The organism is Thalassovita sp. ABM4_323 (genome assembly GCF_056158665.1).
This window is the reverse complement of the sequence record NZ_JBSWTS010000007.1, coordinates 7501-63987: the sequence shown is the minus strand read 5'-3', so window position 1 is coordinate 63987 and position 56487 is coordinate 7501. Positions and strand designations below refer to the sequence as shown.

At 61.8% G+C, this 56487-nt stretch carries 53 protein-coding genes and 1 pseudogene (2 of these 54 cut by a window edge); 30 read left to right on the top strand and 24 right to left on the bottom strand.

The window, feature by feature from the left end:
* A protein-coding gene (locus ACXADQ_RS02535) for an NADP-dependent malic enzyme (RefSeq protein WP_475314929.1) crosses the window boundary here: on the bottom strand, window positions 1-2173 show its 5' portion. It extends 107 nt beyond the left edge of the window; the window shows 2173 of its 2280 coding nt (coding positions 1-2173); its start codon is at window positions 2171-2173; the stop codon falls past the left edge of the window.
* 151 nt (window positions 2174-2324) lie between these two features.
* Between ACXADQ_RS02535 and ACXADQ_RS02530 the strand changes: the two genes are divergently transcribed.
* The 6 genes and pseudogenes from ACXADQ_RS02530 (at window position 2325) to ACXADQ_RS02505 (ending at window position 8206) form a co-directional block, all read left to right on the top strand.
* On the top strand, window positions 2325-2717 hold the full coding sequence (locus ACXADQ_RS02530) for a cytidine deaminase (protein ID WP_475314925.1): 393 nt from the start codon (window positions 2325-2327) through the stop codon (window positions 2715-2717).
* Between the two features lie 6 nt (window positions 2718-2723).
* Window positions 2724-4028, top strand: coding sequence for a thymidine phosphorylase (locus ACXADQ_RS02525; RefSeq protein ID WP_475314921.1), 1305 nt, complete (start codon window positions 2724-2726; stop codon window positions 4026-4028).
* Window positions 4028-5239, top strand: a complete 1212-nt coding sequence (locus ACXADQ_RS02520) for a phosphopentomutase (protein WP_475314917.1) — start codon at window positions 4028-4030, stop codon at window positions 5237-5239. The genes ACXADQ_RS02525 and ACXADQ_RS02520 overlap by 1 nt, the downstream gene beginning before the upstream one ends.
* Window positions 5236-6217, top strand: a pseudogene (locus ACXADQ_RS02515) (adenosine deaminase). The gene ACXADQ_RS02520 and the pseudogene ACXADQ_RS02515 overlap by 4 nt, the downstream one beginning before the upstream one ends.
* Window positions 6214-6846 (top strand): uracil phosphoribosyltransferase, encoded by a 633-nt coding sequence (gene upp / locus ACXADQ_RS02510; protein WP_475314912.1) that lies wholly within the window; start codon window positions 6214-6216, stop codon window positions 6844-6846. The pseudogene ACXADQ_RS02515 and the gene upp overlap by 4 nt, the downstream one beginning before the upstream one ends.
* Before the next feature lie 67 nt (window positions 6847-6913).
* Window positions 6914-8206 (top strand): SPOR domain-containing protein, encoded by a 1293-nt coding sequence (locus ACXADQ_RS02505; protein WP_475314908.1) that lies wholly within the window; start codon window positions 6914-6916, stop codon window positions 8204-8206.
* 1 nt (window position 8207) lies between these two features.
* Here the strand turns inward: ACXADQ_RS02505 and ACXADQ_RS02500 are convergent, their stop codons facing one another.
* Both ACXADQ_RS02500 and ACXADQ_RS02495 read right to left on the bottom strand, forming a co-directional pair.
* A complete protein-coding gene (locus tag ACXADQ_RS02500) occupies window positions 8208-9239 on the bottom strand; it encodes a hypothetical protein (RefSeq protein ID WP_475314904.1) in 1032 nt (343 codons plus the stop codon).
* An 81-nt stretch (window positions 9240-9320) separates the two neighbouring features.
* Window positions 9321-10946, bottom strand: a complete 1626-nt coding sequence (locus ACXADQ_RS02495) for an AMP-binding protein (RefSeq protein WP_475314900.1) — start codon at window positions 10944-10946, stop codon at window positions 9321-9323.
* Window positions 10947-11080: 134 nt separating this feature from the next.
* On the opposite strand from ACXADQ_RS02495, the gene ACXADQ_RS02490 reads away from it, so the two are divergent.
* Entirely contained in the window at window positions 11081-11725 is a 645-nt protein-coding gene (locus ACXADQ_RS02490) for a sulfotransferase family 2 domain-containing protein (RefSeq protein WP_475314896.1), read from the top strand.
* A gap of 126 nt (window positions 11726-11851) precedes the next feature.
* Here the strand turns inward: ACXADQ_RS02490 and ACXADQ_RS02485 are convergent, their stop codons facing one another.
* From ACXADQ_RS02485 to ACXADQ_RS02455, 7 genes are all read right to left on the bottom strand, one after another.
* Complete coding sequence (locus tag ACXADQ_RS02485; protein WP_475314892.1) at window positions 11852-14053, bottom strand: 3-hydroxyacyl-CoA dehydrogenase NAD-binding domain-containing protein; 2202 nt, start codon at window positions 14051-14053, stop codon at window positions 11852-11854.
* 21 nt (window positions 14054-14074) lie between these two features.
* A complete protein-coding gene (locus tag ACXADQ_RS02480; RefSeq protein ID WP_475314890.1) occupies window positions 14075-15286 on the bottom strand; it encodes an acetyl-CoA C-acetyltransferase in 1212 nt (403 codons plus the stop codon).
* 74 nt (window positions 15287-15360) lie between these two features.
* Complete coding sequence (locus ACXADQ_RS02475; protein ID WP_475314887.1) at window positions 15361-15987, bottom strand: glutathione S-transferase family protein; 627 nt, start codon at window positions 15985-15987, stop codon at window positions 15361-15363.
* A gap of 247 nt (window positions 15988-16234) precedes the next feature.
* Window positions 16235-18013, bottom strand: coding sequence for an acyl-CoA dehydrogenase C-terminal domain-containing protein (locus ACXADQ_RS02470; RefSeq protein ID WP_475314884.1), 1779 nt, complete (start codon window positions 18011-18013; stop codon window positions 16235-16237).
* Between the two features lie 40 nt (window positions 18014-18053).
* Window positions 18054-18461, bottom strand: coding sequence for a MerR family transcriptional regulator (locus tag ACXADQ_RS02465; protein ID WP_475314882.1), 408 nt, complete (start codon window positions 18459-18461; stop codon window positions 18054-18056).
* Between the two features lie 240 nt (window positions 18462-18701).
* Complete coding sequence (locus tag ACXADQ_RS02460) at window positions 18702-19073, bottom strand: MerR family transcriptional regulator (protein WP_475314880.1); 372 nt, start codon at window positions 19071-19073, stop codon at window positions 18702-18704.
* 89 nt (window positions 19074-19162) lie between these two features.
* Window positions 19163-20317 (bottom strand): putative manganese transporter, encoded by a 1155-nt coding sequence (locus tag ACXADQ_RS02455; RefSeq protein ID WP_475314878.1) that lies wholly within the window; start codon window positions 20315-20317, stop codon window positions 19163-19165.
* A 112-nt stretch (window positions 20318-20429) separates the two neighbouring features.
* On the opposite strand from ACXADQ_RS02455, the gene ACXADQ_RS02450 reads away from it, so the two are divergent.
* The 3 genes from ACXADQ_RS02450 to ACXADQ_RS02440 are packed head-to-tail and all read left to right on the top strand — an operon-like array spanning window position 20430 to window position 22676.
* Complete coding sequence (locus ACXADQ_RS02450; protein WP_475314874.1) at window positions 20430-20858, top strand: PaaI family thioesterase; 429 nt, start codon at window positions 20430-20432, stop codon at window positions 20856-20858.
* The gene (locus ACXADQ_RS02445) at window positions 20855-21367 is read left to right on the top strand and encodes a PaaI family thioesterase (protein WP_475314871.1); all 513 of its coding nucleotides are present in this window, start codon (window positions 20855-20857) and stop codon (window positions 21365-21367) included. The genes ACXADQ_RS02450 and ACXADQ_RS02445 overlap by 4 nt, the downstream gene beginning before the upstream one ends.
* Window positions 21360-22676, top strand: coding sequence for an MATE family efflux transporter (locus tag ACXADQ_RS02440; RefSeq protein ID WP_475314867.1), 1317 nt, complete (start codon window positions 21360-21362; stop codon window positions 22674-22676). The genes ACXADQ_RS02445 and ACXADQ_RS02440 overlap by 8 nt, the downstream gene beginning before the upstream one ends.
* Here the strand turns inward: ACXADQ_RS02440 and arsC are convergent.
* The 3 genes from arsC to ACXADQ_RS02425 are packed head-to-tail and all read right to left on the bottom strand — an operon-like array spanning window position 22673 to window position 24398.
* The gene (arsC, locus tag ACXADQ_RS02435; protein ID WP_475314862.1) at window positions 22673-23008 is read right to left on the bottom strand and encodes an arsenate reductase (glutaredoxin); all 336 of its coding nucleotides are present in this window, start codon (window positions 23006-23008) and stop codon (window positions 22673-22675) included. The genes ACXADQ_RS02440 and arsC overlap by 4 nt on opposite strands.
* Window positions 23005-24063 carry a quinone-dependent dihydroorotate dehydrogenase gene (locus ACXADQ_RS02430; protein ID WP_475314858.1) on the bottom strand — a complete coding sequence of 353 codons (1059 nt, stop codon included), beginning with the start codon at window positions 24061-24063 and terminating at the stop codon, window positions 23005-23007. The genes arsC and ACXADQ_RS02430 overlap by 4 nt, the downstream gene beginning before the upstream one ends.
* Window positions 24060-24398 (bottom strand): DUF952 domain-containing protein, encoded by a 339-nt coding sequence (locus tag ACXADQ_RS02425; protein ID WP_475314853.1) that lies wholly within the window; start codon window positions 24396-24398, stop codon window positions 24060-24062. The genes ACXADQ_RS02430 and ACXADQ_RS02425 overlap by 4 nt, the downstream gene beginning before the upstream one ends.
* Window positions 24399-24496: 98 nt before the next feature.
* Between ACXADQ_RS02425 and ACXADQ_RS02420 the strand changes: the two genes are divergently transcribed.
* Window positions 24497-24802 carry a DnaJ family domain-containing protein gene (locus ACXADQ_RS02420; RefSeq protein ID WP_475314848.1) on the top strand — a complete coding sequence of 102 codons (306 nt, stop codon included), beginning with the start codon at window positions 24497-24499 and terminating at the stop codon, window positions 24800-24802.
* Here ACXADQ_RS02420 and ACXADQ_RS02415 read toward each other — a convergent pair.
* A complete protein-coding gene (locus ACXADQ_RS02415) occupies window positions 24799-25704 on the bottom strand; it encodes a LysR family transcriptional regulator (RefSeq protein WP_475314844.1) in 906 nt (301 codons plus the stop codon). The genes ACXADQ_RS02420 and ACXADQ_RS02415 overlap by 4 nt on opposite strands.
* 65 nt (window positions 25705-25769) lie before the next feature.
* Here ACXADQ_RS02415 and ACXADQ_RS02410 point away from each other — a divergent pair, with 65 nt between their 5' ends.
* The 4 genes from ACXADQ_RS02410 (at window position 25770) to ACXADQ_RS02395 (ending at window position 28813) form a co-directional block, all read left to right on the top strand.
* Complete coding sequence (locus ACXADQ_RS02410; protein WP_475314840.1) at window positions 25770-26732, top strand: NAD(P)-dependent alcohol dehydrogenase; 963 nt, start codon at window positions 25770-25772, stop codon at window positions 26730-26732.
* Window positions 26733-26884: 152 nt separating this feature from the next.
* Window positions 26885-27637, top strand: coding sequence for an energy-coupling factor ABC transporter ATP-binding protein (locus tag ACXADQ_RS02405; RefSeq protein ID WP_475314838.1), 753 nt, complete (start codon window positions 26885-26887; stop codon window positions 27635-27637).
* Window positions 27618-28217: an energy-coupling factor transporter transmembrane component T family protein gene (locus ACXADQ_RS02400; protein WP_475314836.1), complete on the top strand. Its 600-nt coding sequence runs from the start codon at window positions 27618-27620 to the stop codon at window positions 28215-28217. Before ACXADQ_RS02405 ends, ACXADQ_RS02400 begins: the two co-directional genes overlap by 20 nt.
* A 53-nt stretch (window positions 28218-28270) precedes the next feature.
* Window positions 28271-28813, top strand: coding sequence for a biotin transporter BioY (locus tag ACXADQ_RS02395; protein WP_475314834.1), 543 nt, complete (start codon window positions 28271-28273; stop codon window positions 28811-28813).
* 90 nt (window positions 28814-28903) lie between these two features.
* Here the strand turns inward: ACXADQ_RS02395 and ACXADQ_RS02390 are convergent, their stop codons facing one another.
* Together ACXADQ_RS02390 and ACXADQ_RS02385 are read right to left on the bottom strand one after the other, a co-directional pair.
* Window positions 28904-31207 (bottom strand): Tex family protein, encoded by a 2304-nt coding sequence (locus ACXADQ_RS02390; RefSeq protein WP_475314832.1) that lies wholly within the window; start codon window positions 31205-31207, stop codon window positions 28904-28906.
* A 72-nt stretch (window positions 31208-31279) separates the two neighbouring features.
* Complete coding sequence (locus ACXADQ_RS02385) at window positions 31280-31540, bottom strand: hypothetical protein (protein WP_475314830.1); 261 nt, start codon at window positions 31538-31540, stop codon at window positions 31280-31282.
* Between the two features lie 154 nt (window positions 31541-31694).
* On the opposite strand from ACXADQ_RS02385, the gene fabI reads away from it, so the two are divergent.
* Window positions 31695-32459: an enoyl-ACP reductase FabI gene (fabI, locus tag ACXADQ_RS02380; protein ID WP_475314826.1), complete on the top strand. Its 765-nt coding sequence runs from the start codon at window positions 31695-31697 to the stop codon at window positions 32457-32459.
* Window positions 32460-32474: 15 nt separating this feature from the next.
* Here fabI and ACXADQ_RS02375 read toward each other — a convergent pair whose 3' ends face one another.
* Both ACXADQ_RS02375 and ligA read right to left on the bottom strand, forming a co-directional pair.
* Window positions 32475-33326 carry a class III extradiol dioxygenase subunit beta gene (locus tag ACXADQ_RS02375; protein WP_475314821.1) on the bottom strand — a complete coding sequence of 284 codons (852 nt, stop codon included), beginning with the start codon at window positions 33324-33326 and terminating at the stop codon, window positions 32475-32477.
* The gene (ligA, locus tag ACXADQ_RS02370) at window positions 33326-33721 is read right to left on the bottom strand and encodes a protocatechuate 4,5-dioxygenase subunit alpha (RefSeq protein WP_475314816.1); all 396 of its coding nucleotides are present in this window, start codon (window positions 33719-33721) and stop codon (window positions 33326-33328) included. The genes ACXADQ_RS02375 and ligA overlap by 1 nt, the downstream gene beginning before the upstream one ends.
* A gap of 346 nt (window positions 33722-34067) precedes the next feature.
* Between ligA and ACXADQ_RS02365 the strand changes: the two genes are divergently transcribed.
* The 7 genes from ACXADQ_RS02365 (at window position 34068) to argE (ending at window position 42846) form a co-directional block, all read left to right on the top strand.
* Window positions 34068-35027, top strand: coding sequence for a helix-turn-helix domain-containing protein (locus ACXADQ_RS02365; protein ID WP_475314811.1), 960 nt, complete (start codon window positions 34068-34070; stop codon window positions 35025-35027).
* A gap of 71 nt (window positions 35028-35098) precedes the next feature.
* Window positions 35099-36592, top strand: a complete 1494-nt coding sequence (locus ACXADQ_RS02360) for an aldehyde dehydrogenase family protein (RefSeq protein ID WP_475314807.1) — start codon at window positions 35099-35101, stop codon at window positions 36590-36592.
* A 133-nt stretch (window positions 36593-36725) separates the two neighbouring features.
* On the top strand, window positions 36726-37322 hold the full coding sequence (locus ACXADQ_RS02355; RefSeq protein ID WP_475314801.1) for a gluconate 2-dehydrogenase subunit 3 family protein: 597 nt from the start codon (window positions 36726-36728) through the stop codon (window positions 37320-37322).
* A gap of 12 nt (window positions 37323-37334) precedes the next feature.
* Window positions 37335-38891 (top strand): FAD-dependent oxidoreductase, encoded by a 1557-nt coding sequence (locus ACXADQ_RS02350; RefSeq protein ID WP_475314797.1) that lies wholly within the window; start codon window positions 37335-37337, stop codon window positions 38889-38891.
* Between the two features lie 234 nt (window positions 38892-39125).
* The gene (locus tag ACXADQ_RS02345; RefSeq protein ID WP_475314794.1) at window positions 39126-40499 is read left to right on the top strand and encodes an aminotransferase; all 1374 of its coding nucleotides are present in this window, start codon (window positions 39126-39128) and stop codon (window positions 40497-40499) included.
* 11 nt (window positions 40500-40510) lie between these two features.
* Window positions 40511-41695 (top strand): M24 family metallopeptidase, encoded by a 1185-nt coding sequence (locus ACXADQ_RS02340; RefSeq protein WP_475314791.1) that lies wholly within the window; start codon window positions 40511-40513, stop codon window positions 41693-41695.
* Window positions 41692-42846 (top strand): acetylornithine deacetylase, encoded by a 1155-nt coding sequence (gene argE / locus ACXADQ_RS02335; RefSeq protein ID WP_475314789.1) that lies wholly within the window; start codon window positions 41692-41694, stop codon window positions 42844-42846. The genes ACXADQ_RS02340 and argE overlap by 4 nt, the downstream gene beginning before the upstream one ends.
* A gap of 4 nt (window positions 42847-42850) precedes the next feature.
* On the opposite strand, the gene ACXADQ_RS02330 is transcribed toward argE, so the two are convergent.
* Window positions 42851-43321: a helix-turn-helix domain-containing protein gene (locus ACXADQ_RS02330; protein ID WP_475314786.1), complete on the bottom strand. Its 471-nt coding sequence runs from the start codon at window positions 43319-43321 to the stop codon at window positions 42851-42853.
* Between the two features lie 559 nt (window positions 43322-43880).
* On the opposite strand from ACXADQ_RS02330, the gene ACXADQ_RS02325 reads away from it, so the two are divergent.
* The 3 genes from ACXADQ_RS02325 to ACXADQ_RS02315 all read left to right on the top strand — a co-directional run bounded on the left by ACXADQ_RS02325 (window position 43881) and on the right by ACXADQ_RS02315 (window position 46656).
* A complete protein-coding gene (locus ACXADQ_RS02325) occupies window positions 43881-45047 on the top strand; it encodes a cytochrome P450 (RefSeq protein WP_475314782.1) in 1167 nt (388 codons plus the stop codon).
* Between the two features lie 74 nt (window positions 45048-45121).
* A complete protein-coding gene (locus ACXADQ_RS02320; protein WP_475314778.1) occupies window positions 45122-45445 on the top strand; it encodes a 2Fe-2S iron-sulfur cluster-binding protein in 324 nt (107 codons plus the stop codon).
* Entirely contained in the window at window positions 45445-46656 is a 1212-nt protein-coding gene (locus tag ACXADQ_RS02315; RefSeq protein WP_475314774.1) for an NAD(P)/FAD-dependent oxidoreductase, read from the top strand. The genes ACXADQ_RS02320 and ACXADQ_RS02315 overlap by 1 nt, the downstream gene beginning before the upstream one ends.
* On the opposite strand, the gene ACXADQ_RS02310 is transcribed toward ACXADQ_RS02315, so the two are convergent.
* From ACXADQ_RS02310 to ACXADQ_RS02295, 4 genes are read right to left on the bottom strand one after another with little or no spacing between them, the layout of a single operon-like run.
* Window positions 46645-47346 carry a CbiX/SirB N-terminal domain-containing protein gene (locus ACXADQ_RS02310; RefSeq protein ID WP_475314772.1) on the bottom strand — a complete coding sequence of 234 codons (702 nt, stop codon included), beginning with the start codon at window positions 47344-47346 and terminating at the stop codon, window positions 46645-46647. The genes ACXADQ_RS02315 and ACXADQ_RS02310 overlap by 12 nt on opposite strands.
* Window positions 47347-47402: 56 nt before the next feature.
* Entirely contained in the window at window positions 47403-48209 is an 807-nt protein-coding gene (locus ACXADQ_RS02305) for an iron chelate uptake ABC transporter family permease subunit (RefSeq protein WP_475314770.1), read from the bottom strand.
* A complete protein-coding gene (locus tag ACXADQ_RS02300; RefSeq protein ID WP_475314767.1) occupies window positions 48206-48961 on the bottom strand; it encodes an ATP-binding cassette domain-containing protein in 756 nt (251 codons plus the stop codon). Before ACXADQ_RS02300 ends, ACXADQ_RS02305 begins: the two co-directional genes overlap by 4 nt.
* Window positions 48962-49456, bottom strand: a complete 495-nt coding sequence (locus ACXADQ_RS02295; protein ID WP_475314763.1) for a Fur family transcriptional regulator — start codon at window positions 49454-49456, stop codon at window positions 48962-48964.
* 96 nt (window positions 49457-49552) lie between these two features.
* Here ACXADQ_RS02295 and ACXADQ_RS02290 point away from each other — a divergent pair, with 96 nt between their 5' ends.
* Window positions 49553-50677, top strand: coding sequence for a zinc ABC transporter substrate-binding protein (locus ACXADQ_RS02290; RefSeq protein ID WP_475314759.1), 1125 nt, complete (start codon window positions 49553-49555; stop codon window positions 50675-50677).
* Here ACXADQ_RS02290 and ACXADQ_RS02285 read toward each other — a convergent pair whose 3' ends face one another.
* Entirely contained in the window at window positions 50678-51241 is a 564-nt protein-coding gene (locus tag ACXADQ_RS02285) for a DUF4202 domain-containing protein (protein ID WP_475314756.1), read from the bottom strand. It abuts the gene before it with no gap.
* A gap of 166 nt (window positions 51242-51407) precedes the next feature.
* Here ACXADQ_RS02285 and ACXADQ_RS02280 point away from each other — a divergent pair, with 166 nt between their 5' ends.
* From ACXADQ_RS02280 to ACXADQ_RS02270, 3 genes are all read left to right on the top strand, one after another.
* Window positions 51408-54374 carry a caspase family protein gene (locus ACXADQ_RS02280; RefSeq protein ID WP_475314752.1) on the top strand — a complete coding sequence of 989 codons (2967 nt, stop codon included), beginning with the start codon at window positions 51408-51410 and terminating at the stop codon, window positions 54372-54374.
* Window positions 54371-56020 carry an AmmeMemoRadiSam system protein B gene (gene amrB, locus ACXADQ_RS02275; protein ID WP_475314748.1) on the top strand — a complete coding sequence of 550 codons (1650 nt, stop codon included), beginning with the start codon at window positions 54371-54373 and terminating at the stop codon, window positions 56018-56020. Before ACXADQ_RS02280 ends, amrB begins: the two co-directional genes overlap by 4 nt.
* A gap of 69 nt (window positions 56021-56089) precedes the next feature.
* A protein-coding gene (locus tag ACXADQ_RS02270) for an MORN repeat-containing protein (protein WP_475314745.1) crosses the window boundary here: on the top strand, window positions 56090-56487 show its 5' portion. The gene runs 1438 nt beyond the window's last position; the window shows 398 of its 1836 coding nt (coding positions 1-398); it begins with the start codon at window positions 56090-56092; the stop codon falls past the right edge of the window.

The window sequence follows — 56487 nt, the reverse complement described above, 5'->3', positions numbered from 1 at the left end:
GAATCGGGCCGACCTCCAGGCCGTTGCCCTGAACCTTCAGCGTGTTGCGCACCGCGCTGGCCGTATCAGCATTGGCAAAGATCAACACGTTCGCAGCCCCCGCGAAGCGGCTGTTGGGCAGCGCGCGTTCACGGATTTCGGGATCCAGCGCCGTGTCGACATTCATCTCGCCTTCATAGCAGAAATCGCGCGGACGGCTGTCCAGGATCTCCAGCGCTGCACGCTGACGCAGCCCGGTGCCGGTGTTCAGATTGCCGAATTGCGATTGCGCGCAGAGCGCGATCTTGGGCTCCAGCCCAAAGCGACGGACGTGACGGGCCGCGCCGATGGTGGTTCTGGCGATCTCTTCGGGGGTGGATTTTTCGTTCACATGGGTGTCGGCGATGAACAGAGGGCGATCCTCCATGATCATCAGCGACAGAGCCCCATGGGGTTGACGCGTCTCATCCGCCAGCAGCTGGGTCACATAGTTCAGGTGCCAGCGATACTGACCGAAGGTGCCGCAGATCAGGCTGTCGGCCTCGCCGCGATGCACCATGATGGCGGCGATGGCGGTGGTGTTGGTGCGCATGATCGCTTTGGCCAGATCCGGGGTAACGCCGCGGCGGGCCATGACCTCGTGATAGGTTGTCCAGTAGTCGCGATAGCGGTTGTCGCTTTCCGGATTCACCACGTGGAAATCGCGATCCGGCCGCACCTTCAGGCCCGCGCGTTCACAGCGGGCCTCGATCACGTCCGGGCGCCCGATCAGAATTGGCTGCTCGGTCGTTTCTTCCAGCATGGCTTGCGCGGTGCGCAGCACCCGTTCGTCCTCGCCTTCGGCAAAGACGATGCGGCGGCTGGCGGTGCGTGCGGCCTCGAAAACGGGGCGCATCAGCAGGGCCGATTTAAACACAGACTGGTTCAGCTTGGCCTTGTAGGCCTCCAGATCGTCCAGCGGGCGTGTGGCCACGCCGGTTTCCATCGCGGCCTTGGCAACCGAGGAAGACACCACGCTGGACAGGCGCGGATCAAACGGTTTGGGGATCAGATAGTCCACACCAAAGGTCAGGCGTTCGCCCTGATAGGCTGCGGCGGCCTCGGCGCTGGTGGTTGCGCGGGCCAGCTCGGCGATACCATCGATACAGGCCAGCTGCATCTGGTCGTTGATCTCGGTCGCGCCCACGTCCAGCGCCCCGCGGAAGATGAACGGAAAGCACAGAACGTTGTTCACCTGGTTGGGATAATCGCTGCGGCCGGTGGCGAGGATGGCGTCGGGGGCCACCTCGCGTGCGAGCTCAGGCAGGATTTCCGGAGTCGGGTTGGCAAGGGCGAAAATCACAGGGCGCTTGGTCATTTTCGCGACCATGTCCTGCGTCAGGACGCCGGGGCCGGACAGGCCCAGGAACATATCCGCGCCGTCGATCACCTCATCCAGGGTGCGTTTGTCCGAGTCCTGCGCATAGGCGGCCTTCTGCTCGGTCATATCCTCGGTCCGGCCCTCATAAACCAGTCCGTGAATGTCGCACAGCCAGACGTTTTCACGTTTCACACCCAGTTTCAGCAGCATGTTCAGGCAGGCGATGCCCGCTGCGCCGCCCCCGGTGCTGACAATCTTGATGTCTTCGAATTTCTTGCCGGCGACATGCAGCGCGTTTTTCGCGGCAGCGCCCACAACAATGGCAGTGCCGTGCTGGTCGTCGTGGAAAACCGGAATGTTCATTCGCTCGCGGCACAGTTTTTCGACAATGAAACAATCCGGAGCTTTGATGTCTTCCAGGTTGATTGCGCCAAACGTGGGCTCGAGCGCGCAGACAAGATCGGCCAGGCGCTCGGGGTCGGTTTCATTTAGTTCAATGTCAAAACAATCGATATCGGCGAACTTTTTGAACAGGACGGCCTTGCCTTCCATCACCGGTTTACTGGCCAAAGCCCCGATGTTGCCCAGCCCCAAAACGGCCGATCCGTTGGAAACAACGGCCACAAGGTTGCCGCGCGCCGTGTATTTGCTGGCGTTTGCGGGGTCTTCCTTGATTTCCAGGCAGGCCTCGGCAACGCCGGGTGAATAGGCGCGGCTTAGGTCGCGTCCGTTGGCCAGCGGCTTGGTCGCGCGAATTTCCAGCTTCCCGGGTTTGGGGTGCTCATGGTAAAACAGCGCCGCATCGCGCAGCGCTTTCTTCGAGTTGTCGGACATCTGTTCCTCCCGAACGAAACTGGTTTAGCTTTAAACTAAATGGTTGGGCTTGAAAAGAGACGCCAGACCAGCCCAGACCCTATGCCGCAGTCAGGGTTGCAAATCATTGACTCCAGTCCCAAAGTTTTTCCGAAGACGAGGGAGAAACACCATGTCATTATTAGATGCGGCGCGGGCCGTGCGCGAAAACGCCTATGCGCCCTATTCGAATTTCAAAGTGGGTGCAGCGGTTCGCGCGGCCAATGGAGCGGTCTTTGTGGGCTGCAACGTCGAAAACGTCGCCTACCCTGAAGGAACATGTGCCGAGGCCGGTGCGATCGCAGCCATGATCGCGGCCGGAGAAACCGAGCTGGTCGAGGTCTGCGTCATCGCTGATAGCCCGCACCCGGTCACCCCGTGTGGTGGATGCCGCCAGAAACTGGCCGAGTTCGGGCGTGCGGATGTCACGGTGCGTCTGGCCACGGTGGATGGGCCCGAAACCACGATGACCATCGCCGAGTTGCTGCCGGGGGCGTTCGACCAGTCACATATGGATCGGACCTGAGCGCCCATGGACGTCCGCGCGATCTTGATGCGGTTGCGGGATGGCGCGTCGCCAGACCCCGAAGCGCTGCGCGCCTTTGCAGCGGGATTGGCGGACGGGACCATCAGTGACGCCCAAGCCGGCGCGTTTGCGATGGCCGTATGCACCCGCGGGCTGGATCGGACCGCCCGCACAGCGTTGACCCAGGCCATGCGTGATTCTGGCGAGGTGTTGAACTGGGGCCTGGATCGCCCCGTATTGGACAAGCATTCGACAGGCGGCGTGGGGGACTGTGTTTCGCTGATCCTGGCGCCGGCATTGGCGGCCTGTGGGGCGGCCGTGCCCATGATCTCGGGGCGCGGGTTGGGACACAGCGGCGGAACGCTGGACAAACTGGAATCCATCCCCGGCCTGAGCACCGAAATGGAAACCGCGCGTCTGCGGGCCGTGGTCGGCGATATCGGATGCGCCATCGTCAGCGCCAGCGCCGAGATTGCTCCGGCAGACCGACGGCTGTATGCGGTGCGTGACGTCACCGGCACCGTCGAAAGTATCGACCTGATCACCGCCTCGATCCTGTCCAAGAAACTGGCGGCGGGACTGGAGGGCTTGGTTCTGGACGTCAAGGTCGGGTCGGGCGCGTTCATGAAAACCAGCGAGGACGCGCGGGAACTGGCGCAGTCGTTGGTCACCACTGCAAATAGCGCGGGATGCAAGACCTCGGCCTTGATTACGGATATGGATCAACCGCTTGCCACGGAATTGGGCAATGCGTTGGAGATCACCAGTGCGATGCAGGTTTTGACCGGGCAAAAACAGGGGCGGCTATATGAGGTGACGGTCGCCTTGGGCGCCGAGCTGTTGGCAAATGCGGGGCTGTATGACACACGCGAGTCAGCGGGCGAAGCTGTGAGGCGATCTATCCATGACGGCCGCGCAGCCGAACGATTTGCGCAGATGATCGCGGCGCAGGGTGGACCGAGCGATTTTCTGGAACGCTGGGACGTGATGCTGCCGATCGCGCCTGTTCAGATTGCGGTTCCTGCTCTGGGCTCGGGATATGTCTGCGCGTGGGATGGAGTTGCGCTGGGAATGGCTGTGGTCAATCTGGGCGGCGGGCGCAAGGTCCAAACTGACAGCGTGGACCCACGGGTTGGTCTGGCGGAGGTTGCACCTTTGGACACGCGGATAGAAAAGGGTGCGCCCGTGGCCGTTGTTCATGCAGCGAGCGAGCCCGCAGCAGAGCGTGCCGTGATCGCGGTGCAGCGCGCTTTGACGATTGCGGACACGCCCCAGATGGACGCCAAGCTTATCCACGAAAGGATCTGTTGATGGCGCGTGCCTTTCTTGTGGTGATGGACAGTGTTGGCATCGGCGGGGCCCCGGATGCCGGGCGGTTCTTTAACGGGGACGTTCCGGATACGGGTGCGAATACGCTGGCGCATATTGCGGCCGACTGTGCGGCTGGGCGTGCCGAAAACGGGCGTAGTGGTGCGCTGACGCTGCCGCATCTGGATGCGCTGGGATTGGGGGCTGCGGTGCGCCTCGCCTCGGGGGCCGAGGCCCCCGGACTGACCGCCACGCCCTGTGGCCTTTGGGGCGCCGCAACCGAGATCAGCCCCGGCAAAGACACGCCTTCGGGGCATTGGGAGCTGGCCGGCGTGCCGGTTCCGTGGGACTGGCACTATTTCCCTGATCAGATCCCGTCAATTCCGGCTCGGGTGACCGATCGAATTCAGGAAATCTGTGGCGCCACTGGGGTGTTGGCGAATTGTCATGCCTCGGGCACGCAGGTCATCGCCGACTTCGGGGACCAGCATATTCGAACCGGTTGGCCGATCATCTATACCTCGGCTGACAGCGTGTTGCAGATCGCCGCGCACGAGCAACATTTCGGCCTGGATCGCCTGCTGGCGCTTTGTGAACAGATTGCCCCCATGGTGCATGCGTTGCGTGTCGGGCGGGTGATAGCGCGCCCCTTTGTCGGCACGTCGCCGCAGGATTTTACGCGCACCAAAAACCGGCGGGACTATGCCATCGCGCCGCCCAGCCCGACCCTGTGCGACTGGGTGCAACAGGCCGGTCGGCGCGTTTATGGGGTCGGAAAAATCGGGGACATCTTCTCGATGCAGGGCATTGATGAGGTGCGCAAAGGTGAGGATGCACAGTTGATGCAGCACCTGACCGATCTGGTGGAAAACGCCGAAGACGGCAGCCTGACCTTCGCCAATTTCGTGGAGTTCGACAGCCTGTATGGCCATCGGCGCGACGTGTCTGGCTATGCGCGCGCGCTGGAGTGGTTTGACGCGCAAATCGGCCGTCTGATATCGCAGTTGCGGACCGGAGATTTGTTGCTGATCACGGCGGATCACGGCAATGACCCGACCTGGTCCGGCACCGATCACACCCGCGAACGGGTCCCGGTCTTGGCCCATGGGCTGGGCGCTCAACCCGTTGGCAATGTGATGTTTTCTGATATAGCTGCCTCGGTAGCCGCGCATTTGGGCGTGGCTGCACAAGGTCCGGGAAAGTCGTTTATATGAGCTGGAAATCCATCCCAAAAATCGAACTGCATCTGCATATCGAAGGGGCCGCCCCCCCTGCGTTTATCCGCGGCCTGGCGCAGGAAAAATCCGTGAATTTGGACGGCGTCTTCGACGAGCGCGGTCATTATGCCTTTGGTGATTTTGAGCGGTTCCTGCAGGTCTATGAGGCCGCGACCGAGGTCCTGAAATCGCCACAGGATTACCAGCGTTTGACCCGCGCGGTCCTGGAGCAATGCGCCGAACATGGCGTGATTTACGCCGAGAGCTTTCTGAGCCCCGATTTCTGTGGGGGCCGCGATTTGGGCGCGTGGCGCGAATACCTGCACGCCATCCAAGAGGCCGCGGACGACGCCGAAAAAGACATGGGGATCACCTTGCGCGGGATCGTCACCTGCGTGCGTCATTTCGGGCCCGACAAGGCCAAGGAAACCGCGATCTGCGCGGCGGAAACCGCGGGCGACTGGATCGTGGGCTTCGGGATGGGGGGCGATGAAACCATGGGCGCGCAGCGCGATTTTGCCTGGGCGTTTGATTGCGCGCGAGGCCGGTTTGCGCCTGACCACCCATGCTGGCGAATGGGGCGGGCCTGACTCGATCCGGCAGGCGTTGAGCCTGGGTGTCGAGCGGATCGGCCATGGCGTTCGCGCGATCGAGGATCCTGCCCTGGTCGATCACCTGGCTGAATCGGGGACGGTGCTCGAGGTGTGCCCGGGCTCGAACGTGGCGCTTGGACTTTATCCCAGTTTCGCGCAACACCCCATTGCGCGGCTGCGCGATGCGGGGGTAAAGGTGACTGTATCCACCGATGACCCGCCGTTTTTCCACACCACGATGACGCGGGAATTCGAAGAGCTGGAGCGCGCCTTCGGCTGGGGCCACGCGGATTTCGCGGCCCTGACACACACAAGCCTGGACGCGGCCTTTTGCGATGATGTCACCCGCGAGGCCCTGAAAAAACGATTGGAAAGCGCATGACTGACCACCTGACTGTCGTTGATCACCCGCTGGTGCAGCACAAGCTGTCGATCATGCGCGACAAGGACACCTCGACCGCCAGTTTCCGCCGGTTGCTGCATGAAATCAGCCAGCTTCTGGCCTATGAAATCACGCGCGGTTTGCCGATGACCACCCGGTCGGTCGAAACCCCCATGGAAACCATGGAGGCCCCTGTTCTTGAGGGGAAAAAGATGGCGCTGGTCTCAATTCTGCGGGCCGGAAATGGGCTGCTGGACGGTGTTCTGGAACTGATCCCGGGTGCGCGTGTAGGCTTTGTCGGGCTCTATCGCGACGAAGAAACACTGGAACCCGTGCAGTATTATTTCAAGGTGCCCGAAGCGCTAGAGGACCGGATGGTCATCGCCGTTGATCCGATGCTGGCGACGGGGAATTCCTCGGCGGCGGCGATTGATTTGCTAAAACAGGCCGGGGCAAAAAACATCCGTTTCTTGTGCCTGTTGGCCGCCCCCGAAGGTGTCGCCCGCATGAAAGAAGCACACCCCGATGTGCCCATCGTGACTGCCGCTTTGGACCGCTGTTTGAACGACAAAGGCTATATCATGCCCGGACTAGGTGATGCGGGTGATCGGATGTTTGGCACAAAATAAGCCGTAGTGCTTTACTCAAACAGCTAAATCGTGCAAGTTTCGGCAAAAGCCTGTTCAAGGGGTTCCCATGCCGTTTTCAAAAGTACTCTCGTCCGCTTTTCTTGCCCTGATCCTTGGTGGGTCTGGCGCGTTTGCCCAAGGGCTTGGGGCCTCGGGGATCCCCGCGGAATTTCCGCCCGCGACATATAAGGCCAAGCAATATGTGGACAGTCGCGGCTGTGTGTATATTCGCGCTGGTGTGGATGGAAACGTGACCTGGGTGCCGCGCGTGACGCGCTCGCGTCAGCCGATTTGCGGCGCGAAACCGACCTTTGCCAAGGCCGCTCCGGCGCCTGCTCCCAAACCAGCGGCCAAGCCTGCGCCCAAAACTCGGGTGGTTCAGGCCACCAAGCCCGCTCCGAAACCCGTTGTGCGGGCCAAACCCGTGCCGCAGCGCGTGGTTCGTGCCACGCAACCCGCGCCTGCTGTGGTCAAACCAACGGTCGTGGCGGCCCCGTCGCCCAAACGCGTCGCCCCCGCACGTATCGAAGCGCCGAAAATGGCCTCGGCCTGTCCGGGTTTTGGGGCCAGCAGTCGATATATGACCGGTTCGGGCCTGCGTTGCGGGCCTCAGGCGGATTTGCCGATCAGCTATAGCGATGGCTCGTCCGGCAAGATCGTGGCAGCGCCCGTGATCCAGGCGGCTCCGGTGCGGACTGCGGCGCCCGTGGTGGTTTCGCCCCGCGCTGTGGCTCCGCAAACGCGGATCGTCCCCAAGCATGTTTACGCCGCCCAGATTGAGGCCAAGCAAGGCGTGCAAGTGCCCGCCGGATACCGCCCTGTTTGGGAAGACGATCGTCTGAACCCGCGCCGTGCCCAGCAAACCGCCGCAGGCGCCGCTCAGATGGGGCTGATCTGGACCAACACCGTACCGCGCAAACTGATCGACCAGCGCACCGGCAAGGACGTGACGCGCTATCACCCGAACGTCGTCTATCCCTATACCAGCCTCGCTCAGCAACAGCGGACCGAAGCGTTTACCTATATCAAGAAGACCCCGGTTGTGGCGACCAAGAGCACAACGCGCAAAGCGGTGAAACCCCGTGCTGTGGTGTCGACCAAGTCTGCTCCGGCCACGCAGCCGGTTCGGGCCACGGGCAAAAAATACGTTCAGGTCGGGACCTTTGGAGTTCCCGCAAATGCGCAGCGCACCGCCGCGCGGCTGCAAAACTCGGGTCTGCCGGTTCGCATCGGACGCTACAGCAAGGGCGGCAAGCAATATCAGATCGTGATGGCAGGTCCGTTCGGATCGGCGCAGCAACTGAACGCTGCCCTGTCCACGGCCCGTCGCGCCGGGTTCAGCGACGCATTCCTGCGCTAAATCACTGCGTGTTGCAGATTTCCTGCAACCGCACCCATTCCGCATCGTCCAGAATGACCGGCACGGTTTGACCGCGCATCGGGTCGGCCTCGATCAGGGGCAGGGTCGCCTCGCCCGACACATCCACGGCATAGGCATAGGGCGCGGCGGGGATTTTGGCCTGCGCAAAAGCGTGTAGCAGCGACGGGTCCGAAACCGGGCTGCGTGGCTGGGACAGAACGGTTTCTGCGTATCCAGCCAGCGATTGATCGGGCAGGGTGCCTGTTGTCAGCAAGCGCAGCGTGTCCGCAAACCCGCTTTGATCTAGAAGTTGCGCCAAGGGATCCGAGTCAGCGCTGCGCGTCAGCTCGGCCAGGATAAAGCCCGCAGCCACGGCGGGATCCTCGTATTCTTCGATCAAGCGACGGCTGATCAACAGGATCTGGCCGGGCAGCATCACGGTCTCTGACAATCCCGCGCGCATCACCACGATTTGCCGTGCGCTTTGCCCGTTCAGTTGGACGCGCGCCGCCAGATGCCCCAGAACCGGAGCCGTGCCAGGCGCCTGGCATTCCTGCCCGGTCAGTCGCTGTGCATGGGCCAACAGACGAGTGCCCAAATCGGTGCGCTTGGCCTCGGGGACGACGCGGACGGTGTGGCGCAGCATGGCACCGGGCAGCCAGGCAACCGACAAAATCAGCACCGACAGGACCACAAAGGACAGGATCAGCAGCCGCAGCCGGCCGGGTTTCGCGCGCCCACGTCCCACCGCCTGACGCAGTTTTTCGATGGCGCCGATCATCTCGGCCTCGTCCTGCGAGAGTTCCAGAACCTCGTCGGGATCGCCGTCGGGGTGATAGATCGCGGGCAGCTCGCCCGGATTGGCGCGCTCGATCGCGGCCAGAGACCAATGGGTCAGCGCCCGTTCCTGCATGTCTGTGATGATCAGGGTCGCGTCCCCGATGGACACGATCACCTCGCGGCGCTGTGTGTCTGCGTCGGGGCGCCAAAGACCAGAGGCTTCGATCCGCTGGTATTTCTCAAGTGCCGTCATTCTGGGCTGCCCTGCCTCTTTCGTTATCTGTTGGATAACACGGGCAGGGCGGGGGCGTCCATCCGCCCCCGTTCACAAGATTTACAGCGACTTCGCGATGGTGCGCAGCTCGAATTTCTGAATTTTCCCGGTCGAGGTTTTGGGCAGTTCCTGGAACACAACCTTTTTCGGGGTTTTGAACCCGGCCAGATGCTCACGTGCATAGGCGATCATCCCAGCCTCGTCTGCGCTGTGGCCGTCCTTGAGTTCAACAAAGGCACAGGGCACCTCGCCCCATTTTTCATCGGGTTTGGCCACCACCGCACATAGCAGCACATCCGGGTGCCCCATCAGCACGCCTTCGACCTCGACCGAGCTGATGTTTTCCCCGCCCGAGATGATGATGTCCTTGGCCCGATCCGCGATCTGCACATAGGTATCGGGGTGCTGAATCGCGATATCGCCCGTGTGGAAATAGCCCCCTTTGAAGGCCTCGGCGGTGGCTTCGGGGTTTTTCAGATACCCTTTCATCACCCCGTTGCCACGCATCACGATCTCGCCTTGGGTGGTGCCATCCATCGGGATTTGCTGCATTTTTTCGTCGACGACGGTGATGTGTTCATAGATCGGCATGGCCACGCCCTGACGCGCCTTGATCGCCGCACGATCCGCGCCCTCCAGCGGTTCCCACATCTCTTTCCAGGTGCATTCGGTGGCGGGGCCATAGACCTCGGTCAGGCCGTAGACCTGCGTGACGTTGAAGCCCATCGGTTCAATCTTGGCCAGGGTCGCGGGGGCGGGCGGGGCGCCGGCGGTAAAGACCTCGACCACATGATCAAAGTCGCGCCGGTCGCTTTCTGGCGCGTTCACCAGCGTGTTCAACACGATCGGAGCCCCCCCGAAATGGGTCGCGCCCTCGTCTGCGATCGCGTCGTAAACGGCCTTGGCGGTGATGTCGCGGCAGCAGATCACGGTGCCACCATAGGCGGGCATTAACCACGTATGGCACCAGCCGTTGCAGTGAAACAGCGGCACGATGGTCAGATACTTCGGATGCAGTTGCAGCCGCCAGCTGATCGCCTGGCCCATCGCGTTCAGATAGGCGCCACGATGGTGGTAAACCACGCCCTTTGGCCGCCCCGTCGTGCCCGAGGTATAGTTCAGCGCGATGCTTTCCCATTCGTCCTGCGGCATGATCCACTGGAAATCGGGATCGCCCGAGGCCAGCAGGTCCTCGTATTCCATATAGTGCCCATGCGCGTGCACCCCGGCCTGATCATCTGCCACCTCGATCACGATGGGGGCAGGGCCTTCCATATCCTCGATGGCCTGAGCGACCACGGGCAGGAATTGGGGATCCACCAGCACCACCTTGGCACCGCCATGATCCAGGATATAGGCGATCGTATCGGTTTCCAGCCGGGTGTTGATCGTGTTCAGAACGGCCCCACAGGCGGGCACGCCAAAATGCGCCTCGGCCTGGGCGGGCAGGTTGGGAATGACCGTGGCCACCACATCACCGGGCTGCACCCCCAGCTTGACCAGCGCCGAGGCCAGTCGCGTCACCCGCTCGTGATACTCCACATAGGTCTTGCGATGGGAGCCATAGGCCACGGCCAACACGTCCGGGAACACCTCGCGGGCCCGGTTCAGCCACGACAGCGGGGTCAATGGCACATAGTTCGCCGCGTTCTTTTCCAGCCCGGTTTCGTCCTGCATCCAGCCCATAGCGTCCTCCTCTGGCGGTCTTCAAGTCGTGCCAGAGTATGCGAGCGATTCCCGCCGCGCACAATTCGTAGGAATGCGTAGAGGCCCGGAATTTCGACTTTTCGCCCCAATCTCAATCCGCTAGCGTCCAGCCCATGATCCTGTCACACGGCCGCCAATACATTTTCATCCATATTCCGAAAACGGGGGGCACCTCGATGGCGCTGGCCTTGGAAAGCCGCGCCCAAAAAGAGGACATCATGCTGGGCGACACCCCCAAAGCCAAGCGCCGCCGCTCGCGCGTTGACCCGGCGCAGGCGGCGGGGCGGCTGTGGAAACACTCGACTCTGGCGGATATCGACGGGCTGGCGACACCTGCGCAGATCGACACCTATTTCACCTTCACGCTGGTCAGAAACCCCTGGGATCGCGTGGTCAGCTACTATCACTGGCTGCGCGAACAAGGATTCGACCACCCCGCTGTGCGCCTGTCAAAATCCCATGATTTCAGCGGGTTCATCAACCATCCGCATACCCAACTGTCGCTGAAATCTGCGCCCTACAGCTTCTACATGACCGACCTGCGCGGTCGCGAACATTGCAACGCCTATATTCGGCTTGAACATTTTGACCAGGATGCTCAACCGCTCTGGGATCATCTCGGTTTTCGACTGGAACTGAGCCACGAGAACCGCTCGAACCGCGTTGGCTATCACCGGTATTATACGCAGGCCGATGCCGATCTGATCGGCCAAGTCTGCGCCTCCGACATCGCCCGTTTCGGCTACAGCTATGAATAATCCTCGCGCTCTCAACACAGCGCCAGCGGCCCGAAGGGCTGATCCAGCCTGCGCGACAGCGCAGTCCGCTGAACAGATAACGCGCCCCCGGTTTCCCGGAGGCGCGCTTTTTCCCATCCATCCCGCTTAGGCGGCGGATTTTGCCTCGGGGTCAAACCGGCCATAGAAGCTCTGCCCCTTGGCCGCCATATCCCGCAGCAGATCGGGGCACTTGAAGCGCTCGCCATAGGCCGCTTCCAGCTCGTCACACCGTGCGGCAGCATATTCAGCGCCCAGCATGTCCAGCCAGCTGTAGGGCCCGCCCGTCCAGGGCGCAAAGCCCCAGGCCAGGATAGCGCCCACATCCCCTTCGCGGATGTCCTCGACAACACCCTCTTCCAGCGCGCGAACGGCTTCCAGCACTTGGGCGAACATCAGGCGGTCTTTGACGTCCTGCATGGCGGGCAATTCGTCCGTAGCCGGGTATTTTTCGGTGATGCCCTGCCAATATCCCTGGCGCTTGCCCTTTTCGTCATAGTCAAAGAAACCGGCCTTGGATTTGCGACCCAGACGGCCCAGCTCTTCCATCCAGAAGATCAGATCGTCCGAGGGGCTTTCAGGATAGGCGTCGCCCATCGCGGCCTTGGTCGCACGGGCAATCTTGGCGCCCAGATCGACCGAGGTTTCGTCCGTCAGCTGGATCGGCCCCACAGGGAAGCCCAGCTGCTGCGCAGCGTGATCCACCATCGCCGCCGGGGTGCCTTCGGTCACGATGCGCATGGCCTCGTTCATGTAGGGGATGATGCAGCGGTTGCAGTAGAAGAAGCGCGCGTCATTGACGACGATCGGGGTCTTGCGGATCTGGCGGACGTAATCCAGCGCCTTGGCCACGGCCCGATCGCCGGTTTCCTTGCCCTTGATGATTTCGACCAGCAGCATGCGTTCAACCGGGCTGAAGAAGTGAATGCCGATGAACTGCTCGGGCCGCACCGAGGCCTTGGCCAGACCGGTGATCGGCAGGGTCGAGGTGTTCGAGGCAAAGATGCAATCCTCGGGGATGATCGCCTCGACCTTCTTGGTCATCTCGGCTTTCACACCGGGGTCCTCGAACACCGCCTCGATGATCAGATCACAACCTTTCAGCGCGTCCAGATCGGGGGTGGCGGTGATGTTGGACAGCAGCGCCTCTTTCTTTTCAGGGGTGGCTTTGCCGCGTTTGATGCCCTTGTCCATATAGGATTCCGAGTAGGCCTTGCCACGATCCGCGGCTTCCTGGTCGCGGTCGATCAAGACCACTTCCATCCCGGCCTGCGCGCTGACCAGCGCGATGCCAGCCCCCATCATACCGGCCCCCAAAACGCCGATTTTCTTGACCGTCTGATCGGGCACGTCCTTGGGGCGCACGGCGCCTTTTTCCAACGCTTCCTTGTTCAGGAAGAGCGAGCGGATCATCGCGGACGAGGACGGGTTCATCAGGATGTTGGTGAACCAGCGGGCCTCGATTTTCAGAGCGGTGTCAAAGGGCACCAGGGCGCCTTCATAGACCGCGCTCAGCAGGGCCTTGGCGGCAGGGAAAGCACCATTAGTGTTGGCGTTCACCATGGCCGAGGCACCCACGAAAGTGGGGAAACCAGCCGGATGATACGGCGCGCCGCCGGGCATTTTATAGCCCTTCGCGTCCCAAGGTTTCACCAGATCGGCGTCCTTGGCGTTCAGCACCCATTCGCGGGCCGCGGCAATCGGATCCTCGACAACTTCGTCAATGATTCCAGCGCCTTTGGCCTTCTTCGGATTGACCAGCTTGCCTTGCAGCAGGAACGGCGACGCGCCCATCGCGCCCATTTTGCGCACCAGTCGCGTGGTGCCGCCCGCGCCCGGGAAGATGCCGACCATGATTTCAGGCAGGCCGATCTTGGCCTTGGGGTTGTCGGCGGCAAAGATGCGGTGCGTGGACAGGGGCAGTTCCAGCCCGATGCCAACGGCGGTGCCGGGCAGGGCGGCTGCGATCGGCTTGCCGCCTTTCTTGGTTTTGAAGTCCATCCCGGCCAGCTCGATCTTGCGCAGAAGGCCGTGCATTTTCATGGTGCCCTCGAACAGGCCGCGCGCGGGATCGTCGCCCGCGTCGGCCTTCATCTTGGCCAGGACATTCAGGTCCATCCCACCGGCGAAATCCTTCTTGCCGCTGGTGATGATCACGCCTTTGACGGCCTCGTCGGCCAGCGCGTCGTCGATCAGATCGCTGAGCAGAAGCAGAGCCTCGGCGCTCATGACGTTCATGGATTTACCGGGGCAATCCCAGGTGATGGTGGCGACGCCCTCGGCGTCTTTGGTCATGATGAAATCAGTCATGTCTGTCACTCCTGCCCCGAATTACACGCGCTCGATGATGGTGGCGGCGCCCATGCCGGACGCGATGCACAAAGTGGCCAGGCCGACCTCTTTGTCCTGGCGCTCCAGCTCGTCCAGCAGGGTGCCGATGATGATGGCCCCGGTGGCGCCCAGCGGGTGGCCCATCGCGATCGAGCCGCCATTGACGTTCACCTTGTCCATGTCCGCATCAAACGCCTGCTGGAAGCGCAGCACGACGCTGGCGAAGGCCTCGTTGACCTCGCACAGATCAATATCGCTGAACTGCATGCCGGCGTCTTTCAGGATTTTCTGCGTGGCGGGCACGGGGCCGGTCAGCATGATCGTGGGCTCGGTGCCGATTTTGCAGGTCTGACGGATGCGCGCGCGCGGCTTCAGACCGTATTTCTTGCCGAAATCTGCGTTGCCGATCAGCACACCAGCCGAGCCATCCACGATACCCGAGCTGTTGCCCGCGTGGTGGATGTGGTTGATCCGCTCCAGATGCGGGTATTTCAGCATCGCGACCTTATCAAAGCCCGGCATCACCTCGCCCATGTCCTTGAACGATGGTTTCAGCGCGCCCAGCCCCTGCATGTCGGTGCCGGGCCGGATGAATTCGTCATAGTCCAGAATGGTCAGGCCGTTCTGGTCTGTCACCGGCACCACGGATTTGGCGAAACGGTTGTCGTCCCACGCAGCCTGCGCGCGCTTTTGCAATTCCACGGCCAGCGCATCGGCCTGATCCCGGGTGAACCCGTATTCGGTGGCAATGATGTCAGCGGAGATCCCCTGCGGAACAAAATATTTGTCCAGCGCGACCGACGGATCAGCGGCCACTGCGGCCCCGTCGCTGCCCATGGGCACGCGGCTCATCATTTCCACGCCCCCAGCGATATAGGCATCCCCCGCACCGCCTTTGACCTGGTTGGCCGCCAGGTTCACGGCCTCCATACCCGAGGCACAGAAGCGGTTGATCGACAGGCCGGGGATGGATTCGTCCAAATCCGAGGCCAAAACAGCGGTCCGGGCCAAGCAGGCGCCTTGCTCCATCACCTGAGTGACGTTGCCCCAGATCACGTCCTCGACGGCGTGGCCCTCCAGACCATTGCGATCCTTCAAGGCGTTCAACACATTCGAGGACATCCGCACCGCGGTGACCTCATGCAGCGACCCATCCGGGCGGCCCTTGCCACGCGGCGTGCGCACGGCGTCATAGATATAGGCTTCGGTCATTTTTCGCCTTCCACTTTATGACTAGAGTTCAGTTCACCAGCCAACCGTCCTGCGATTGGCCGAAATTATTTCGATTACCCGCCCGAACGCGGCATCAGATCAAAGGGATGTTGCCATCCCGGCAGGGCACTGATGTTGCCCAGCCAGCGGTCAATATTTGCATAGGCCGCGCGATCAAAGCCAAAGGGCTCGGGGTAGTACAAATATCCACAGCAGCTGAGGTCGGCATTGCTCACGCCATCCCCAACCAGCCAGTCTTTGCCTTCCAGCGCTTGGTCCAGCACCTTCAGCGCGGCCTGCAACCGACCTTGGTTGAAGGCAACCACATCGGCGTTGCGGTGCTTTTCAGGCAAGAAGTTCATCAGGAATCGGGTCATCCCGGCCTGGCTGGACATTTTGTGATTGTCCCAAAACATCCAGCGCATCACTTCGCGCGCCTCTTCGGCCGTTGCGCCGCCGAACTTTCCAGTCTTTTCAGTAATATACATCTGGATCACACCCGACTGTGTCAGGGTCGTGTTCCCATCCACCAAAACCGGCGCCTCCCCCATAACGTTCAAGGCGCGATATTCATCGCTGCGCGCGGCACCGTTGAAGAAATCCACCCACACAGGTTCCCAATCCAGACCGCTCAGCTCCAATGCCAAAGCCGCCTTGTATGAATTCCCGCTCTCTCCAAAACAGTACAGCTTGATAGGCATGCTCACATCCTCCCATGGTCGCGCCGGTTTCTTGTTCAGAGTTTGAGTATTTTCAGAACGAAGAAAAGCAGTTGGTTTCACAATGACCCACCGTCAGTTCAGACTGGAACTGGCGAAACAGGGGACATCCAAGACCGCAGCGCCTTTCTTTGCTCTTCAAATACTCAAATTCCTTCCTCTCCTCCCTCTGAGCAAGGGCGAGATTTGAACGCGGTTGCGAGGCAGGAACACCCTGCCCCGGCATTGATCAGAACTGCTCGGCATCCAGCGACATCACCGTGTCGGCGCCGCTGTTGATGCGGGCCAGGTGGGTTGCGGTGATGGGCAAGCGGCGCGCCATGTAGAACCGGCCAGTGGTCAGCTTGGATTCATAGAAGGCCGGGTCCTCGGTCCCGTTCTCCAGCGCTTCCAGCGAGACTTTGGCCATTTGCGCCCACATCAGGCCCAGGCACACGTGGCCGAACAGGTGCATGAAATCATACGAGCCCGACAGCGCGTGGTTGGGGTTCTTCATGCCGTTTTGCATGAAGTACATGCCAGCCGCTTGCAGATCCTTGGAGGCTGCCTTGAGCGGGTCCAGGAAGTCGGCTTTCAGCTTTTCGTTGCCGTCGTTTTCTTTCAGGAAGGTTTTCACCATCTCGAAGAAGGCCATCACGTGTTTGCCGCCGTCCGCGGCCAGTTTGCGACCGACCAGGTCCAGCGCTTGCACGCCGTTGGCGCCTTCATAGATCATGGCGATCCGGGCGTCGCGGGTGAACTGGGACATGCCCCATTCCTCGATATAGCCATGGCCGCCATAGACCTGCTGGGCTTGCACGGTCATGTCGTACCCTTCATCGGTCAGGAAGCCCTTGATGACCGGGGTCAGCAGGCTGATCAGGCCGTCGGCGTCTTTGTCGCCGCTGCGGTGGGCCTGGTCGATCAGGGTCGAGCTCCACAGGATGAAGGCGCGCGCGCCTTCGATAAAGGATTTCTGATCCATCAGGTTGCGGCGTATATCCGGGTGCACGATCAGGGGATCGGCGGGGCCATCGGGGTTTTTCACACCGGTCACGTCGCGGCCCTGCAGGCGGTCCTTGGCGTATTCCACCGCGTTCTGATAGGCGGCTTCGGATTGGGTCAGGCCCTGCATGCCGACGCCGATGCGGGCCTCGTTCATCATGGTGAACATGGCGCGCATGCCCTTGTGTTCGTCCCCCAGCAGGTAACCGGTGGCCTCGTCATAGTTCATCACGCAGGTCGAGTTGCCGTGGATGCCCATTTTCTCTTCGATATTGCCACAGCTGACGCCGTTGCGGGCGCCGGGGGTGCCGTCTTCGTTGACGATGAACTTGGGCACGATGAACAGCGACACGCCCTTGATGCCGTCGGGGCCACCGGGGATTTTGGCCAGCACCAGGTGGATGATGTTGTCCGCCATCTCGTGCTCACCCGCCGAGATAAAGATCTTCTGACCCGAAACCTTATAGGTGCCATCGTCCTGGGGCACTGCCTTGGTGCGCATCAGGCCCAGATCGGTGCCGCAGTGGGGTTCGGTCAGGTTCATGGTGCCGGTCCATTCGCAGGACACCATCTTGGGCAGATAAGTGTCTTTTTGCGCGTCGGTACCGTGCGCCAGAATTGCCGAGGCCGCACCGTGGGTCAGGCCCTGATACATCGAGAACGCCTGGTTGGCCGAGCTGAACATCTCGCCCACGGCGATGCCCATGACATAGGGCATGCCCTGACCGCCATATTGCTCGGGCAGGTCCAGACCGGTCCAGCCGCCCTCGCGCACCTGATCAAAGGCTTCCTGGAACCCGGTGGGCACGCGGACCACGCCGTTTTCCAGAACGCAGCCTTCCTTGTCCCCGACCACGTTTAGCGGGGCCAGTACTTCGGACGTGATCTTGCCGGCTTCTTCCAGAACAGCCGAGGTGAAATCCGATTCCAGCTCGTCATAGCCCGGAATGTCGGACTGGCTGACTTTCAACAGATCGTGCAGCACGAACTGCATGTCTTTCACGGGTGCGGTATAGCTCGGCATGGTCTCTCTCCCACTTAATTCCCAAGGTCCTCGGTCAGAGTTACTCGGCGGCCTTCTTCTCTTGTCTGAGCGAGGTGATCATTTTTTCGCCCCAGCTCATCTGTTCTTTCAGCTCGTCGATGGCCTCGTTCAGCTCATCGCGTTGCCGTTGCATGTCACGCAGGCGGTCCTGAGCGACTTCGAGGGTGCGTTCCAGCTGGGTCAGCTGGGCGTCCCCCATGTGGTACAGATCCAGAAGCTGGCGGATTTCCTCCAGGCTGAAGCCAAAGCGCTTGCCGCGCAGGATCAGCTTTAGCCGGCCGCGGTCCCGATGGGTGAACAGGCGTTTCTGGCCTTCCCGGATCGGGAACAACAGTTCCTTTGCTTCGTAGAAACGTAGCGTGCGTGCAGTGACCCCAAACGCGTCGCACATTTCCCGGATCGTCATAGTTTCGTTCGTCGTAGACATTATCCTTGCCCTCCGATGATTTAACGGATGGTCAAGAATTTATGCGTCGACCTCATCGATACAATACAAATTGACGTTGACGTAATCGGTACGCTACGTCACTTCGCGCTTGACGTAAGATCAATTAACGTAACGCTACTGTAACGGTAATTTCCTTTCGCGACGTCAAGCTGGAAATGGCCTGAGACTCGGCCAGATTCCGGCGCCTGGACCGCAGAATAGAGTCGCGTTCAGGTTGGATCAGGTCTTTAGGGATGCCGCAGTTTCGTCGCGCAATTCGGTCAGTTCCTGGATCGCAATGTCCAGTTGGCGGCGCTGCTCCTTCAGGGTTTCCAGCTGCGCCGTCGCGTCCCGAACCCAGGCCTCCATCTGCGCCTGGGTGCCTTCGTTATGGTAGATCAACAGCCATTGGCGAATCCCCTCTAACGAGAAACCCCAGCGGCGACCGTTCAGGATCAGGGTCATGCGGGCCACTTCGCGCGGGCCGTAAAATCGCGACCGGCCCTCGCGCTCGGGCTGCAACAGCTCGATATATTCGTAATAGCGCAATGTGCGCGGAGTCACATCGAACTTCGCGCACATTTCTTTGAAGGTCAGGCGTGTTTCAGACATTCCAAGCGGTCGTATTCGTTAGGTTGCGAACACTTTGCATCAGCAGCACGCGGTTGACCAGCCCCTTTACGTAAGGTCAGAACGTGGCGTCACGGGTTCATGAAGCCTGGGGCCAGGAAATAGAACCCATAGGCCACGATCACCGCCGGAACGGCCGATACAAGCGTGGCCAGCACCGCCGTACGCGGGTTCAGCGCGATCGCCGGGAACAGCGCATCACCATCGTTGGAAATCGCGTTGCCGATCAGCGCGGCAAAGGGCAGGGCTCCGTTGATATACAGTGTGGTCACCAGCACCTGGGGGCCACAGCCAGGGATAAATCCGACCAGAATGCCGATCAGCGGCAGCAATGGGGCCACGGTCTGGAAGGCGTCTTTTAGATCCAGCCCCGTGAAGACCACCAGATAATCATAGGCCAGATAGGCGCCGATCACCCAAACCGCGATAAAGCTGGTCTCTTCGGCCATACGGGTGGTCGGCGAATCCGTGGCATTGGTCATCGCATGCAGCGGCGACAGAGCCCAGATCAGCAGGCCCAGGAAGGTCCCGCCCAGACCAATTGTGCTGAGGACAGCCGCAGGGGCAGCATCATACAAAGGCGATTGCAGCAGTTGCAGCACCCCAAAAACAAAGCCAGGCAGAGCCGCAACCAGGAACGCGATGTCGCGCGGGCGCAGGGCTCCGATGCGGACGGGCTCGAGGGATTTGGAGGGGTCGGTCGCAGGGGCGACGACATCCATCTTATCGACGATCCAACCAGACAATACGCCCACAACAAAGGACAGAGGCAGAACCACCGCCGCCGCGTCGGGACGTGTCGCGATCAGCAGAAACGCCGCGTCGCCCATGGTGGCCGTCAGCGTGGCCACGACCGCGCCAAATCCGACATGCCCCGAGCTATAGGCCGCGACCACAACCACCGCACCGCCACAGCCCGGCGTGGTGCCCAGCAGCGCGGCCAGGGGCACCTGCGCCATCTTGGCGTTTTGCAGGGCTGTACCGATGTTGAACTTGAACAAACGCTCGGATCCGTAGAACAGCAACAAGGTCATCGCGACGAACACCGAGACCTGGAAATAGGCGTCCAGCATCAGCTCGCGGGTCAATCCGCCCAGCTCTCCGGGGACAAGCGCCAGAACCAGCAGCAATATGACGTAAGGTAACCGGCGCGCCCGAAACGGGCCCAGATATCCAGGTTGGAACGAGCTATGCGGGGCCGGAGGCGTTGTATCGAGCTGTGTCATGGTTGAAATGCATATGAGAATTATTCGCAATTGCAAGAACTAATTCTTGCACTCTGGGGATTCTGGCCCAAAAAATACTGCATCTGCATACAAAGCCCGCTTGGAGGTCCCTTTGGCACCCGACAAAGACACCATTGCCCGCCAGTTCATCGCCGCAATTCCCCATGCCAAGGCGCTGGGGATGGAGTTCACCAGCATCGATCAGGGACGGGCAGAGATGCAGATGCCCTATGACGAGCGCTTTATCGGGGATCCCAAGACCGGCGTGATCCATGGCGGGGCCGTGTTTGCCCTGCTGGATACCACTTGCGGCGCTGCGGTGATGAGCCACCCCAAGGCCCCGGGAGGGACGGCCACGATTGACCTGCGGATCGACTATATGCGCGCCGCAACGCCGGGGCAGGCGATCCGCACCCGCGCGCATTGCTATCGTATCACCAATACGGTGGCCTTCGTGCGCGCCGAGGCGCTGGACGATGACGAAGACCTGCCCGTGGCCACGGCCAGCGGGGCCTTTACCGTCGAAGGGATCGGCAAATGAACAAACGACCCAAGCCAGAACCGATGCAGGTAGTGAAACAGCGCCGCGACGCCGCGCTGAACGCGCTGGTGCATGGCGTGCCCTATATCCAGTTTCTGGGAATCGAATTTGATCGGCGCGGCGACGAACTGACGGCTGTTCTGCCCTTCGAAGAAAAGCTGATCGGCAACCCGATGCTGCCGGCCATCCACGGCGGGGTGACGGCCGCCTTTCTAGAGGTCACGGCCATTATCGGGCTCAGCTGGGCCTATCTGTGGGACGATATCGAAAGCGGCAAGCTGGACGCCGAGCAACTGGTCGGCGGTGCGCTGCCGCGCTTGCCCAAGACAATTGACTTCACGGTGGACTATTTGCGCTCGGGCCTGCCGCGCGACGCCTATGCCCGCGCACAGATCAACCGCTCGGGCCGGCGGTACGCCAGCGTGCATGTCGAGGCCTGGCAGGACAACCGACACCGCAACTTTGCCCAGGCCACCGGGCATTTCCTGATGCCGCAATCGGATGGCTGACCTGAAGGCGATCACGCACCAGCGCGTGTTGAAAATCGCCCTGCCCATCGTTTTGTCCAACGCCACGGTGCCCATTCTGGGGGCCGTGGATACCGGCGTTGTCGGGCAGATGGGGCAGGCGGCCCCCATCGGCGCAGTGGGGGTTGGCGCGGTGATCCTGACCGGCACATACTGGATTTTCGGTTTCCTGCGTATGGGCACCACGGGTTTGGCGGCTCAGGCCCATGGGGCTGGGGACCGGGGCGAGGTTTCGGCCCTGTTGACCCGCGCGCTGATGATCGCGGCCACGGCGGGCCTGGCCATCATCCTGCTGCAAGCTTTGATCTTTCGCGGGGCCTTCCTGCTGTCGCCCGCCAGCCCCGAGGTTGAAAGCCTGGCCCGCGATTACCTAAGCATCCGCATCTACAGCGCCCCGGCCGCCATCGCGCTGTATGGCGTCACCGGATGGCTGATCGCGCAGGAACGCACCCGGGCCGTTCTGGCAATCCAAGTCTGGATGAACGGGCTGAATATTCTGTTGGATCTGTGGTTCGTGCTGGGGCTCGGGTGGGGCGTGCAGGGCGTTTCCCTGGCCACATTCTGCGCCGAGTGGAGCGGTCTGGCGCTGGGCCTGTGGTTTTGCCGCCCCGCCTTTGTAACGCCCGCATGGCGCGATTGGGCGCGTGTTTTTGACCGGATCAAAGTGAAGCATATGATGACCGTGAACGTGGATATCATGCTGCGCTCGTTGATGTTGCAGGCGATCTTTATCTCGTTCCTGCTGCTGGGCGCGGATTTCGGGGACACGACGCTGGCGGCCAACCAGGTGCTACTGCAATTCCTGTACATCACCGCCTATGCGCTGGACGGGTTCGCCTTTGGCGCCGAGACCTTGGTGGGCCAGGCACTGGGCGCGCGCAATCGTGCGGCGCTGCGACGTGGGGCCATGCTGTCCAGCCTATGGGGGACCCTTGTGGCCATCGGGCTGACGCTGGGCTTTGCCGTGGCGGGGGGCTGGATCATTGATCTGATGACCACATCTGATCCGGTCCGGGCCGAGGCGCGCGTGTTCCTGATCTATATGGTCGCTGCGCCCTTTATCGGGGCTGCCAGCTGGATGCTGGACGGGATCTTTATTGGGGCCACGCGCGGGCGCGATATGCGCAACATGATGGCGGTCAGTTTTGTGATCTATTTGGCCGCGCTGGCGGTGCTGCTGCCGGCCTTTGGCAATCACGGCCTGTGGGCCGCGCTGCTGATTTCCTTTGCAGCGCGGGGGGTGACGTTGGCCTGGCGCTATCCCGCGCTCGAGGCCGAAGCAGAGGCTTAGAGGATTTCCAACACCTGCTCGGGCGGGCGGCCCAGACGCGCCTTGCCATTGGCGAATACAACGGGGCGTTCGATCAGTTTGGGGTTGGCGGCCATGGCCTCCAGCAGGGTGTCGTCGGGGGCGTCTTTGGTCAGGCCCAGTTCTTTGAACAGCGCCTCTTTGGTGCGCATTATTTCAATGACGGACAGGCCCAAAGCGGCCTGCGCGGCGCGCAGCTCGTCCACCGAGGGCGCGTCCTCCAGATACTTGCGTACCTCTACATCGCGCCCTTCTAGCAGGGCCAGAGTCTGGCGCGATTTCGAACAGCGGGGGTTGTGCCAAATGGTGATCATAGCCAGTCCTCTTTCGCGGTGCCCACGGCCTGGGCCACGTTGTCAAATCCGTCTTGTTCCAACAGCTTGTCCAGCCCCTTGGCGATCTCGGCGCCCAGCGACAAGCCGTGATAGACCAGCGCCGTATACAGCTGCACCGCCGAAGCCCCGGCACGGATCTTGGCATAGGCCTGCTGGGCGTTGGACACCCCGCCGACCCCGATCAGGGGCAGCTTGCCCTCGGTCAAGACGGACAGACGCGCCAGCACGCGGGTGGATTTTTCAAACAGAGGCGCGCCGGACAGTCCGCCCGCCTGATCGCGGTGCTCGCTTTGCAGCCCGTCGCGCGACAGGGTGGTGTTGGTGGCGATCACCGCGTCAATGCCCGATGTCAGCGCGACCTCGGCCACGTCCGCCAATTCCTCTGGGCTCAGATCGGGGGCGATTTTCAGGAAGACGGGGATTTTGCGGTCCAGCTCGGCGCGGGCATCGATCACCCCGGCCAGCAGCGCCGAGAGCGCGTCCTTCCCTTGCAAATCACGCAGCTTTTCGGTGTTGGGCGAAGACACGTTGACCGTGGCGAAATCCAGATACGGCCCGCAATGGGTCAGCACGCGGGCGAAATCGGCGGCGCGGTCCTCGCTGTCCTTGTTGGCGCCCAGGTTCAGGCCCAGCACCATGTCGCGAGGGCGTTGCGCCAGACGGGCGCCGATCGCCTCCATCCCCTCGTTGTTGAAACCAAACCGGTTGATGGCCGCGGCGTCCTCGGTCAGGCGGAACAGGCGCGGTTTGGGGTTGCCGGGCTGTGGGCGGGGCGTGGCGGCGCCGACCTCGACAAACCCGAACCCGGCGCGCGACAGGGGCGACAAAACCTGCGCGTTCTTGTCATAGCCCGCCGCCAGACCCACCGGGTTGGCCATGTTCAGCCCCGCAACCGTGGTGCGCAGCCGTTCAGACGTCACCAACCCGGCCAGCGGCGCGGCCCCCAGTTGCAGCGCCTTGATCGACAGGCCATGCGCGGTTTCAGGGTCAACCTTGTGCAGGGCGAACAGGCCCAGTTTTTCCAGCGGAGTCATTCCATACCTTCCGGGAATTGATGCGCCCCATCCACCAGCGGCAAGGGCAGGTGCCATGCGATATCCGACAGATTTAGAGCGCGGTAAAGATGGGGAAACAGCGCACCACCGCGCGAGGGCTCCCATTTCAGCGCGTCGCCCAGCGTGTCGGCCTGAACGGCTAGCAGATGCAGCCCGTCCTCGCCCGCGAAATGCTTGGCGGCGGTTTCGGCGGCCTGCTCGGCGGTCGAGAAATGCACAAAGCCATCGGCCAGATCGACCGGTGCGCCTTGGGTTTGCCCCTTGGTTTCCAGCTCGGCCCATTCATCGGCCCGGAATATCTTGTAAATCAGCATGGGCCTGACATGCCGCGCGGGCTGGGCGGGGTCAAGCCAGAAGGGAGTTTGCCCGCCCTTGGTGATCCGTTATTGTGGCGGCAACGACGGAGGCGCACGTGGATCATCCCCTGATCGACCTGATCAACCAGAAAATCGCCGAGGCACAGGCCGACGGCGCCTTTGAGAACCTCGAAGGGGCGGGCAAACCGCTGCCTGCCTGCGATGACCCGGAAAATGCCCTGCTGAACCGACTGGTGAAAGAGGCCGGGGGCGTGCCCGAATTCGTGTCGCTATCGCGCGAGCTGGCCAAGCTGCGCGCGGAACTGCTGGAAACCGGTGATCGTGCGCGCCGTCAGGACATCATGAAAGAGATGTCGATGATGGAGGCCCGGATCGAGCTGGCCCGCAAGGCGCATCGCTAGCGGGTTAACGCGGCACGAATGCCCGTGGCCAACAGATCAAACACCAGCCGAATACGGCGCGCGGTGCGCAGCTCTTTGTGGGCGACCAGCCAGATCGGATAGGTGATCGGGGGCGCGTTCGGTACAGCCTGCGCCAGCCCGTGCGCCTGCCCGACATGCAGCGGAAATACTCCCAACCCAACACCCGCCTGCACCATCGCCAATTGCACCAGATGATTGGCCGAACTGACGGTGAATTGCTGGGGCGCAAAGGCATGACCCATCTCGTTCAGGCGCTGGCGCAGCAGATCCGACCAGTCAAAGCCGATGATCTCGGCCTGTGACAGATCGCGAAGCCCGTCCAGATAGGCGCGGGTTCCGTAAAGGTGCCCCACATCATCGCAAATCTTGCGCGCGATCAGATCGGGGTGGCCCGGATCGGTGTTGCGGATGGCGATGTCGGCTTCGCGGCGCAGCAGGTCCGCTTGGGCATTGTCGGCCAGGATCTCCAGCTTGAGGCCCGGATGATCCGCCCGAATTTGTCCTATCAACGGCGGCAACAGGCTGGCCGACAGCATTTCGCTGGCGGTAATGGTTACCGTGCCCTCGATGGTTTCAACCTGCCCCGAGGCGGCCAGCGAGAACTTCAGCGCGGCGTCGCTCATGGCGCGGACATGCTCGGCCAGATCCAGGCCGGCTTGAGTGGGCACCAGGCCCCGGCCAACCCGTTGGAATAGGGTGACGCCCAGCTCTTGTTCCAGGGCCGCAACCTGACGGCCCAGAGTGGGCTGCGCCTGCCCCAGGGCGCGGGCGGCGGCGGACAGCGATCCCTCTTCGAGCACCACCAGGAAGGCGCGCGCACGGTTCCAGTCAAAGGTCAGGCTTTTCCATTCCATGCGAAAATGCATATCAATTCTGCCCATTCAGTCAATTCTATTATCAAACCGCATAGGTCATACCGATGCCACCATTGTTCAAGGAGACCGCAATGCAAGCCCTCACCTATCGCCGCTATGGCCCCCCGTCCGTTTTGTCCCTGACCAACGTGCCCTCGCCAAAGGTAAACGCCACCGAGCTGTTGGTGCGGGTTCATGCCAGCTCGGTCACCACCGCCGACTGGAGGCTGCGGGCCGCGGCCTTTCCCGGGATCATGCAGGTGCCGGGCCGGCTTATGTTCGGCCTGTGCGGGCCGCGTAATCCGGTTCTGGGCAGCGATTTCGCCGGGGTTGTTGAACAGGTCGGGCCAGAGGTCACGGACTTCAAACCGGGGGATCGGGTGTTCGGTTTTGGCAAAAGCGCGCACGCCGAATTCATGGTCATTGATCAGACAGGCGCAGTGACGCATTTGCCGCCCGATTTGACGTTCCAGCAAGCGGCAGCATTGCCGTTTGGGGGCTTGGCCGCGCTGGTTTTTCTGCGGGACTATGGGCAGGTTCAGCCGGGTCAAAAGGTCTTGGTGATCGGCGGGTCGGGCGGTGTGGGGGCCTATGCGGTGCAGATCGCCCGGGCCTTGGGGGCCAAGGTGACGGGCGTGGCCAGCGCCGAAAACCTGGATCTTATGCGGGATCTGGGCGCCGCGCAGGTACGAGACTATCGGGCAGGGCCGTATCTGCACCCCTCGGATCAGTTCGATGTGATCCTGGACACCGTTGGGGCCGTCGATTTCGCCAAGGCACGCACGGCCCTGGCCCGCTCGGGCGTTTTCATCCCCCTGAATTTTGGCGTGAAAGAAATGCTGCAAGCGCTGCTCAATCGGTCCGGGCCACGCATCAAGATTGGCGTCAACGACGACACTCGTGCGGATCTGGAAACCTTGGTGGCCCTGAGTGCGGCCGGTCAGCTGCGCCCGGTCATTGACCGGATCTATCCGCTGGAGCAGGCGGTTCAGGCGCATACCCATGTGCAGGGGCGGCACAGAAAAGGCGCGGTGATCCTGGCGATTCAGACCTGATAAGGGAGCAGCACTGCCCCTGCGTCGCCGTGATCGAACGCGTTTCATACCGTGAAATTACGGTACGTTGAGGATGAAATTCCCGGCCGAGCTCTTGTAACTCTGTTTGGATTCGCAGTATCCGAACCCACAACGAGGGAGCCTTCTGACCGTTGCAGCACTATGATCCCGAGACTGACACCCAGTTGAGTCAGGTGCCTGTGCGCCTGTCCAATGTCAGCTATGCGCGCGAAACCACGCAGGTGTTTCAGGGGCTGACTCTGGATATCACCCAGTCGCGCGTGGCCATCGTTGGGCGCAACGGGTCGGGTAAATCTCAGCTGGCGCGTTTGATCGCAGGGCTGGCCGCGCCGGACGAGGGCAGTGTTTCGGTGAATGGTGTCGACGTCGCCAAGGACCGCAAGGCGGCGATTTCGACCGTGGGCATCCTGTTCCAGAACCCCGATCACCAGATCATTTTTCCCACCGTGGGCGAAGAGCTGACCTTTGGGCTGACCGCGCAGGGCAACTCCAAGGCCGAGGCACAGGCGGCTGCCCGACAGATGCTGGAACGCTTTGATCGGGCCGCGTGGTTTGATCGGCCCGTACATGCGCTATCGGGCGGGCAGCGGCATCTGGTTTGCCTGATGGCCGTGCTGGCCATGGCGCCCAAACTGATCGTGCTGGATGAACCTTACGCCGGGCTGGACCTGGCCACGACAACCCGATTGGGGCGCTATCTGGAGGGGCTGGATCAGGCTCTGATCCATATCAGCCATGACCTGTCCGCGCTTCAGGCGTATGATCGGGTGATCTGGCTGGAGCGCGGCGCCATTCAGATGGACGGCCCACCGGCGCAGGTTCTGCCAGCCTATGAACAACAGATGCGTGATTTGGGGGGCTCGGATGATCTCGCTGACCTCTGAGGTGCGCACGCCCTACCATGACTGGCGCGCCGGGCCCAAGCTGCTGGCGCTTTGCCTGTTTACCCTGGGTCTTTTCTATCTGCAAAGCCTGGCCATCGCGGGCGGTGCGCTTGCGTTGGTCTGCGCGGCGTATCTGCTGTGCGGGCTTGGTTTCGCGCGGCAGGGCCTGCGTCTGATACGACCCGTGTTCTGGTTTGTTGCCATTATTCTTGTCTGGCACCTGGCAACCGACACGATGCAGGACGGAGCCGTCATCGTTGCGCGCCTTCTGGCGGCTGTAGCGGCGGCCAACCTGGTGACCTTGACCACGCGTCTGGACGATATGCTGGATGTGGTCCAGCGTGGATTGGCACGGATCGGCGTGCCCGAGACCACCCGCAGGCGCATATCCCTGGCCGTCGCTCTGGTGATCCGCTTTACCCCGGTTCTGGTGCAAAAGGGCGGGGCGCTTGCCGAGGCCTGGCGCGCCCGCAATGTGAAGCGACCCGGATGGCGCATTGTCCTGCCCTTTGCCCTGTTGGCGATTGACGACGCCGAGCAAACCGCCGAGGCGCTGCGCGCGCGCGGAGGCGTTCAGTAATTGCGCGCAGCCCGTCGCTGCGCCTCGAAAAAGTTCTATGAAAGGACCCCGAAATGGAACGTAACATCGTACTTATAGCCCTGTTCGCGGCATTGATCGCCGCCCTGGGCCTGATCCCGAAAATCACCCTGGCCAGCGGTATTCCGATCACCGCGCAAAGCATGGGCATCATGCTGTGTGGCACCGTTCTGGGCGCAAAACGCGGCGCGCTGGCGGTGATTCTGTTCCTGGCGCTGGTGGCGCTGGGCCTGCCGCTGCTGGCTGGTGGCCGAGGTGGCCTGGGTGTCTTTACCACGCCCTGGGCCGGTTTCCTGTTCGGCTTTCCGGTCGCGGCCTATGTCACCGGTCTGGTGATGGAAAACTGGAAGAGCGGCAATACCGCCGTGGTGGCGATCGTTGCGGCCGTTATTGGTGGTATCGGGGCGCTCTATCTGGTGGCGATCCCCTATTACATGGTGATGAAGCCCGCAGCCCTGGGCGAGGCGCTGACGGTTGCCATGGCTCCGTTCATGCCCGGTGATTTGATCAAGGCGGTTCTGGCCGGTCTGATCACGCAAGCGTTGCTGAAAGCGCGCCCCGGTCTGGCCAAGACCTGATTGGGGAGGGAGGGGGCTCTGCCCCCGCGCCTGCGGCGCCCCCCGGAGTATTGACAGAGCAAAGAAGGGCGGGGTTTTCCTGCCCTTTTTTTAGGGTTTCTTCATGGCGTCCAGCAGGGCGGCGCCGAGACCGCCGACATCCGAGGATCGGTTTTGTGGTGCTGGTCTGCGGGGTTTGGAGCTGGGTTTTCGCGCAGGGCGATCGTCGCGCGGGGCGTTGCGATCGGGGTTTTTCTTCATCGACAGGCCGATGCGTTTGCGCGCTACATCGACCTCGAGCACGCGGACTTTGACGACGTCGCCGGCCTTGACGATGTCATGCGGGTCTTTGACGAACCGGTCCGCGATCTGGCTGATATGGACCAGCCCGTCCTGGTGGACGCCGATATCCACGAAAGCCCCGAAGGCGGCGACGTTGGTCACGGTGCCTTCTAGCATCATGCCGGGTTTGAGGTCGGTGATTTCGTTCACGCCGTCCGTGAAGGTGGCGGTTTTGAATTCGGGGCGGGGATCGCGGCCGGGTTTTTCCAATTCCGACAGGATGTCGCGCACGGTGGGCAGGCCGAACTGATCATTGACGAAATCGCGCGGGTCCAACCGTTTCAGCGGCGCGGGGTCCGCCATCAGGGTGCGCAGGTCGCGGCCGCAGGATTGGACGATTTTACGCGCGATATCATAGGCTTCGGGGTGGACCGAGGAGGCATCGAGCGGCTCGGTTCCATCGGTGATCCGCAAAAAGCCCGCGCATTGTTCAAAGGCTTTGGGGCCCAGGCGTGCGACCTTCAGCAGGTCCTTGCGCGAGGCGAATGCGCCATGGATGTCGCGATGGGCGACGATGGCGTCGGACAGGCCGGGGCCGATGCCTGCCACGCGGGCCAGCAAGGGGGCGGAGGCGGTATTCAGGTCGACGCCCACGGCGTTCACCGCGTCCTCGACCACGCCGTCCAGCGATTTGCCCAGGCGGCGCTGGTCGACGTCGTGTTGGTATTGGCCGACGCCGATGGATTTGGGTTCGATCTTGACGAGTTCGGCCAGCGGGTCTTGCAGGCGACGGGCGATGGACACTGCGCCGCGCAGGCTGACATCCAGATCGGGGAATTCCTGGGCGGCCAGTTCCGAGGCGGAATAGACCGAGGCTCCGGCCTCGTTCACGACGACCTTGGTGGGTTTCTTGGCCGCGCGGATCAGCGCCAGCAGGTCAGCCACCAGTTTTTCCGTCTCGCGGCTGGCGGTGCCGTTGCCGATGGCGATCAGGTCGACCTTGTGACGGGCGATCAGCTCGGCCAGCGTGGCCTGCGCGCCACGCACGTCATTTTTGGGTTGGAAGGGATAGATCGTGGTGGTGTCCAGCACCTTGCCGGTGGCGTCCACAACGGCGCATTTCACGCCTGTGCGAATGCCCGGATCCAGGCCCAGCGTGGCCTTGGCCCCGGCGGGGGCGGCCAGCAGCAAGTCCTTCAGATTGCGGGCGAAAACGTTGATCGCGTCCTCTTCGGCGCGGCGGCGCAGCTCGGTCAGCAGGTCGATGGACAAAGAGATATGCAGCTTCACCCGCCACACGAAACCGGCTACCTTGCGCAGCCATTGATCGCCCGGGGCGTCGGTGGCGGTGCCCAGCTCGGCGGCGACCATCAGCTCGGCGCGATTCTGGCCGGGAGCGGCGTCGGGATCGACCACGATGTCGGCTTGCAGGATGCCTTCGTTCCGGCCGCGAAAGATCGCCAATGCGCGGTGCGAGGGGATGTCGGCCCATTTTTCAGATTGGTCAAAATAGTCGGCATATTTGGCACCCGCGGCCTCTTGGCCCTCGATCACCTTGGAGGTCAGGATTGCCTCGCGCATCAGGAAGTCCCGCAGACGGCCCAGCAGATCGGCGTTTTCCGACAGGTTCTCGCCGATGATGTCGCGCGCGCCGTTCAGAGCGGCGGTGGTATCAGGCACGGCCTCGGAGGCATAGCCCTGCGCCAGTTCCAGCGGATCGGCAGAGCGATCTGCCAGAATGGCTTGGGCCAGCGGCTCCAACCCATTTTCACGCGCGATCATGGCGCGGGTGCGACGCTTGGGTTTGTAGGGCAGATAGATGTCTTCCAGAGCCGATTTCGTTTCGGCGCCAGCGATGGCTTTTTCCAGCGCGTCGGTCAGTTTTCCCTGCTCGGTGATCGAGGCCAGGATCACCTCGCGCCGGTCGTTCAGCTCGCGCAGGTATCCCAGACGGTCGGCCAGCGTGCGCAACTGGCTGTCGTCCAGCCCGCCTGTAACCTCTTTCCGATAGCGGGCCACAAAGGGGACGGTGGCGCCTTCGTCCAGCAATTTGATCGCGGCAGCGGCCTGTTCGGGGCGGGCCTGAATTTCCTGGGCGATCAGGATGGGAATGCGGCGCTCTTGGTTGCTCATCTGGGTCTCTTTTGTTGATGTCGGACACCCTGATTACCCGCCCCTGCGGGGCACGCCAAGGGGGAATTGGCGCTAGTTCAGCCAGCGCGAGGCCAGGTTCACGCCGCCGATCACCAGGAACAGAGCCAGCAACACCCACTGCGCCCAGGTCTTGCGTTTCTTGGGCTCTGGCGCGTCGGATCGGACGGACTCGATGCGCAGTTCCTGATCGGGCTGGCGGGCCTTGAGCCGTGCGATGGCCTCTTGCCCTGAGGGCGCCTCGATCCTCTCGGACAGGGGCGTCATCGGCTGGGGGCCGGACAGGTTGCGGTATCGGATCAGGTAGTCTGCCATCGTGGCGGCCTAGCATATGGGCACTGGCGCGCCAATCCCGGTCATTGGGTGGGCAGGGCGTGGGTTTTTGCTGCGATGCAGCGCGCGCGACTCGGAACTGTCACATCAGGGCCCTAGGCTGTGGGGGCGCGACCGAAATTTCAAAGGAGCCTCCATGTTTTCACTGAAGGGTAAGAAAGCCCTGATCGTCGGCATCGCGAACCGCCATTCCATCGCCTATGGCTGCGCGATGGCGCTGAAAGAGCAAGGCGCCGAGCTGGCGATCACCTATCTGAACGCCAAGGCCGAACCGTTTGTGCGCCCCTTGGCCGAGGAACTGGGCGCGCAGATCATCGCGCCGCTGGATGTCAGCGACCCCGCCCAGATCGACGCCGTGTTCGACCAGATCACCGCCAAATGGGGCGCGCTGGATATCCTGCTCCACTCGATCGCCTATTGCCCGATGGAGGATCTGCACGGCCGCGTCACCGATTGTTCGCGCGCGGGGTTTCAGGTGGCCATGGACATCTCGGTGGGCAGTTTTATCCACCTGACCCGCAAGGCCGAGCCGCTGATGCCCTCGGGCGGGACCTGTATGACGGTCAGCTATTTTGGGGCCGAAAAGGTGGTCGAGAATTACAACATCATGGGCCCGGTCAAGGCCGCGCTGGAATTGGTCACCAAATACATGGCGGCGGAACTGGGGCCCAAGAATATCTCGGTCCATGCGCTGTCGCCGGGGCCGCTTATGACCCGCGCCGCCAGCGGGATCGCGCATTTTGATGAGTTGATGGAGCAAGCGGCCGAACGTGCGCCCACCCATCATCTGGCCTCGATCGAGGATGTGGGCGCCTATGCTGCCTTTCTAAGCAGCGACGCCGCGCAGAATGTCACTGGCGGCGTCCACTATATTGATGGCGGGTATCACATTGTGGGGTAGGGGACGGCCCCGGCCCTAGGCCTTGTTTTCAAGGATGATGTGACCCACAGCCGTGTTCGAGGCCGGCACGTGATAGTGCCGGTGCACCTCAGTAACCTCTTCGTCCAGCGCGCCGCGCATGACGTGCCACATCACCATTTCCACGCCCTCGCTGCCGGATTCGCGCAGGTATTCCAGGTGGGGGATCTGGCTGGCCCCAACCGGATCGTCGCGCACCATGTCCAGGAACCGCTGGTCCCAATCGGCGTTGATCAAACCGGCGCGTTTGTATTGCAGCTGGTGGCTCATGCCGCCGGTGCCAAAGATCATCACGTTCAGATCTTCGTCAAAGCTTTCGACGGCGCGGCGCACGGCCTTACCCAGGTTGTAACAACGATTGCCGGTGGGCGCGGGGTATTGCACCACGTTCACACACAGCGGAATCACCAGCGCGGGCCATTCCTCGTCGGGGGATTTTTCGCCATACATCACCGACAGGGGCACGGTCAGGCCGTGGTCGACCTCCATCTCGTTCATGATGGTGATGTCGAATTCATCCAGAACCAGCGATTGCGCGATGTGGCTGGCCAGTTTCTGGTGGTTCTTTACCACGGGCACCGGGCGCGGGCCCCAGCCTTCGTCGGCGGGCTGGAATTCGGCCGCACAGCCAAGCGCAAAGGTCGGAATGCACGAGGCATCAAAGGCGGTGCAGTGGTCGTTATAGACCAGGAAAATCACGTCGGGGTTCTGTTCGGCCATCCACTCGCGGGATTTCTTGAAGCCTTCAAACACGGGCTGCCAATAGGGTTGATCGGTGATCCCGGTGTCCATGGCGACCCCGATGGCGGGAACGTGGGAACAGCCCACACCTGCGGTAATACGTGCCATCAGTCTTTGTTCTCCCATTCGGATTTGGATCGGTTGCCCTCGATCGAGCGCCCCCCGTTCAGCATCATATCGCGATAGGCGTCCACGCCCATGCCGGTCATCAGACCCGCCAAGTTCTGGAAGTTGATGCCGTCATTCGCCGCCAGCTTGGAGGTATAGTAAATGTTGCCGCCCAGCTCGAGCAGGCGGTTCCAGTCCCGCTTTAGGACGGCGTCGCGTTGTTCGGGCGACATCGGGAACCCATCCAGATAGGATTCCTCGTTGGCGTTGAACGCATCGCGGTTCTTTTGCAGCCGCAACGAGATGCAGAACTGGTTCAGATGATACCCTTCGCGCGATCTGTCGGCGTCGAACACGAAGGTTCCGGGGATATCTTCGTAGTCCTTTTCGGTCATTCGACTTCCTTTCGTTCACCTGCGCGCCAGATGTCGGCGCGACAGGTTATTGGGGTCCGGCTGGGGGGCAAGTCAGGGGCCTGAACTGGCAGGCTGACTTTGTTGCATCCCAAAAGTACCTTTTTTGGTCCTGAAATCTCTATCAGCCTGCAGGGTGCGAAGGAAATTTGAAAGCGGAAAATGCTATTTGATTTTGGTAATGCCGGGTGCGGGGCGCGGCAGCCTGTCGCGTCATTGCATGTGGATCTGTGCGGTTTTCCAGCAAAGTGGACAAGTCTTAACAAATGCAATAAAGTGCACAATTGTGGCTGTTCAGCCAGCGATGCAGATACCGAGGGAGGGTGTCATGACAGCGCAAGCGGCAAGCTTTGGTCCCTTATTGGGTGGTGCGACCGTTGAGAAACTGGTTGAATACCGAACGGCGCATTATAGTGCCCATTCCGAGGCGGCAAGCTATTTCACGAACACACCGGCTCGCGTGCAGTTCCGGTTCTCGAACCCCATAATCTGCCGGTTAACACAAGGCTATAAAATCATGAGCGTCGGTGGTGGGGACGCCTTTGGATTTGATCCGGGCCACGTGATGTATGTTCCGCCAGGCTTGGAGATCGACATAGATCTGGGCGCCGCGACTTTGGATCAGCCCATCGAATGCGATTGCTTCGAGATCGAGGCCGGCCGGATGGACAGCCTCATCGCTCGGCTGAATGAAACCCTTTCGTCGCGCGACGAAGACGTCTGTGCAACCATCGACTGGAAGAAATTTGCCGTCCTGGCGGGCGACGATGCCAACGATCTGCGGCTGGATTCTCTGATGCAGCTGTTTCGCGGTGACCGGGCGATTTTCTCGGATATGCGGATCGAAACGCGGATCGACGATACGATTCTGTCGCTGCTACAGGCGCGCACGCGGGATTTGGTCAGTTTCGAACGTTCGGGCGGGGCGGATACCGGGCTGATGGCCGCCGCCAGGATGATCCGTGAAAACCTCGACCGGCATTTGAACAACGACGAACTGGCCAAGATCGCCTGCATGAGCGAATCCACCCTGCACCGGCAGTTCAAGAAACACTTCGGGACCTCGCCCCTGCGCTTTGCCAACCAGTTGCGGATCACCCGGGCCAAGAGGGCGCTGCGGCAGCAACAGCACGGGATCGAGGCGCTGGCCTCGCAGCTTGGGTTCTCGGACGCGAGTCACTTCAGCCGGGTGTTCCGCGGGTCGGTGGGTGAAACGCCAGCCGAGTACCGCCGTCGTCGACAAACTCAGGTGTCATTGCGCGATTGGGAGTTTCATTCCAGTAATTGACAGTCCCGTACATGGGAACCGCCCCTGTGGGCGTGACAGGCTTCGGCATACTGTTTTTGGGAGGAAACAAAATGCTGGACTGGTTGAGAAAACATGCGGCCGGTGGCGCCGAGAGCCATAAGCTGTTTATTGGCGGGGAATGGACGACGGGCGCGTCCGGGACCACCTTTGACGACAAGGAACCCGCCACGGGCGAGAGCTTTGCCAGCGTCGCAGATGCAAGCCAAGCCGATATCGATGCAGCGATCGCTGCGGCCGACGCCGCGCAGCCCGGCTGGGCCGCATTGCCCCCCGCCGCGCGGGCCGGCGTTTTGTACAAAGCCGCCGATCTGTTCGCCGAGCGCCAGCAAGATTTCGCACAGGCCCTGATGGCAGAAACCGGCTCGGGGTTTGGGAAATCCATGTTCGAGTGCTCGTTGATCCCGCTGGCCTTTCGCGAGGCGGCCGGTCTGGCGACGCGCGAAGTGGGCGAGGTTTATCCCAGCCAGGTGCCCGGCAAAATTAATCGCACTGTTCGCAGCCCCGTGGGTGTGGTCGGGGTGATCTCGCCCTGGAATTTCCCGCTCTATCTGTCGCTGCGTGGCTTTGTCTATGCGCTGGCGTTGGGCAATACGGCCGTTTTGAAGCCGTCCGAGGATTCCCCGGTCGTGGGCGGGCTGATGCTGGCCGAGCTGCTGAAAGACGCAGGTCTGCCGGATGGCGTGTTCAACGTCGTGACCACCTCGCGAGAGGGGGCCGCCCTAGTGGGGGACAGTTTTGTCAACGATCCGCGCGTCAAGGTGGTCAGCTTTACCGGCTCTACCGCTGTGGGCAAGCTGCTGAACACCGCCTGCGCGGCCGTGTTCAAACCCGTTGTGCTGGAGCTGGGTGGCAAAAACCCGATCATTGTTCTGGACGATGCCGATGTGGATCGGGCGGTGGATCTGGCCTTCTTCGGGTCGTTCCTGCACCAGGGACAGATCTGCATGTCCGCAGATCGGATTCTGGTCGCCCAAAGCCTGTATGACACCTTCCTGGAAAAGCTGGTCGCAAAGACCCGCAATTTCGTGCCCACCAAACCCGAAGAGCAAACCTGCGTGGTCGGCCCGATCATCAATGCGCGTCAGTTGGCGCGGATTGAAACCCTGATCGACGAGGCGCAGGCCGCCGGGGCTGTGGCCCATTGCGGCGGGGCCGTCGAAGGGCCGTATTATCAGGCGACCATTCTGACGGGCGTGACCCCGGACATGCGGGTCTGGCACGAGGAAATCTTCGGCCCGGTCACCACTGTTACCCCGTTTGCCTCGGTGGACGACGCATTGGCGATGGCCAATGACACCGCGTATGGGCTGTCGGCCTCGATCATCACCGGGGACGTGTTGCGGGGCGAGGTTCTGGCTGAACGTGTGAATGCAGGGATGGTGCATGTGAACGATTCCACCGTGCATGACGAACCACATTGCCCGTTCTCGGGCATTGGGGCCTCGGGCGGAGGCAGCAAATGGGGTCCGAAGGGCGCGATTGAAGCCTTTACGACTCAGCGCTGGATTTCGACCCAGCGCGAAGCACACGCGCTGCCATTCTGAACGAGAGGCGGGCCAGTTCGTGTCATGGCTGGCCCGTCCATGAATATGCCCGGCCGGAGCGGATGGTCCGGCCGCAGCATAGCAGATGAGACCTCGGAAAAACCGGGGCTCACAGCAAACTAGGGAGGACGCCATGCCTGACATGGATACTGAAATTCTGGATGCGGTCTCGCATGTTTCCAGACTGTCCCGGCGCGATTTCTTGCGCGCGGGATCGGTGGCAGCCGGGTTGCTGGCCGCCGGGGCCACTGGATTGGCGCCAAGTGTTGCGCGCGCTGCGGTGCCTGAGGGAATTGCGCATATGAGCGAAAGCGAATACGCGGTGTTTCATCGCCTGATGGAGGTGCTGCTGCCCACCGAGGGCACCAAGCTTGTCGCGCCGCAGACCTTGCCCGTGCTGCAAACAGTGGACGGGGCGTTTCTGGCCACTTTGCCACCCCATGTGCTGCAAGGACTCAAGGGCGGTGTGGCCTATTTCAACGAGGCTCCGAAAGAGGCCTTTGGCGCGGCATTTGTTGACCTGTCTGACGCCGATGCCACTGCCTTTTGCGATGCGCTGGCCAGCTCGGACCAGGTGCCGCCGCGCGCGTTGTTCAATGCGTTGAAGTTTCTGGTTGTGACAGCCTATTGGGCGATCCCGCCCGCCTGGTCGGGGGTCGGATATGACGGGCCCGTCTTCGAGGCATGGGGCCTGGAATACGCGGGCAACGCGCCCCTGCCGCAGACCTAAGGAGAATAGATCATGGCTGATACTGCACATGTCGCGCCCCACGGGTTGGAAGTTACCCAGGCGGCAGACGTAACTCAAAAAAACATCCACCTGAGCGCGGACGCGGTTGTCGTCGGCTCTGGCGCGGGCGGCGCGATTGCTGCCTATGAACTGGCCAAGACCGGCAAGAAAGTCATCGTGCTGGAGGCCGGGCGCTATGTCTCGGCCGAGCAGATGACCGAAATGAGCGCCGTGTCCCTGGGCACCATGTATGCCGATCACGGCGGGCAGGCGAATTCGCAAGGGGATATCACGATCCTGCAAGGTGCCTGCGTGGGGGGCTCGACCGTGGTGAATGCTGCACTGTGCTTTCGCACACCGGACCATTTCCTAAAGCTCTGGGCGGAAAAATACGGGCTGACCAACCTCACGACCGAGGTGCTGACGCCCTATTTCGATAAGATCGAAGACAACATCTGGATTCGTCCCAATGCCGAGCACGAAACCAGCTCGGGGGCAGAGCTGATCGGCGAAGGTCTGGACAAGCTGGGCCTGGCGCGCGGTGTGGCCAAGCGCAACGTCAAGGATTGTGCCCTGACCGGGTTCTGTTTTGCCGGGTGCAAGGCCGAGCGCAAGCAGTCCATGCTGGTCACCTATCTGCCCTGGGCGGTGGCACATGGGGCCTCGATCTGGGCCGATACGCGGGTGGAACAGGTGCTGGCCAAGGACGGTGTCGCCACAGGTGTAACCGCGCAGGTCGTGGACCCGAACACGGGCCAGAAGAAGGCGGATCTACAGGTTGATGCGCCGATTGTCGTGCTGGCTGCGGGGCCGATCCAGACGCCCATTTTGCTGATGAAAAGCGGGCTGGCCAATTCATCGGGGCAGGTCGGGCAGAACTTTGCCTGTCACCCGTCCATTTCTCTGACGGCGTTGTTCAAGGAAGAGGTCGACGATTTCCATGGCGCCACCCATTCACTGTACATGGACGAGCACACCCTGCCGCACAACGGGGGCTACATACTTCTAAATGCCTTGGAACAGCCGGTTTTTGCCGCCGCCAGCCAGAACCCGGGCACCGGCAAACCCTATGTCTCGTTTATGGAAAAGTATCCAAACTCGATCCGTCTGATTACCCTGATCCACGATGAAAACGTGGGCGAGGTAACGTGGAAAGATGGAGTGAAATCCATCAACTACACGGTAGACGACCACGATTTCGAGGCGATGAAAGGCGGGTTGAAAACCAACGCGCGGATCTTGTTCGCAGCCGGGGCCGACTCGGTTCTGATCCCGACGGCGAAGTCCAAAGAGATCACCCGGGTCGAGGACGTAGACGCTGTGATCGACAGCCTCAAGAACGAGAAATCGCAATACCCGTATGTTTCGTTTCACCCTCAGGGGACGTGCCGGATGGGCGCCGATCCGGCCACGACCGTGGTCAGCCCGTCGGGCGAAACCCATGACGTGAAAAACCTGTATGTGGCCGATGCCAGCCTGTTGCCCACGTCGATCGGGTATAACCCGTCCGAAACGGTCTATGCGTTGTCGAACTATATCAGCGATCAGATCAACGCAGCCCATCCCTAGGGCTGCCTTGAAAATGGATGACGCCATGTCATCCCGCCCCGCCAGCGCACAAAACTGTTGCGCTGGCGTGTTGCTGTGTGCTCCTGTTTGGATGTCCCCGGCAATAAAGGCATTGCGCGCTGCTGTCTGGGAGAGCGGAGCCCTCTGCTCTGATCCACGGCCTTCCGTGAGCGTGCATCTGGCTCTGATCCTGTGAAAACCGGCGGCGCGCCGCCCTGATCGAAAGCCAAAGCCATGCTGCACAATGACCAACTGGCCCAATGGGACCGCGAGAATTTCTTTCACCCTTCGACCCATCTGGCCGAATTCGCACGAGGCAACCTGCCCAATCGCGTCATCACAGGTGGGCAGGGGTGTTTTATCGAAGATCGTGACGGCAACCGCCTGCTGGATGCTTTTGCGGGGCTATATTGCGTGAATGTCGGCTATGGCCGCCCCGAGATAGCCCAGGCCATCGCGGATCAGGCGCAAGAGCTGGCTTATTACCACGCCTATGTCGGGCACGGGACCGAAGCCTCGATCACCCTGGCCAAGATGGTGCTGAAACGCGCGCCCGATCACATGTCCAAGGTCTATTTCGGGCTGTCTGGCTCGGACGCGAATGAAACTAACATCAAGCTGGTCTGGTACTATAACAACATCCTGGGGCGCCCCCAGAAAAAGAAAATCATCAGCCGGTGGCGCGGGTATCATGGCTCGGGGTTGATGACGGGGTCGCTGACGGGGCTGGAGCTGTTTCACCGCAAGTTTGACCTGCCGCTGGCGCAAGTCGTGCACACCGAGGCGCCGTATTATTTCCGTCGCCCTGAGGGGATCGAAACCGAGGCGGAATTTGTCGCTCATTGTGTCGCCGCGTTGGAAGAGTTGATCGAACGCGAAGGGGCCGACACCATCGCCGCCTTCATTGGCGAACCCGTGCTGGGCACCGGCGGCATCGTGCCCCCGCCCGATGGATACTGGTCCGCCATTCAGGCGGTGTTGGACAAACATGACATCCTGCTGATCGCTGACGAGGTCGTCACCGGCTTTGGCCGTCTGGGCAGCATGTTCGGGTCGGATCACTATGGCTTGCGCCCGGATTTGATCACCATCGCCAAGGGGTTAACCTCGGCCTATGCGCCCCTGTCCGGTTCGATCGTATCGGACAAGATGTGGCAGGTGCTGGAACGGGGTACTGATGAAAACGGCCCCATCGGCCATGGCTGGACCTATTCCGCGCATCCCATTGGCGCGGCGGCCGGGGTGGCGAACCTCAGGCTGATCGACAGTCTGGGGCTGGTCGAAAACGCGGGCGCGGTCGGGGCTTATCTGGTGCAAACCATGAAGGACGCGCTGTCTGATCACCCCCATGTGGGCGAGGTGCGTGGCGAAGGGATGCTGTGCGCGGTGGAATTCGTGGCCGACAAAGACAGCCGCGCAGGCTTTGATCCGGTCGGCAAGGTTGGGCCATCCATCGCGGCCAAGCTGTTAGAACAAGACAGCGTCATCGCCCGCGCCATGCCGCAGGGAGATATTCTGGGCTTTGCGCCGCCCCTGTGCCTGTCGCGCGCCGAGGCGGATCAGATCGTGGTCGCAACCCGGCGCGCCGTTGCAGCGGCCTTGGGATAAGGAGCAAGTCTATGACCAAAACCGGCGTTGCCTTCGACCAACCGGAATATGACCGCCGCCTTGCCAAAACCCGCGCGGCCATGGCGGATGCGGGTTTGGACGCGTTGTTCGTCACTGATCCCTCTAACCAGGCGTGGCTGACGGGCTATGATGGCTGGTCCTTCTATGTCCATCAGGGCGTGATCGTTTTGCCCGAGGGCCAGCCACTCTGGTGGGGGCGTCATATGGATATGATGGGCGGGCGGCGCACCTGCTGGATGGATCACGAAAATATCCTTGGCTATGGCGACCATTTTGTTCAGTCGACCGAGGTCCATCCAATGCAGGATCTGGCCCGTGTCTTGGCCGCGCGCGGGCTCAATCGGGCGCGGATCGGGGTCGAGATGGAGAACTACTATTACTCGGCCAAGGCCCACGCTGTTTTAGGTGCGGGTCTGCCAGAGGCAACGCTGGTGGATGCCACCGCGCTGGTGAACTGGCAACGGCTGGTCAAATCGGCACCCGAGTTGGCGTTCATACGCAAGGCTGCGCGCATCTCGGAAAAGGTGATCCAAACCGCTATCGCGCGCGCCGAACCGGGCATTCGCAAAAATGATCTGGTGGCGGACATACTGCACGCAGGCATCACCGGGGTGGGGGATGATTGGGGCGACTATCCGGCCATCGTGCCGCTGACACCCTCTGGTCTGGACGCCACCGCCGCGCATCTGACGTGGAACGGAGCACCCATGCAGGCGGGCGAGGCGACGTTTTTTGAACTCTCGGGCTGTTATCGCCGCTACCACGCGCCGCTGTGTCGGACCGTGTTTCTGGGAACGCCCAGCGATGACATGTTGCGGGCCGAGGCCGCGCAGATCGAGGGGATTGCGGCCGGGCTGAATGCCGCTCGTGCGGGCAACCGCACCTGCGACATCGCCAATGCCTTTATGGCGGTGATGGCCAAACACGGGATCGAACGGTCCGGGCGGATGGGATACCCCGTGGGCCTCAGCTATCCGCCCGATTGGGGCGAGCGCACGGCCTCGATCCGGACCGAGGATCAGACCGTGCTGGAACCGGGCATGGTGTTTCACTTCATGCCCGCGCTGTGGATGGACAGTTGGGGGCTGGAGACAACAGAGACCATCCTGATCCGCGACGATGGCCCGGCCGAGGCGCTGAGCAATATCGAGCGCAAACTTTTTGTGAAGGGATGACCATGCTGGAGACCGCGAAATCCATCCTGTCGGATCTGATCGCCTTTCCAACCGTGTCCGCCGACAGCAACCTGGCGATGATCTCTTATCTAGCCAAGCAGCTAGAGGCCTGCGGTGCTCAGGTCGAGATTCAGCAGGACGAAACCGGGCAAAAGGCCAATCTTTTCGCAACTCTGGGCCCCAAGACGGCGGGGGGTATCCTGCTGTCTGGCCATACCGATGTGGTGCCTGTGACGGATCAGGACTGGTCCAGCGATCCGTTTGCTATGGAAGAGCGCGACGGTCGCCTGTATGGCCGCGGCACCTGTGACATGAAGGGATTTATCGCGGCAACCATCGCCATGGCCCCGCATTTTGCTGCGCGGGTTCAGGACACTCCGCTGCATTTCGCCTTTACCTATGACGAGGAAACCGGCTGCATGGGGGCGGGCCAGCTGGCGCAGTTGCTGCAAGCGCGTGATGCACGCCCCAAACTGGCGATCATCGGCGAGCCCACGAATATGCAGGTGATCGAAGGACACAAGGGATGCCACGAATATAGCACGCATTTTCAGGGGCTTGAGGGGCACGGCTCCTCGCCGGATCTGGGTGTGAATGCGGTGGAATACGCGGTACGCTATGTTTCGCGCCTGATCGAGCTGCGCCAGGACCTGCAGGCCAGAACCCCGTCAGACAGCCGATTTGATCCGCCCTGGACCACGGTGAATGTGGGGGCGTTGCATGGGGGCAGCGTGCATAACGTGATCGCCCCTAAGGCCCAGGTGGATTGGGAAATGCGCCCTGTTCAGCCCTCGGATGCGGGGTTCGTCAAGGATCAGCTGGACCGTTACTGCGCGGATGTCCTGCTTCCTGCGATGAGGGCGGTGCACCCGGAGGCCTCGATTGACACTCGGATCATCGGCGAGGTGGCAGGGTTGGTCCCAATGGCGCAGAACGCAGCGCGCGATTTGGTGGCCGAACTGACGGGCTCGAACCGGGCAGAAACGGTGCCGTTCGGGACCGAGGCCGGGATTTTTCAGGCGCTGGGCATGGATGTGGTCGTCTGCGGCCCGGGATCGATTGAACAGGCGCACAAGGCCGACGAATATCTGTCGGTTGATCAACTGGCACAATGTCTGGCGCTGTTGGAGCGGCTCGGCCAGCGGCTGTGATGGCCTAGTGGCGCTGCTCTTGCGCCTTGCGGTATTCCACCGGGGACAGCCCGGTGCGTCGCTTAAAAAATCGCGAAAAATAGGCCGGATCCCGGAACCCGGTTTCAAAGGCAACCATGGTGGCGGTGGCGTTGGTATAGGTCAAAAGGCGCTGCGCCTCGAGCACCAGCCGATCCTGAATCAGGGTGCCGATGGTTTTGCCCGTCATGGTGCGGCTCAGCCGGTTCAGCCGGGGTGGGGTGATGCCCAAACGATCGGCGTACTCCTCGACCGCCCAATGTGATTTATAATGCTGTTCCAATAGCTCGCGGAAATGCTGAAACTGTTCATGCCGTTTCTGCTGGCCGGTCTCGTCCGGGGCCAGACGTTTCTGACGGCGGCCAATTTCCACAAGGATAATCTGAATCATCCAGTCGAACATGGCACCACGTCCGGGCTGAGGCAGGTTGAACTCGCCCTCGATCTTGTCCAGCATCGAGTCTGATCAGGTTCACGGTTTTGGGGCTGTCGGCCAGGGGCATCAACACCGGCGCCACCAGCAACGGACGGATCAGGGCCTGCCCGCGCGGATCATTCCCGGCGCCCAGCAAAGTATCGCCAACCGTCAGCACCCAGCCTTCTGTATCGGGGTTGAACTCGAATCCATGGACGGTGTTTCCGGGAATGCAAATGACAGTAGGGGCGACGATATTGTGCAAATTCTGGTCCACCATCACCCGCGCGGCGCCCCCGGCCAGGAACAGCAATTGGAACATGCCTTGATGCGCGTGCGGCTTAATTTGCCAATCATATAGGTGAGATCGCGTGGAAATGGCCTCGATATGAACGAATCTCAGATCATCCTCGGGGGTTTCTTCGCCATAGAGCCCATAGATCGAGACTTCGTCAGATTTTTCCATTTCAGCCCTCTGATCCGGGAAATGAAGGAAAAGTACCAAAGATTCAGGGCGGCGTCCATTGTTGGTTCCCCCGCCCATGTGGGACAACGGGACATCAGATTTAACACCAACCAAGGCATGGGAGGACCCAAGAAGGTGTTTCGCTTCGATCCCTATTCCCCCGCAATGGATGCCGATCCGCATCCATTCTACAAAACCCTGAGGGATGAACATCCCTGTTTCTGGTCCGAAGAGGCCGGTATGTGGGTCTATTCGCGCCACGAGGATATCGTGACCGCGCTGAACGACTGGCAGACCTATTCCTCGGCCAAAGGCAACCTGGTGGACGAACTGCCCAACCGTGCAGGCAACACCCTGGGGACCACTGATCCGCCACGCCACGACCGCCTGCGCGCTCTGATCCAGAAGGCCGTGATGAAACGCGCCCTGGAATACCTGGTCGAGCCGACGCAAGCCGTGTGCCGCAAGCATCTGGACGCATTGGCCGGTGAGAAGAGCTTTGATTTCGTCAACGACTACTCGTCGAAAGTGACGGTTGACCTGCTGTTCCACCTGTTCGCCATGCCGGCCGAAGGCCAGGAAGAAGTGCGCGACAACGCTGTTTTGATGGTCCAGACCGACCCCAAGACGCGTAAAAAGGGCCCCGAGCATCTGGCCGCCTACGAGTGGATGGCCAATTATGCCGAGAACCTGGTGCAAGAGCGCAAGAAAAACCCGGGCGAGGATCTGCTGTCCAACTTCATCACCTCGGAAATCGACGGTGAGAAGCTGAAGGACAAAGAGGTTCAGCTGACCGTGACCACGCTGATCATGGCCGGTATCGAAAGCCTGTCGGGGTTCATGGGTATGATGGGTCTGAACCTGGCCGATCATGCGGACGCCCGTCGCGCCGTGGCCGCAGATCTGTCGCTGATCCCTGACGCGATGGAAGAATCGCTGCGCTTCAACACCTCGGCTCAACGGTTCCGCCGCTGCCTGCAAAAGGACGTGGAAATCCACGGCCAGACCATGAAGGCCGGTGATTTCGTGATGCTGTGCTATGGCTCGGGCAACCGCGATGATCGTCGCTGGGGCGAAACCGCTGATGTCTATGACATCACCCGCAAACCTCGGGGTCACCTGGGCTTTGGCGGCGGTGTGCATGCCTGCCTGGGCACCGCGATTGCACGTCTGGCCTGTAAGGTCGCCTTCGAAGAGTTCCTGGGTCGCTATCCCGACTTCGAGCGGATGCAAGAGCAACTGCCCTGGGTGCCCTCCTCGAACTTCCGCAGCCCGATGCAGCTTCAGCTGTCGGTCGCGTAACCCAAACTGCTTAGATGCGGCGGCGCTGTCCCCTCGGCGCCGCCGTTCGCATATCTGAAAGAAGGAATACCAAGATGCCAAAGGTTACCTATATCGAATTCGACGGCACCGAGCGCGAGGTCGAGCTGCCCGCCGGTTGGTCCCTGATGCAAGGCGCCACGCTGAATGGCGTGGACGGAATCGAAGGCGAATGCGGCGGCTCGTGTGGCTGCGCGACCTGCCACTGCTATGTCGACGAAGCCTGGATGGACAAGCTGTCGCCCATGTCCGAAACCGAAGACGACATGCTGGATTGCACCGAATCTCCGCGGGAATCCAACAGCCGTCTGAGCTGCCAGATTCAGGTCACGCCTGAAATGGACGGTATCGTGATCCGTCTGCCCGAGGTGCAAAGCTAATGTCGGGCGTGGTCATCATCGGGGCCGGTCAGGCGGGGTATCAGACCGCTGAATCCCTGCGCAAAGAAGGTTTTGACGGCGCGATCACCATCATCGGTGAAGAGCCCTATGCCCCGTATCAGCGCCCGCCGCTGTCCAAGGCCTATTTGCTGGGTGATACGGACAAGGACCGCCTGCGGTTTCGGACCGAGGAATACTATGCCGATCAGAACATCGACCTGCGGGTGAATGTTGCGGTCACCGGTCTGGACGCGGCTGCGCGTCAGGTGACGTTGTCGGACGGAACGGCGCTGGCCTATGATGATCTGGTTATCGCGACGGGCGCGCGCGTGCGCGAAATCCCCGTGCCTGGCGCGGATCTTGAGGGCATTTTCTATCTGAAAACCCTGGATGACGTAGACGGGATCGAGGCGCGTTTGGCCGATGTGGACAGCGTTGCCGTGATCGGTGCGGGCTTCATCGGGCTGGAATTCGCCGCCGTCGCCCGCAAGCTGGGCAAAGAGGTTACCGTGCTCGAGGCCGCGCCGCGTGTGATGGGCCGCGTCGTGACCGAGGAATTGTCGGACTATTTCACGGGCGTGCATCAGGGACACGGGGTAAACGTGGTCTGCAACGCTTTCGTGTCCGGGTTCGAAGGCGAAGGCGCCGTCAGCGCCGTGACCTGCAAGGATGGCAGCAGCTATCCGGCGCAATTGGTCGTGGTGGGCATCGGCGTTATTCCCAACGCTGAACTGGCGCAGGCCGCCGGGATCACCTGTGACAACGGTATTGTCGTGGATGAAAACGGGCGCACCTCGGACCCGCATGTCTTTGCGGCGGGGGATGTCGCGGCCTATGCCCATCCCTTTGCGGGTCAGTTGATGCGGTTGGAATCGGTGCAAAACGCGGCCGATCAGGGCCGGATCGTGGCTGCGGCCATCGCCGGAAATCCCAAACCTTATGACACGGTGCCGTGGTTCTGGTCGGATCAATATGATCTGAAGCTCCAGATGGTTGGCCTGCAAATCGGGTGCGATCAAACGGTGCTGCGCGGTGACAAAGAGGCCAAGAAGTTCTCGCTTCTGCACTTCCGTGACGGCCAGCTGCGCGCGATCGACAGCGTCAATGCCGCCGCTGATCACATGATGGGGCGCAAATTGCTGGCCGCAGGCATCAGCCCCACGCCCGAGCAGGCCGCGGATACCAGCTTCAAGCTGAAATCACTGCTCTGAGGTCTGTTTCAGGCTGTCCGCGATCAGGGCCGGGGTGCTGGCCCAATCGATCATTGCGGGCAGCCGCGCGCCGCTGAAGTCTGCGGCGCCCAGGGCTTGGGGCATGTCCTCCAGCATATGCCCCGCATTCAGGGCAAAAAAGGGCAGGCAGATCGCCTGTCCCAGACCGCGTGCCATTGCCTCGACATGCGGCGGTTCTTCGATCAACCCCACCCGAGTTCGCAGGAACCCCATGCGCCGATGCAAGGTTGCGGCCATGGCATAGGTGCTGTTGGCGCTGGTGCGCGATACGGCACTGCCATGGGCGGCCACCAACAAGCCCGTGTCTTGGGCGCTCCACCCCTTGTTGTTAAGAATCGCCCCCAGCTCGGCCTCGGCGCAATCGGCCAGGTGTGGTTCGACCCCAAAGGGGCGCATTTGGATCAAGCCGCGCGCTTTGGACTTTGGCGCCAGAACGCGGCCGGTAAAATAGCCCTCGGCCATGAAATAGGGATAGACCAGCGGGGCAGACAGCGCCTCAAACGCGGCATCCAGTGCCCCATCGGCGGCCAGGGTGGCGCCGCGAATATCCCATTCCGGCAGATTGGCGTTCACCTTCTTGGCCAGCGCTTGCAGGTCACGCTCTTGCGTGTCCGGGTCCGAAGGGCTGCCATGGGCCACGATCACGGCGGCGCGGGTAGGTTGGGACATCGTCTCTCTCGGTCTGATCAGCGCCAAAGTTAGAGCAATTCACGCGCCCGGCAAGCCTAGCCCAATCGCCGGAACGTGGCAGTCCCTGCGGCAGATAACGTGAACAGCGCCGCGGCGACGCTGACGATGGTTGGCCCGGTTGGTGTATCGAACAAAAACGACAGTTGCAGCCCCCCAAGCGCCGACAGACCGGCCAACAGCGCGGCGATAACGGCCATACGTTCAGGCGTGGCGGCAAAGGGGCGCGCGGTGGCCGCAGGGATGATCAGCATGGCGGCGATCAGCAACACGCCGACGACCTTGATCGCGACCGCCACAACCAAGGCCAGAGCCAAGGTCAGGATCATCTGCTCGCGCTTGGGATTGACCCCGGCCGCATGGGCCAGATCCTGATTCAACGAAGCCAGCAACAGCGCCGACCAGCGCCACCAAAGCAGGGCCAGAACCAGGACGGTGCCGCTCCAGATTACAGCCAGATCGCCTTGGGTGACGGCCAGGATATCGCCAAACAGATAGGACATGAGGTCGATCCGGACCCCGTCCAGAAAGGACACCGCAACCAGCCCGACCGCCAGCGCGCTGTGGGCCAGAACGCCCAGCAACGTGTCCATGGCAAAGCCACGTCCGCTGAGCACCGAGACCGTTGTGGCCATGACCAGAGCAGCGATCAGTGCCCCCGTAAAGATCGAGGTCGAAAAGGCCAATGACAGCGCCACGCCCAGAATTGCGGCATGGGCCGTGGCGTCCCCGAAATAGGCCATCCGGCGCCACACCACGAAACATCCCAGGGGCGCAGCGGCCAGCGCCAGACCCAATCCAGCCAAAGCGGCCCGGACCAGAAAATCATCTAAAAACCCGGTCATTGAGCAGCCTCGTGGGAATGGTCGTGATCATGCTCGCACGCTTCGTCATGCGTATGGTTGTGCTCGTGCCGGTACAATGCCAGTGCGCCCTGGGTGCCCGAGCCGAACAGCGCGCGGTACTCAGGGGCCGAGGCCACGTGTTCAGGTTCTCCCTGACAGCAGATATGCCCGTTCAGGCACAGCACCCGGTCCGAGGCCGCCATCACCACATGCAATTCATGGCTGACCATCAGCACAGCACATCCCAGCTCTTGGCGGACATGCTCGATCTGACGGTAAAACGCGGCCGATCCGGGTTGGTCCAGCCCCTGAGTGGCCTCGTCCAGGATCAGCAGTTGAGGCTCGTTCAACAGCGCCCGCGCCAGCAGCACCCGTTGGAACTGACCGCCAGACAGGTTGGACATCTGGCGATTCATCAGATCTTCGACGCCGGCTTCGCTCAGCGCTTTGCGCGCTCGTTTGCCGGAAACCCGATGCGGCAAGTTCAGAAAACGGCCGACCGTCAGCGGCAATGTTGGGTCGATATGCAGCTTCTGCGGCACATATCCAATTCGCAAACCGGGCGTGTGCTGTACGGTTCCTGTCTGTGGTTTCAGCGCGCCGATCACGGCCTTCAGCAAGGTTGATTTACCCGACCCGTTGGGGCCGACCACGGTGACGATCTCGCTGGCATTGATGTGAAAATCCACGTTGGACAGGATCGGCTGACCGTTGGCTTTCACGGTCATGTTGCGCACATCTATCAGGCTCATTTACGTGTCCTTGACCAATGCATCGGGGGCCTGACAGTTGGGGCACAGCCCCTTGGCCTCGATCACGGCCTTTTCGATGACAAAACCTTCGGCATGGGCGGTCTTGCCCAGCGTATCTGCGGAAACATGGGCGGTGGCCTCGGCGACCGCGCCACATTCGCGACAGATCAGAAACATCGGCGTGTGTTCTTGCCCGGGATGGGTGCAAGCGGTGAACGCGTTCAGATGTTCGATCTTATGGGCAAACCCGTTCGTCACCAGAAAATCCAGGGCCCTGTAGGCAACGGGGGGCTGAGAGCCCAGACCCTCTTCGCGCAGCTTGTCCAGAATTTCATAGGCCCCCAGGGCGCGATGTTCATGCAGCAGGATTTCCAGAACACGGCGCCGGGTCGGTGTGAACTGCAGCCCGTGTTCTTTGCACATCTGTTCGATCGCACCAAGATTGCCCTCGATGCAACTTAAATGGTCATGTTTGGCAAAACCGACAGGGTCCATTGGGCGCCTTTCAGGATCGGAGCATTTAGTCCTTGATATGGAATAGTGTAACAACTATCAACCCGCGTGATGTTATACAATTACATGAGGTAAGACATGCGTTCGTTCATTTGGGTTGCGGCCGCGTCGCTGACCACCCCTGCCTGGGCCGAGGCCCCCAAAGTCGTAACTGATATTGCGCCCGTGCATTCGCTGGTCGCGCAGGTGATGCAAGGTGTGGGCGAGCCCACCAATCTGGTGGATCCGGGCGCGTCGCCTCATGGGTATGCGCTGCGCCCATCGCAAGCGCGCGCCCTGAGCGAGGCCGATATCGTGGTGTGGGTCGGCGAGGGTCTGACCCCGTGGATGGAACAGCCCATGGAGGCCCTGGCCGCCAAGGCCGAGTTGGTCGAGCTGCTGGAGCTTGAGGCGACGATCAAGCTGGAATTCCGCGAAGGCGCCACCTTTGCCGCGCATGATCATGACGAAGATGGCCACGAAGAGCACGGCCATGACGAGCATGAAGAGCACGGTCACGACGAGCACGAAGAGCACGGCCATGACGAGCACGAAGAGCATGGTCACGACGAGCACGAAGAGTATGGCCACGACGAGCACGAAGAGCATGGCCACGACGAGCATGAAGAGCACGGCCACGACGAGCATGAAGAGCATGGGCATGACGAGCATGAAGAGCACGGCGATGATGAACATCACGATCATGATCACTCGGGCGTTGATCCGCATGCCTGGCTGGACCCGGCGAACGCCAAAATTTGGCTGATGGCCATCGCCGAAGAGCTGTCTCATCACGACCCGGACAACGCTGCGACCTATGCCAAGAACGCAGCCGAGGGCGTGGCCCAGATGGATCAGCTGATCGCCGAGCTATCCGCAGATCTGGCGCCAGCGCATGATCTGGGCTTTGTGGTGTTCCATGACGCGTATCACTATTTCGAAAGCCGCTTTGATCTGGCGGCCACGGGGGCGATCTCGTTGGGGGATGCGTCTGATCCCAGCGCCGCGCGCGTTGCCGAAGTCCGCGAAGCCGTGCATGACCTGGGCGTGACCTGCGTGTTCGCCGAGCCGCAGTTCAATCCCGGCCTGATCAAAGCTGTGTCCGAGTCCGGCGTGACAGTGGCCGAGATCGATCCGCTGGGCGTCGGGGTGGAGATGGGTCCGAACCATTACGCTCAGACCCTGCGCGCTCTGTCGAACAGTATCCTGGGCTGCCTAAAGTGATCACGCGCCAAAGGCCGCGTCGAACGGAGCTGGAAGGTCAAATTCCTCCAGCACCCGCGCGCGGCCTTCGGCAGACATTTTCCGCGCCGTGCGGACCACGATTTTTTCCAGCGCTTCGGGGGTCTGCGTGCCCGCAAAGGGCTGGAAATACCATTTGAGGAAGGTGAAACAGATCACGTCCTCCAGGGCCTGCACCCCGGCATCGCGCTTGATCCCCTCTTTGCGCAGCATGACGCCGACGCGGGCCTGATCCTCGGCACTGTAGCCCGCATCCGCCATCATTCCGGCCAGGCGTTCGCCGTGGCGGCGCCCCTGTTCCTTGCGCCAGTCCAGATATCCGGTGCGCCCTTCGGGGTAGTCCTTGCGGGGCAGCAGCCAGCGTTCCACATGCTGTCCACGCGCCGCGATCTGCAACACTTCGGAGGCATCGGGAAACAGGCGTGCCAGTTCCGCGCTCATCCGCTCGCCATAGAGCTGCGCCGCTGCGCGGCCGTCTTCTTGGGTGGGGTCGGCGGCGTTGGCGGCATCGATTGCAGACAGAACAGAGCTGAGGCGGTCGGTCATTGGGGGCCTTTCGTGACAGAAACTGGTCTCACTATATCGCGCGTGAAAGGCGTGCAAAGCGATATATCCCGAGAATGTGTTTCGCCCGGCACCGATTGTGAGTTACCAATCAAGGCAGACGGAATTACCCTGCGCCGGTGGGGGCTTGCGAGGTTTTGTAAGTGCCATGAGAATTTGCACAGCGATCGTAGCGGTGATTTTGGCCGCTTTGGGCGTGGCACCGCCTGTCGCGGCGCAGGTGCCTTCGTATTTTCTGGATCTGGACACGGGTGGGCACCGCGCCACCATCCGCGACGTGGATGTCAGCGCCGATGGTCAGGTGATCGTTAGTGCGGCGGATGACAAAACCGTGCGGGTCTGGGATTGGCAAACGGGCGACAGCACCGCCATCCTGCGCGGCCAGATCGGCCCGGGAAACGAGGGGTTGGTGAATGCCGTGGCCCTGTCCTCGGATGGGGCGATGGTCGCAGTGGGCGGGTATTTCGGCGGGCATTTGGATACCGACGGCCCTTTTGGCGACATTCGCATTTTCGATCTGCGCACCGGGGCGGTGGTGAACGTCCTGAAGGGGCACCAATATATGGTCGAGGCGCTGGCCTATGATCCGGGGCGCGACGAGCTGGTGGCCTCGGGGCAGGGGGGGCAGGTCTGGCGCTGGTCCGCGCCGTTCTCTGATACGCCTGCGCCGCTGCCAGTGCTGGACACCCAAGCCTGGCGCGTGTCCGAGGTTGCCTTTGCCGCAGGTGGCAAACGCCTGATTGTGGCGACTTATGACTTTGGGCTGAGGATCTGGGCTCTGGACAATGACCAGCCCGTGACCGCGCCCGATGACGAGGCGCTGTGGGATTACCCGCTGATCGCGGTGGCCGTCAGCCCGGATGGAGCGCAGTTCGCTTTGGCCAATGATCAGGGTCAGGTCACGGTGCGCGATGCCATGACCGGCGCCGTGCTGCACCGACTGCCGCAGCGCCCCTATCGTGTGGATGCGATGACCTTGGCCGGGGATGTGCTGACGCTCAGCTGCGGCTATCGCTGCGCCAGCAAATACGGCACCGAAATCTGGTCCGTGTCCTCGGGCCAGCAGATCGCAAGCTATGACACGCAGGACGTGGGCATTCATGCCTCGGCGCTGATGCCCGATGGCCAGCAGGTGCTGACCGCAGGCGGGCGATTGCACGCGCTGCATCTGTGGCGGGTCGAAACGGGATCAACCGTCACCCAGATGGGAGGGATCGGAGCGCCCGTAGCCTCGGTCGGGATCAGCGCCAACGCAGACCGGATTGGCTGGGGCAGCGATGATCCTTGCCCCGAACTGGCGATTTGTCCGGCGATCATGGGAACGCTGGCGCAGGAAATGGAGCTGCCGACACAAGAGCGCAGTTTTGAAAAGCCGGCCCCGCGCGGGGCCGCGCGCCTTGGTCGCGCGCTGACACAGCACCCCGATCTGCCGGTCAGCCTGAGCAGCGAACCGGGGAGCGGTTTCGAGGGCTCGCGGCTGGAGCTGGGCGACGTGGCGATCGTGAAGGGCCCCGAGGATGGCTATTACCACAGCGCTTACAGTTTCGTTTCGGGCCAGGATCAGATCATTCTGGGCGGCGGCAACGGAATCTTGCTGGCGCATGATCTGACAGGCGCTGGTGCGGGCGAATTCGTCGGCCATACCAGCGACATTCTGGCCCTGGCCGTAGCCCCGCGCGCCAATCGGGTGCTGAGCGGCAGCCGGGACCAGACCTTGAAACTGTGGAACCTGGAAACGCGCGCGCTGATTGCCTCGATGTTCTTTGCGGGCGAGGATTGGATTATCTGGACACCGCAGGGCTATTTTCATTCCTCGCCCAACGGGGATCGGCTGGTGGGCTGGCACATCAATCAGGGGCAGGACCGCGAGGGGCGCTATGTCCGTGCGCGGCAATTGCGCCAGCACCTGCACTCGCCTGAAATCGTGCGGCGCGCGATCCTGACCGGCCAGGCCCGACAGGCGGCCCTGGATCTGCGCGGGCGTGACAACGAACTGGACGAGCTGCTGACACGCGAACCGCCCGAGTTTGATATCCGCGTCGCAGACGAAGTGCAGGCCCCCGACGGATTCGCGGTGATCGAGGTGTCCGGCACCTCGTTGGAAGAGGTCGAAAGCTGGGGGTATTCGGTGCTGGTCAATGACCGGCGGGTGCATCCGGTGCGCGCGGGCGGTAGCGCGGGCAAGCTGCTGTACAATGTCCCGCTGGAGGACGGCGAAAACCAGATCACCGTCAGTGGCCAGAACGATTTCGGCTATGTGACCGAACGCAGCGCCGTGGCCCTGTTCAAACGCAAAAAGAAGATCGAGAAAAAGGGCAAGCTGTATGTCGCCGTGGTCGGGATCAACAACTATCCCAAACTGCCCGATGCCTGTGGCGGCAAGCCGTGTGATCTGCGCTATCCCGTGGCCGATGCATTGGAGTTTTTGAACGTGCTGCGCGAACGGACCGCGCCCTTATATACGGGCATGGAAACGCTGGTGATGGTCAACAACGAGGTGCTGGAGGCCGACGCCCCGCGTCAGGCCGCGCTGTCGTTGCATATGGACCCGCTGGACGTGCTCGAGCCCGAGGCCCGCGCGATCAGCAGTGAATTGGTCGATTTTCTGACACTGCCCGGCCCCGACGATACCACGGTGATTTTCGTCGCCGGTCACGGGATGAACCTTGAGGAACAGTATTTCCTGCTGCCCACGAATGCGCAAAAGCGGGGGGACCGCTGGCGCACGTCCTCGTTGGTGGATTGGAGCGTCATTCAGGAAGAAATATCCTTTGCCCAAGGGCGCCGCATTCTGGTGCTGGACACCTGCCATGCCGCCAATGCCTTTAACGCCAAGCTGGAAAAAGAGGCCGCCGATGCGCGGGTGGTCGTCTTCTCGGCGACGGCGGCGAATAACACGGCCGGTGAACGCGCCGATCTGGGCCACGGGATTTTTACCTATGCGATGCTACAGGGCTTGCGCGGTGGGGCGGACAAAACCGGCGATGGCGTGCGCTTGCTGGGCCTGGCCGACTATGTCTATCACGAGGTCGTTCGGCTGAGTAAAAAGAAGCAAGAGCCGTTCTATCACATCTCGCAAACCGCGAATTTCCTTTTGGCGCAGGGGGCAAAGTGAGGCGGCTTCTATACAGTATTATATGGGCGCTGTGCGCGGGGCTGGCGCAGGCGGGCTGTCCCGAGGGTGATTTCACGACTTTCTATACCAAGCCAGACGTGTTCAACGCGGGGCTGGAGCGGGCCGCAGATGTGGCCCCGATAGTGGGGATTCGCGGCGCGATCCTGCCGCATCATCTGGAAATGCCCGAGCTGGTGGCCGCAGGCATCGCCATTGCCGCCACCCCCGAGGTCAAACGCGCGATCGTGCTGTTCCCGGATCATTTCTATCAGGCCAGCAGCCCCTTTGCGGTGACGACGCGCGGCTTTAACACGATCTTTGGCCCGGTTCAGACCGACGCGCAGGCTGCGGCCAGCCTGATCGGTGGCCCCGTCACTGAAAGTTGCCTGTTTCAGAAAGACCACGGCATTCGGGCGGCCTTGCCCTTTGTGGCGCGACTGATGCCGGGGGTGCAGATCGTGCCGGTGGCGGTCTCGATCAATTCGGATCGGGCGGAATGGGATGTGATGGTGGACCGCCTGCGCCCGCTGATGCAGCCCGGAACGGTGGTGCTGCAAATCACCGATTTCTCGCATTACCTGCCGCTGCACCAGGCGCGTTTGCGCGACCAGCAGGTGCTGAACGTGCTGAGCGCCGGGGATATCGAGGCCGCCGCGCGCTTTGTGCAGCCCGATCATGTGGATTCCGTCGGGGCCATGTATATCGCGATGACTCTGATGGCCGAGCAAGGCGCCCAGCCGGTTGTTGTCGCCAATGCCAATATGCAAGAGCTCTACAGCCGCTTCATTCCTGAAACCACCAGCTATGTCACCGCCGCCTATCTGCCCAAGGGCGTGGATGCGCCGCCCTTGTTCGGGGCGCAGCGCTTTGTGATTGGCGGGGATTTGTTTCTGGGCCGGGTGCTGCCTTCGTTGCTGAGTGACGAGCTGATCGCGGATCGCGTGACCAAGGCCGCACTGGGCGCGACGCGCGGCCTGCCCCTGGTGCTGAACCTCGAAGGCGTGCTGCTGCCCGACATGCCCTCGCAATTGGATCATATGGTGCTGGCCATGCCGAGCGGGATTGTGCAGGACTGGGCCGCGCGTTTGAACGTCGTGGCCGTATCGCTGGCCAACAACCATGCGCGCGATATCGGCGACAGCGGTCTGGCCGAAACCCGCCGCGCGCTGGATCACATGGGGATCGCCTATTTCAGTCAGGGCGAGGTGCTGGACATGATGGGCGTGGCGCTGGTCGGGCTGACGGATCTGGATGGGCGTGCAATGCCCCGGGTGGATCGCCTGACGCCCGATTTGCTGGACCAGGCTGTTCTGGAGGACGCAGAAACCCCCGTTCTGGCCTTTTTGCATTGGGGGCAGGAATTCGTGACCGAACCGGGTCCGCGCGAGGCTTGGATCGCCGAACAACTGCGCCGTCGTGGCGTCGCGGCCATTATTGGCGCGCATCCCCATGCTGTCAGCGATGGGGCGCAGGTCTTGGGCGGTGGGGATACGGTTGTGATGCACTCGCTGGGGAATTTCCTGTTTGATCAGCTGCCGCCGCACAGCTCGGGCGGGCTGGCCGAGGTGCGGGTTTTTCCGCAGGGAACCCTTTCGGTCCGGCCGCTGCCGCTGCCGCATCTGTTCCAGCTGACACAGGTCGAGTGACTTAACACTTGTCCGAAACGCTTTTCGCCTTGTAGCCTTCCAATAACGAGCCGCGAAAGGAATGATGGCATGACGGACAGGGTAAAAGGTTTGATGATCGGCGCCGCACTGGCCGTGATGGTGGGAGTGTCCGGAACGGTTGTGATGGCCGAGCAGGCGAGTGCCCCCGCCCTTCAGCAAAAGCTGCATGTTATCTATGATCCCGTCAGCCGCGAGGTCGCGCGCCGCATGGTTCGCGTGATTGATCCGCATCCGGAAATGGGGCTGGAATTCACATGGGAGCCCGCAGCGGGCAATTGGCCGGGTGTCACGCCCGAAGGGTTCGCCCATGGCAAAGGGCGGCTGTCCTGGCGGGTGCCGGGCGCGGCCAGCTATGATCCGCGCACGATGCACCACAGCTATGACGGAATGGTGAAAGACGGCCGGTTCCACGGGGCCGGGCGGCTGAGCTATCGGGATGGGTCGTT

Coding starts and splice junctions, on each gene's coding strand:
- ACXADQ_RS02400 (WP_475314836.1), top strand. CDS start 27,618: ATGATCTCGCTGACCTCTGAGGTGCGCACGCCCTACCATGACTGGCGC.
- ACXADQ_RS02485 (WP_475314892.1), bottom strand. CDS start 14,053: ATGACTGATTTCATCATGACCAAAGACGCCGAGGGCGTCGCCACCATC.
- ACXADQ_RS02445 (WP_475314871.1), top strand. CDS start 20,855: ATGAACAAACGACCCAAGCCAGAACCGATGCAGGTAGTGAAACAGCGC.
- ACXADQ_RS02495 (WP_475314900.1), bottom strand. CDS start 10,946: ATGGGCTGGATGCAGGACGAAACCGGGCTGGAAAAGAACGCGGCGAAC.
- ACXADQ_RS02455 (WP_475314878.1), bottom strand. CDS start 20,317: ATGACACAGCTCGATACAACGCCTCCGGCCCCGCATAGCTCGTTCCAA.
- ACXADQ_RS02520 (WP_475314917.1), top strand. CDS start 4,028: ATGGCGCGTGCCTTTCTTGTGGTGATGGACAGTGTTGGCATCGGCGGG.
- ACXADQ_RS02475 (WP_475314887.1), bottom strand. CDS start 15,987: ATGCCTATCAAGCTGTACTGTTTTGGAGAGAGCGGGAATTCATACAAG.
- ACXADQ_RS02470 (WP_475314884.1), bottom strand. CDS start 18,013: ATGCCGAGCTATACCGCACCCGTGAAAGACATGCAGTTCGTGCTGCAC.
- argE (WP_475314789.1), top strand. CDS start 41,692: ATGACCATGCTGGAGACCGCGAAATCCATCCTGTCGGATCTGATCGCC.
- ACXADQ_RS02385 (WP_475314830.1), bottom strand. CDS start 31,540: ATGGCAGACTACCTGATCCGATACCGCAACCTGTCCGGCCCCCAGCCG.
- ACXADQ_RS02365 (WP_475314811.1), top strand. CDS start 34,068: ATGACAGCGCAAGCGGCAAGCTTTGGTCCCTTATTGGGTGGTGCGACC.
- ACXADQ_RS02300 (WP_475314767.1), bottom strand. CDS start 48,961: ATGAGCCTGATAGATGTGCGCAACATGACCGTGAAAGCCAACGGTCAG.
- ACXADQ_RS02310 (WP_475314772.1), bottom strand. CDS start 47,346: ATGTCCCAACCTACCCGCGCCGCCGTGATCGTGGCCCATGGCAGCCCT.
- ACXADQ_RS02390 (WP_475314832.1), bottom strand. CDS start 31,207: ATGAGCAACCAAGAGCGCCGCATTCCCATCCTGATCGCCCAGGAAATT.
- ACXADQ_RS02465 (WP_475314882.1), bottom strand. CDS start 18,461: ATGTCTACGACGAACGAAACTATGACGATCCGGGAAATGTGCGACGCG.
- ACXADQ_RS02285 (WP_475314756.1), bottom strand. CDS start 51,241: ATGACCGACCGCCTCAGCTCTGTTCTGTCTGCAATCGATGCCGCCAAC.
- ACXADQ_RS02320 (WP_475314778.1), top strand. CDS start 45,122: ATGCCAAAGGTTACCTATATCGAATTCGACGGCACCGAGCGCGAGGTC.
- ACXADQ_RS02340 (WP_475314791.1), top strand. CDS start 40,511: ATGACCAAAACCGGCGTTGCCTTCGACCAACCGGAATATGACCGCCGC.
- upp (WP_475314912.1), top strand. CDS start 6,214: ATGACTGACCACCTGACTGTCGTTGATCACCCGCTGGTGCAGCACAAG.
- ACXADQ_RS02525 (WP_475314921.1), top strand. CDS start 2,724: ATGGACGTCCGCGCGATCTTGATGCGGTTGCGGGATGGCGCGTCGCCA.
- ACXADQ_RS02530 (WP_475314925.1), top strand. CDS start 2,325: ATGTCATTATTAGATGCGGCGCGGGCCGTGCGCGAAAACGCCTATGCG.
- ACXADQ_RS02440 (WP_475314867.1), top strand. CDS start 21,360: ATGGCTGACCTGAAGGCGATCACGCACCAGCGCGTGTTGAAAATCGCC.
- ligA (WP_475314816.1), bottom strand. CDS start 33,721: ATGACCGAAAAGGACTACGAAGATATCCCCGGAACCTTCGTGTTCGAC.
- ACXADQ_RS02360 (WP_475314807.1), top strand. CDS start 35,099: ATGCTGGACTGGTTGAGAAAACATGCGGCCGGTGGCGCCGAGAGCCAT.
- ACXADQ_RS02375 (WP_475314821.1), bottom strand. CDS start 33,326: ATGGCACGTATTACCGCAGGTGTGGGCTGTTCCCACGTTCCCGCCATC.
- ACXADQ_RS02505 (WP_475314908.1), top strand. CDS start 6,914: ATGCCGTTTTCAAAAGTACTCTCGTCCGCTTTTCTTGCCCTGATCCTT.
- arsC (WP_475314862.1), bottom strand. CDS start 23,008: ATGATCACCATTTGGCACAACCCCCGCTGTTCGAAATCGCGCCAGACT.
- ACXADQ_RS02430 (WP_475314858.1), bottom strand. CDS start 24,063: ATGACTCCGCTGGAAAAACTGGGCCTGTTCGCCCTGCACAAGGTTGAC.
- ACXADQ_RS02425 (WP_475314853.1), bottom strand. CDS start 24,398: ATGCTGATTTACAAGATATTCCGGGCCGATGAATGGGCCGAGCTGGAA.
- ACXADQ_RS02345 (WP_475314794.1), top strand. CDS start 39,126: ATGCTGCACAATGACCAACTGGCCCAATGGGACCGCGAGAATTTCTTT.
- ACXADQ_RS02330 (WP_475314786.1), bottom strand. CDS start 43,321: ATGCTGGACAAGATCGAGGGCGAGTTCAACCTGCCTCAGCCCGGACGT.
- ACXADQ_RS02350 (WP_475314797.1), top strand. CDS start 37,335: ATGGCTGATACTGCACATGTCGCGCCCCACGGGTTGGAAGTTACCCAG.
- ACXADQ_RS02355 (WP_475314801.1), top strand. CDS start 36,726: ATGCCTGACATGGATACTGAAATTCTGGATGCGGTCTCGCATGTTTCC.
- ACXADQ_RS02315 (WP_475314774.1), top strand. CDS start 45,445: ATGTCGGGCGTGGTCATCATCGGGGCCGGTCAGGCGGGGTATCAGACC.
- ACXADQ_RS02460 (WP_475314880.1), bottom strand. CDS start 19,073: ATGTCTGAAACACGCCTGACCTTCAAAGAAATGTGCGCGAAGTTCGAT.
- ACXADQ_RS02280 (WP_475314752.1), top strand. CDS start 51,408: ATGAGAATTTGCACAGCGATCGTAGCGGTGATTTTGGCCGCTTTGGGC.
- ACXADQ_RS02490 (WP_475314896.1), top strand. CDS start 11,081: ATGATCCTGTCACACGGCCGCCAATACATTTTCATCCATATTCCGAAA.
- ACXADQ_RS02305 (WP_475314770.1), bottom strand. CDS start 48,209: ATGACCGGGTTTTTAGATGATTTTCTGGTCCGGGCCGCTTTGGCTGGA.
- ACXADQ_RS02410 (WP_475314840.1), top strand. CDS start 25,770: ATGCAAGCCCTCACCTATCGCCGCTATGGCCCCCCGTCCGTTTTGTCC.
- ACXADQ_RS02480 (WP_475314890.1), bottom strand. CDS start 15,286: ATGACCGAAGCCTATATCTATGACGCCGTGCGCACGCCGCGTGGCAAG.
- ACXADQ_RS02295 (WP_475314763.1), bottom strand. CDS start 49,456: ATGGACCCTGTCGGTTTTGCCAAACATGACCATTTAAGTTGCATCGAG.
- ACXADQ_RS02395 (WP_475314834.1), top strand. CDS start 28,271: ATGGAACGTAACATCGTACTTATAGCCCTGTTCGCGGCATTGATCGCC.
- ACXADQ_RS02500 (WP_475314904.1), bottom strand. CDS start 9,239: ATGACGGCACTTGAGAAATACCAGCGGATCGAAGCCTCTGGTCTTTGG.
- ACXADQ_RS02290 (WP_475314759.1), top strand. CDS start 49,553: ATGCGTTCGTTCATTTGGGTTGCGGCCGCGTCGCTGACCACCCCTGCC.
- ACXADQ_RS02415 (WP_475314844.1), bottom strand. CDS start 25,704: ATGGGCAGAATTGATATGCATTTTCGCATGGAATGGAAAAGCCTGACC.
- fabI (WP_475314826.1), top strand. CDS start 31,695: ATGTTTTCACTGAAGGGTAAGAAAGCCCTGATCGTCGGCATCGCGAAC.